Source organism: Paraburkholderia acidicola (assembly GCF_002362315.1).
GTDB lineage: Bacteria > Pseudomonadota > Gammaproteobacteria > Burkholderiales > Burkholderiaceae > Paraburkholderia > Paraburkholderia acidicola.
Map to the genome: position 1 here is coordinate 2,244,241 of NZ_MTZV01000006.1, position 56,431 is coordinate 2,300,671.

52 protein-coding genes, 1 tRNA gene and 3 pseudogenes (2 of these 56 running past the window's edge) are annotated in these 56,431 nt (G+C 61.9%); 33 read left to right on the forward strand and 23 right to left on the reverse strand.

Going from position 1 to position 56,431, the window contains the following annotated elements; translation table 11 throughout:
• The 3 genes from BWP39_RS28610 to BWP39_RS28620 form a co-directional block, all read left to right on the forward strand.
• On the forward strand, positions 1–597 hold the final stretch of the coding sequence (locus BWP39_RS28610) for an NAD-dependent formate dehydrogenase (RefSeq protein WP_096725569.1). Its footprint begins 606 nt before the window's first position; only the last 597 of its 1,203 coding nucleotides appear in the window; its start codon lies off the left edge, out of view; its stop codon occupies positions 595–597.
• A 123-nt stretch (positions 598–720) separates the two neighbouring features.
• Positions 721–1,236 carry an HPP family protein gene (locus tag BWP39_RS28615; RefSeq protein WP_096725570.1) on the forward strand — a complete coding sequence of 172 codons (516 nt, stop codon included), beginning with the start codon at positions 721–723 and terminating at the stop codon, positions 1,234–1,236.
• 68 nt (positions 1,237–1,304) lie between these two features.
• Positions 1,305–1,781, forward strand: coding sequence for a hypothetical protein (locus tag BWP39_RS28620; RefSeq protein WP_133116963.1), 477 nt, complete (start codon positions 1,305–1,307; stop codon positions 1,779–1,781).
• 115 nt (positions 1,782–1,896) lie between these two features.
• Here the strand turns inward: BWP39_RS28620 and BWP39_RS28625 are convergent, their stop codons facing one another.
• Complete coding sequence (locus tag BWP39_RS28625; RefSeq protein WP_096725572.1) at positions 1,897–2,748, reverse strand: LysR family transcriptional regulator; 852 nt, start codon at positions 2,746–2,748, stop codon at positions 1,897–1,899.
• Between the two features lie 100 nt (positions 2,749–2,848).
• Between BWP39_RS28625 and BWP39_RS28630 the strand changes: the two genes are divergently transcribed.
• A complete protein-coding gene (locus tag BWP39_RS28630; RefSeq protein WP_096726232.1) occupies positions 2,849–3,232 on the forward strand; it encodes a tautomerase family protein in 384 nt (127 codons plus the stop codon).
• 170 nt (positions 3,233–3,402) lie between these two features.
• Positions 3,403–5,079, forward strand: a complete 1,677-nt coding sequence (locus BWP39_RS28635; protein ID WP_096725573.1) for a CHAD domain-containing protein — start codon at positions 3,403–3,405, stop codon at positions 5,077–5,079.
• A gap of 120 nt (positions 5,080–5,199) precedes the next feature.
• Here the strand turns inward: BWP39_RS28635 and BWP39_RS28640 are convergent, their stop codons facing one another.
• The 4 genes from BWP39_RS28640 to BWP39_RS28655 form a co-directional block, all read right to left on the reverse strand.
• On the reverse strand, positions 5,200–5,901 hold the full coding sequence (locus tag BWP39_RS28640; RefSeq protein WP_096725574.1) for an ATP-binding cassette domain-containing protein: 702 nt from the start codon (positions 5,899–5,901) through the stop codon (positions 5,200–5,202).
• Position 5,902: 1 nt separating this feature from the next.
• On the reverse strand, positions 5,903–6,577 hold the full coding sequence (modB, locus tag BWP39_RS28645) for a molybdate ABC transporter permease subunit (protein WP_096725575.1): 675 nt from the start codon (positions 6,575–6,577) through the stop codon (positions 5,903–5,905).
• A 22-nt stretch (positions 6,578–6,599) separates the two neighbouring features.
• Positions 6,600–7,376 carry a molybdate ABC transporter substrate-binding protein gene (gene modA, locus BWP39_RS28650; protein WP_096725576.1) on the reverse strand — a complete coding sequence of 259 codons (777 nt, stop codon included), beginning with the start codon at positions 7,374–7,376 and terminating at the stop codon, positions 6,600–6,602.
• A gap of 121 nt (positions 7,377–7,497) precedes the next feature.
• Positions 7,498–8,196, reverse strand: a complete 699-nt coding sequence (locus BWP39_RS28655) for a phosphatase PAP2 family protein (RefSeq protein WP_096725577.1) — start codon at positions 8,194–8,196, stop codon at positions 7,498–7,500.
• A gap of 297 nt (positions 8,197–8,493) precedes the next feature.
• Between BWP39_RS28655 and BWP39_RS28660 the strand changes: the two genes are divergently transcribed.
• Positions 8,494–9,666 carry an extracellular catalytic domain type 1 short-chain-length polyhydroxyalkanoate depolymerase gene (locus BWP39_RS28660; protein WP_096725578.1) on the forward strand — a complete coding sequence of 391 codons (1,173 nt, stop codon included), beginning with the start codon at positions 8,494–8,496 and terminating at the stop codon, positions 9,664–9,666.
• Between the two features lie 113 nt (positions 9,667–9,779).
• Positions 9,780–9,956: a DUF3563 family protein gene (locus BWP39_RS28665; protein WP_091012638.1), complete on the forward strand. Its 177-nt coding sequence runs from the start codon at positions 9,780–9,782 to the stop codon at positions 9,954–9,956.
• Between the two features lie 19 nt (positions 9,957–9,975).
• Here the strand turns inward: BWP39_RS28665 and BWP39_RS28670 are convergent, their stop codons facing one another.
• The 6 genes from BWP39_RS28670 to BWP39_RS28695 form a co-directional block, all read right to left on the reverse strand.
• Positions 9,976–11,460: a cryptochrome/photolyase family protein gene (locus BWP39_RS28670; protein ID WP_096725579.1), complete on the reverse strand. Its 1,485-nt coding sequence runs from the start codon at positions 11,458–11,460 to the stop codon at positions 9,976–9,978.
• A gap of 94 nt (positions 11,461–11,554) precedes the next feature.
• Positions 11,555–11,974, reverse strand: coding sequence for an organic hydroperoxide resistance protein (locus BWP39_RS28675; RefSeq protein WP_096726233.1), 420 nt, complete (start codon positions 11,972–11,974; stop codon positions 11,555–11,557).
• Between the two features lie 188 nt (positions 11,975–12,162).
• Entirely contained in the window at positions 12,163–12,615 is a 453-nt protein-coding gene (locus tag BWP39_RS28680) for a MarR family winged helix-turn-helix transcriptional regulator (protein ID WP_096725580.1), read from the reverse strand.
• Between the two features lie 103 nt (positions 12,616–12,718).
• Positions 12,719–13,525: a BPSS1780 family membrane protein gene (locus BWP39_RS28685; RefSeq protein ID WP_096725581.1), complete on the reverse strand. Its 807-nt coding sequence runs from the start codon at positions 13,523–13,525 to the stop codon at positions 12,719–12,721.
• A complete protein-coding gene (locus BWP39_RS28690) occupies positions 13,516–14,511 on the reverse strand; it encodes a homoserine kinase (RefSeq protein ID WP_096725582.1) in 996 nt (331 codons plus the stop codon). The genes BWP39_RS28685 and BWP39_RS28690 overlap by 10 nt, the downstream gene beginning before the upstream one ends.
• A 192-nt stretch (positions 14,512–14,703) precedes the next feature.
• On the reverse strand, positions 14,704–15,141 hold the full coding sequence (locus tag BWP39_RS28695) for a hypothetical protein (RefSeq protein WP_096725583.1): 438 nt from the start codon (positions 15,139–15,141) through the stop codon (positions 14,704–14,706).
• Between the two features lie 186 nt (positions 15,142–15,327).
• Here BWP39_RS28695 and BWP39_RS28700 point away from each other — a divergent pair, with 186 nt between their 5' ends.
• The gene (locus BWP39_RS28700; protein ID WP_096725584.1) at positions 15,328–16,854 is read left to right on the forward strand and encodes an AMP nucleosidase; all 1,527 of its coding nucleotides are present in this window, start codon (positions 15,328–15,330) and stop codon (positions 16,852–16,854) included.
• Positions 16,855–16,895: 41 nt separating this feature from the next.
• On the opposite strand, the gene BWP39_RS28705 is transcribed toward BWP39_RS28700, so the two are convergent.
• The 4 genes from BWP39_RS28705 to BWP39_RS28720 all read right to left on the reverse strand — a co-directional run bounded on the left by BWP39_RS28705 (position 16,896) and on the right by BWP39_RS28720 (position 18,778).
• Positions 16,896–17,318 carry a type II toxin-antitoxin system HicB family antitoxin gene (locus BWP39_RS28705; RefSeq protein ID WP_096725585.1) on the reverse strand — a complete coding sequence of 141 codons (423 nt, stop codon included), beginning with the start codon at positions 17,316–17,318 and terminating at the stop codon, positions 16,896–16,898.
• Positions 17,319–17,369: 51 nt separating this feature from the next.
• A complete protein-coding gene (locus BWP39_RS28710) occupies positions 17,370–17,546 on the reverse strand; it encodes a type II toxin-antitoxin system HicA family toxin (RefSeq protein WP_096725586.1) in 177 nt (58 codons plus the stop codon).
• A gap of 108 nt (positions 17,547–17,654) precedes the next feature.
• Positions 17,655–18,185 carry a chromate transporter gene (locus BWP39_RS28715; protein ID WP_096725587.1) on the reverse strand — a complete coding sequence of 177 codons (531 nt, stop codon included), beginning with the start codon at positions 18,183–18,185 and terminating at the stop codon, positions 17,655–17,657.
• Complete coding sequence (locus tag BWP39_RS28720; RefSeq protein ID WP_096725588.1) at positions 18,182–18,778, reverse strand: chromate transporter; 597 nt, start codon at positions 18,776–18,778, stop codon at positions 18,182–18,184. The genes BWP39_RS28715 and BWP39_RS28720 overlap by 4 nt, the downstream gene beginning before the upstream one ends.
• 98 nt (positions 18,779–18,876) lie before the next feature.
• Between BWP39_RS28720 and BWP39_RS28725 the strand changes: the two genes are divergently transcribed.
• Positions 18,877–19,758 carry a transcriptional regulator GcvA gene (locus BWP39_RS28725; RefSeq protein WP_096725589.1) on the forward strand — a complete coding sequence of 294 codons (882 nt, stop codon included), beginning with the start codon at positions 18,877–18,879 and terminating at the stop codon, positions 19,756–19,758.
• 28 nt (positions 19,759–19,786) lie between these two features.
• Here BWP39_RS28725 and BWP39_RS28730 read toward each other — a convergent pair whose 3' ends face one another.
• The gene (locus tag BWP39_RS28730; protein ID WP_096725590.1) at positions 19,787–20,539 is read right to left on the reverse strand and encodes an LOG family protein; all 753 of its coding nucleotides are present in this window, start codon (positions 20,537–20,539) and stop codon (positions 19,787–19,789) included.
• 1 nt (position 20,540) lies between these two features.
• On the opposite strand from BWP39_RS28730, the gene polA reads away from it, so the two are divergent.
• The 3 genes from polA (at position 20,541) to BWP39_RS28745 (ending at position 25,767) form a co-directional block, all read left to right on the forward strand.
• A complete protein-coding gene (gene polA, locus BWP39_RS28735; protein ID WP_096725591.1) occupies positions 20,541–23,294 on the forward strand; it encodes a DNA polymerase I in 2,754 nt (917 codons plus the stop codon).
• Between the two features lie 150 nt (positions 23,295–23,444).
• A complete protein-coding gene (locus BWP39_RS28740; protein WP_096725592.1) occupies positions 23,445–24,794 on the forward strand; it encodes an NAD(P)/FAD-dependent oxidoreductase in 1,350 nt (449 codons plus the stop codon).
• Between the two features lie 100 nt (positions 24,795–24,894).
• Entirely contained in the window at positions 24,895–25,767 is an 873-nt protein-coding gene (locus tag BWP39_RS28745; protein ID WP_096725593.1) for a dienelactone hydrolase family protein, read from the forward strand.
• Positions 25,768–25,859: 92 nt separating this feature from the next.
• On the opposite strand, the gene BWP39_RS28750 is transcribed toward BWP39_RS28745, so the two are convergent.
• Both BWP39_RS28750 and BWP39_RS28755 read right to left on the reverse strand, forming a co-directional pair.
• Positions 25,860–26,729, reverse strand: coding sequence for a sulfurtransferase (locus BWP39_RS28750; protein WP_096725594.1), 870 nt, complete (start codon positions 26,727–26,729; stop codon positions 25,860–25,862).
• A gap of 117 nt (positions 26,730–26,846) precedes the next feature.
• Positions 26,847–27,956 carry an aromatic ring-hydroxylating oxygenase subunit alpha gene (locus BWP39_RS28755; RefSeq protein ID WP_096725595.1) on the reverse strand — a complete coding sequence of 370 codons (1,110 nt, stop codon included), beginning with the start codon at positions 27,954–27,956 and terminating at the stop codon, positions 26,847–26,849.
• Positions 27,957–28,246: 290 nt separating this feature from the next.
• Here BWP39_RS28755 and BWP39_RS28760 point away from each other — a divergent pair, with 290 nt between their 5' ends.
• The 4 genes from BWP39_RS28760 (at position 28,247) to folE2 (ending at position 32,414) form a co-directional block, all read left to right on the forward strand.
• Positions 28,247–28,555: an exodeoxyribonuclease VII small subunit gene (locus BWP39_RS28760; RefSeq protein WP_091012678.1), complete on the forward strand. Its 309-nt coding sequence runs from the start codon at positions 28,247–28,249 to the stop codon at positions 28,553–28,555.
• Positions 28,552–29,433 carry a polyprenyl synthetase family protein gene (locus BWP39_RS28765; protein WP_096725596.1) on the forward strand — a complete coding sequence of 294 codons (882 nt, stop codon included), beginning with the start codon at positions 28,552–28,554 and terminating at the stop codon, positions 29,431–29,433. The genes BWP39_RS28760 and BWP39_RS28765 overlap by 4 nt, the downstream gene beginning before the upstream one ends.
• A gap of 96 nt (positions 29,434–29,529) precedes the next feature.
• Entirely contained in the window at positions 29,530–31,440 is a 1,911-nt protein-coding gene (gene dxs / locus BWP39_RS28770) for a 1-deoxy-D-xylulose-5-phosphate synthase (RefSeq protein WP_096726234.1), read from the forward strand.
• 167 nt (positions 31,441–31,607) lie between these two features.
• Complete coding sequence (folE2, locus tag BWP39_RS28775; protein WP_096726235.1) at positions 31,608–32,414, forward strand: GTP cyclohydrolase FolE2; 807 nt, start codon at positions 31,608–31,610, stop codon at positions 32,412–32,414.
• 67 nt (positions 32,415–32,481) lie between these two features.
• Here folE2 and tsaD read toward each other — a convergent pair whose 3' ends face one another.
• A complete protein-coding gene (gene tsaD / locus BWP39_RS28780; protein WP_096725597.1) occupies positions 32,482–33,507 on the reverse strand; it encodes a tRNA (adenosine(37)-N6)-threonylcarbamoyltransferase complex transferase subunit TsaD in 1,026 nt (341 codons plus the stop codon).
• Between the two features lie 103 nt (positions 33,508–33,610).
• On the opposite strand from tsaD, the gene BWP39_RS28785 reads away from it, so the two are divergent.
• The 6 genes from BWP39_RS28785 (at position 33,611) to BWP39_RS28810 (ending at position 40,456) form a co-directional block, all read left to right on the forward strand.
• Positions 33,611–34,828, forward strand: a complete 1,218-nt coding sequence (locus BWP39_RS28785) for a BaiN/RdsA family NAD(P)/FAD-dependent oxidoreductase (protein ID WP_096725598.1) — start codon at positions 33,611–33,613, stop codon at positions 34,826–34,828.
• A gap of 68 nt (positions 34,829–34,896) precedes the next feature.
• Positions 34,897–35,109: a 30S ribosomal protein S21 gene (gene rpsU / locus BWP39_RS28790; RefSeq protein WP_091012690.1), complete on the forward strand. Its 213-nt coding sequence runs from the start codon at positions 34,897–34,899 to the stop codon at positions 35,107–35,109.
• 251 nt (positions 35,110–35,360) lie between these two features.
• Complete coding sequence (locus BWP39_RS28795) at positions 35,361–35,807, forward strand: GatB/YqeY domain-containing protein (protein WP_096725599.1); 447 nt, start codon at positions 35,361–35,363, stop codon at positions 35,805–35,807.
• Between the two features lie 71 nt (positions 35,808–35,878).
• Entirely contained in the window at positions 35,879–37,738 is a 1,860-nt protein-coding gene (gene dnaG / locus BWP39_RS28800; protein ID WP_096725600.1) for a DNA primase, read from the forward strand.
• Between the two features lie 78 nt (positions 37,739–37,816).
• Positions 37,817–40,225, forward strand: coding sequence for an RNA polymerase sigma factor RpoD (rpoD, locus tag BWP39_RS28805; RefSeq protein ID WP_091012696.1), 2,409 nt, complete (start codon positions 37,817–37,819; stop codon positions 40,223–40,225).
• A gap of 143 nt (positions 40,226–40,368) precedes the next feature.
• A tRNA-Ile gene (locus BWP39_RS28810) sits at positions 40,369–40,456 on the forward strand.
• A gap of 345 nt (positions 40,457–40,801) precedes the next feature.
• On the opposite strand, the gene BWP39_RS28815 is transcribed toward BWP39_RS28810, so the two are convergent.
• On the reverse strand, positions 40,802–42,376 hold the full coding sequence (locus BWP39_RS28815) for an FAD-dependent oxidoreductase (RefSeq protein WP_096725601.1): 1,575 nt from the start codon (positions 42,374–42,376) through the stop codon (positions 40,802–40,804).
• Positions 42,377–42,452: 76 nt separating this feature from the next.
• A complete protein-coding gene (locus BWP39_RS28820) occupies positions 42,453–43,829 on the reverse strand; it encodes a lipase family protein (protein WP_207557161.1) in 1,377 nt (458 codons plus the stop codon).
• A 457-nt stretch (positions 43,830–44,286) separates the two neighbouring features.
• Here BWP39_RS28820 and BWP39_RS28825 point away from each other — a divergent pair, with 457 nt between their 5' ends.
• Complete coding sequence (locus BWP39_RS28825; RefSeq protein ID WP_207557162.1) at positions 44,287–45,378, forward strand: porin; 1,092 nt, start codon at positions 44,287–44,289, stop codon at positions 45,376–45,378.
• Between the two features lie 8 nt (positions 45,379–45,386).
• Here BWP39_RS28825 and BWP39_RS28830 read toward each other — a convergent pair whose 3' ends face one another.
• On the reverse strand, positions 45,387–46,310 hold the full coding sequence (locus tag BWP39_RS28830; RefSeq protein ID WP_096725602.1) for a LysR substrate-binding domain-containing protein: 924 nt from the start codon (positions 46,308–46,310) through the stop codon (positions 45,387–45,389).
• A gap of 114 nt (positions 46,311–46,424) precedes the next feature.
• On the opposite strand from BWP39_RS28830, the gene BWP39_RS28835 reads away from it, so the two are divergent.
• The 9 genes and pseudogenes from BWP39_RS28835 to BWP39_RS28875 all read left to right on the forward strand — a co-directional run.
• Positions 46,425–47,369, forward strand: coding sequence for an NADP-dependent oxidoreductase (locus tag BWP39_RS28835; RefSeq protein ID WP_096725603.1), 945 nt, complete (start codon positions 46,425–46,427; stop codon positions 47,367–47,369).
• 137 nt (positions 47,370–47,506) lie between these two features.
• Positions 47,507–48,250, forward strand: a complete 744-nt coding sequence (locus BWP39_RS28840) for an SDR family oxidoreductase (RefSeq protein ID WP_096725604.1) — start codon at positions 47,507–47,509, stop codon at positions 48,248–48,250.
• Between the two features lie 79 nt (positions 48,251–48,329).
• A pseudogene (locus BWP39_RS28845) lies at positions 48,330–49,340 on the forward strand (deacylase).
• A 203-nt stretch (positions 49,341–49,543) separates the two neighbouring features.
• Positions 49,544–50,203: an isochorismatase family protein gene (locus BWP39_RS28850; protein ID WP_096725605.1), complete on the forward strand. Its 660-nt coding sequence runs from the start codon at positions 49,544–49,546 to the stop codon at positions 50,201–50,203.
• An 89-nt stretch (positions 50,204–50,292) separates the two neighbouring features.
• A complete protein-coding gene (locus BWP39_RS28855) occupies positions 50,293–51,936 on the forward strand; it encodes an MFS transporter (protein WP_207557164.1) in 1,644 nt (547 codons plus the stop codon).
• Positions 51,933–53,081: an HlyD family secretion protein gene (locus tag BWP39_RS28860; protein ID WP_096725607.1), complete on the forward strand. Its 1,149-nt coding sequence runs from the start codon at positions 51,933–51,935 to the stop codon at positions 53,079–53,081. The genes BWP39_RS28855 and BWP39_RS28860 overlap by 4 nt, the downstream gene beginning before the upstream one ends.
• On the forward strand, positions 53,078–54,532 hold the full coding sequence (locus BWP39_RS28865) for an efflux transporter outer membrane subunit (protein ID WP_096725608.1): 1,455 nt from the start codon (positions 53,078–53,080) through the stop codon (positions 54,530–54,532). Before BWP39_RS28860 ends, BWP39_RS28865 begins: the two co-directional genes overlap by 4 nt.
• Before the next feature lie 582 nt (positions 54,533–55,114).
• Positions 55,115–55,345, forward strand: a pseudogene (locus BWP39_RS32425) (acetyl-CoA carboxylase biotin carboxyl carrier protein subunit); the annotation flags it as partial.
• A 54-nt stretch (positions 55,346–55,399) separates the two neighbouring features.
• Positions 55,400–55,570 (forward strand): annotated as a pseudogene (locus tag BWP39_RS28875) (3-keto-5-aminohexanoate cleavage protein); the annotation flags it as partial.
• On the opposite strand, the gene BWP39_RS28880 reads toward BWP39_RS28875, so the two are convergent.
• A complete protein-coding gene (locus BWP39_RS28880) occupies positions 55,531–55,932 on the reverse strand; it encodes a response regulator transcription factor (RefSeq protein WP_096725609.1) in 402 nt (133 codons plus the stop codon). The pseudogene BWP39_RS28875 and the gene BWP39_RS28880 sit on opposite strands and share 40 nt — an antisense overlap.
• Positions 55,933–56,062: 130 nt before the next feature.
• Between BWP39_RS28880 and BWP39_RS28885 the strand changes: the two genes are divergently transcribed.
• On the forward strand, positions 56,063–56,431 hold the start of the coding sequence (locus BWP39_RS28885; RefSeq protein WP_096725610.1) for a sensor histidine kinase. It continues 753 nt past the right edge of the window; 369 of the gene's 1,122 nt are visible here — the first part of the coding sequence; it begins with the start codon at positions 56,063–56,065; its stop codon lies off the right edge, out of view.

Consider the following 56,431-nt stretch of genomic DNA (forward strand, 5'->3'; position numbering starts at 1 on the left):
ATCGGTGCGGCGGTATTGCGTCGACTCAAACCGTTCGACGTGCAGCTGCATTACACCGATCGTCACCGTTTGCCGGAGCAGGTCGAACGCGAGCTGGGTGCGACGTGGCATCCGGATGTCGAATCGATGGCGAAGGTGTGCGATGTGGTGACGATCAACTGTCCGCTACATCCGGAAACGGAGCATCTGTTCAATGAGCAGATGATCTCGAAGATGAAGCGCGGCGCTTACATCATCAATACGGCGCGCGGTAAGATCGTCGACCGTGATGCGATCGTGCGTGCGCTCGAAAGCGGGCAGCTCGCGGGGTATGCGGGCGATGTGTGGTTCCCGCAGCCTGCGCCGCGCGATCATCCGTGGCGCACGATGCCGCATCAGGGCATGACGCCGCACACGTCGGGCACGACGCTGTCCGCGCAGACGCGCTATGCGGCCGGCACGCGCGAGATTCTGGAGTGCTGGTTCGGCGGTAAGCCGATTCGCGACGAGTATCTGATCGTCGATGGCGGGCGTCTGGCTGGTGTCGGTGCGCACTCGTATTCGGCGGGTAACGCAACGTCGGGTTCTGAAGAAGCGGCGCGCTTCAAGACTGCCTGAGCCCGCCTGAGCGATTGGCAATTTAGTCGCATTCCTGTCGCGATCTCTTCGCGCTAACGCGTGATACAGGCACGCCGCGAATCTGCGGCGTGCCCTTTCCTTTCCATTCTCTCCATTCAAAACATGACGAATCCTTCCGACGCGACGGGACGCATCGCGCGTTCCGTTTCCCGCCTGCCGGTTTTTCGGGCAGCCTGCGGATTTCTCGGCGGCGTACTCGCAATCACTGTGATCGGCCTGTTTGGCGGGGTCGTCGGCATGCCGCTGCTGATCGCGCCTTTCGGCGCATCGAGCGTCCTGCTGTTCGCCGCACCTGACAGCGCGTTCGCCCAGCCGCGCAACCTGGTATGGGGGCATCTGATCGCATCGACGGTCGGTTTGGTGGTGTTCTGGCTCGCCGGTGCCGGTCTCTGGCAGATGGCGCTTGCAGTGGGCGCAGCGATTGCGCTGATGCAGCTCACGCGCACGGTTCATCCGCCCGCGGGCGCCGATCCGCTCGTCATCATGCTAGGTGGCGGCGCGTCGGGCACGTTCCTGCTGTTTCCGGTGCTGGCAGGCGTGCTCCTGCTGCTGTTGATCGCGCTCGTGTTCAACTGGGCAGTGCACGGCGAACCCTGGCCGCGGCGGGACATTTCTTGACGTTTGGTTTTGTGGCGCTGGGTATAATCGCGGCCCGCAAAACAAATCGAACGCAGGAGTGGCAGGAGATGCAGGTACGCGCAGTAATAGTAGCCGTCATGGTGGGATGTTTTTCCTGTGTGGCGATGGCGGCGCAGCAGTACGCCGAGGTGTGGAATCCGCCGGAGGCGATGAAGAGCGCCAAAACGGCGCAGACAGCGAAAGCCGCGAAAACGGCACAGCGGACTAGCGGTGGGGCGCACAAGATCGCCAAACCCGCGATAGCTTCGACGAAGCATCGCGGGGTGGCTCATGCGACGGCTCACGCGGTGCCAGGTAAGAAGCCCGCTGTGCGAGCCGCCAAGGCACACGTGCCGGCCGCATCGGTGCAGGCGAGCCGCAAGGCAAAGCAATCCGTTGCTTCAGCGGGTGCATCGGGACACGCCACGGGGCGGCCGAAAAAAGTCGCTACCGCGCCAGTGAAGCGCAACACTTCGCAGATCGCGAGCCGACGACCGGCAGCCAATGCCGCAGGACGTGCGGGCTCCCAGCCGCCGATTCTCTAGCGCCTAGCCCGTTTGCGCGAAGCAAACGATTGAGTTGACCGCGCTGACTGTCGCGGTCCGACAGGGGCACGTTCCGCGAACGCGTCGGGGATCAGCCAGCATGGCACCACGGCGTTCATTGCACGGCAAGACTGTTCGCCACCAGCCGCAGCGTTTCCATCGAACGCGGGTCGCGGATCCGCGTGTAGAGCGTCACGCGCGACTCCGGCAACGCCGGCAAACCGAGACGCGCACCGACATCGATCAGACCGCGCGGCGCCACGCGTCGTGCGAGCGGCGAGATTGCGAGACCGGCCGCGACCGCGGCGCCAACCGCGACCATGCCGCCCCCGATGAACACTTCGCGCCATTCGATCCCGGCGTCGTCCAGTGCTTTCAACGCCACGGCGCGTACGTTGCAGGGCGGCGCCAGTAGCGCGAGCGGAAGCGGCTCGCCGGGGCGCGGCAGCCAGTCCGGAGCGGCGAGCCAGCCGAGCGCTTCGCCGAACAGCAGTTGGGCGTCGTCACGCAGGGCATCGTCGGGCTCGTGGCGCACGATCGCCGCATCGAGCTGCCGCTCGTCGAACTGCGTCCGCAGAGCAGCCGAAGGGCCCATATGAAGCTCGATCAACAGCCCGGGATCGTGCGCGTTGAGCTTCGCAAGCAGCGCGGGCAGACCAGCTCCGGTGACGTGCTCACTGAGCCCCAGCGACAAGCGGCGTCGTTCGACTGCGAGTGCCCCGAGCGCCCGGTCGTGGGCATTCAACAGATCGCGTGCGGCGACGAGGAACGTGTCGCCGTCGCCGGTCAGCCGGACGAGGCGCGGCGTGCGCTCGATCAGGTGCTTGCCGAGATGCGCTTCCAGCCGCTTGAGTTTCAGACTGACCGCCGATTGCGTGGTGTCGAGCGCATCCGCCGCGCGCGTGAAGCTGTGCAAATCGGCGACCAGGACGAACGCGCGCACCGCATCGAGATCGAGCATGATCATTTCCAATGAAAATGATTGAAATAGGCAGTCATGTCTTTTAATTATGGATGACGCGGCTTATTCTGGGTACCAGAAATTGTTCTAACCCAAGGTGATCATCATGCCGTTCACCCGTATCGCATTGCGCGCCGGCCAGTCCGCTGCCTACAAGGCGGCTTTGTCGCAAGGCATTCAGCGCGCGCTGGTTGCTACTTTCAACGTGCCCGAGGACGACATCTTCATGGTCGTCAGCGAACACGACGAAAGCAGCTTCTTTTTCAGGCCGCAGTACCTCGGTATCGAGCACAGCGACGATCTCGTGCTGATCCAGCTGACGGTGAGCAATACCCGCACCGTCGAACAGAAAAAGGCGCTGTACCGCCGCATCGCCGACGAACTGGCGGAGAGTCCCGGCGTGCGAAAAGAGGACGTGTTCATCAATCTCGTCGAGGTGCAGACGGAGAACTGGTCGTTCGGTAACGGCATCGCCCAGTACGCGACATGAGCGGTGCTTGCGCGACGATGTACGCGTGAGCGCGAACGGTTCTTCTACCTTACGCAGGGTTGCAGGAACGAAAGAGCCGCGTAGGGCGGTTCGTGTACGATAAACAGGCTGTCTGCGGATAGCGGGCGCGCGGTTTGCGTGCTCGCTTGACGGTCGTACACGGAGCGTTCATGACCCGCGTTTTCGAACTCGTGCTCGAGATTCCCGGCGCTGCGGCGCGCGAATGGTGCGCCAGGCGCGCGTCGGCGGATGGCGCGGAGGGGGATATAGCCGCCGCGCAAATCGACGCACTTCTCGTCGACGCGCTGGCCGCGCTGCCTGGCATCGCGGGCAGGCGGCGCAGCGTTGCACACATCGCGGTGCGCGACTTCGATGCGAAGCGGGCGCTCGGCGATGCGGGATGGCGGCTCGCCGTCGAGGCGTCTGGCGCCGGGCGGCGCGTGATCGCGGTTCATGCCGAAGCGCATTCGCCTGGCATCACGATTCGCAACGCCGCGTTCCAGGCGCCACTCGATGCCCAGGAATTGCACGAAGTATCGTTCGATGGCGCGCCCGAGTCGTTCAGACGGGCGTTGCCGGACGCGAGCCGGATCGAGCCGACCGTTTCTTTCGAATGCAGCCGGACGCGGTGGCGGCCATTGTCGACGGCGGCCGGTTTGCTGGTCGATGTCGTGTTCGAGCGTATCGACGTGCTGGACTCGTCGGGCTTCGACGGCGCGCCGCCGGTTCGCGAAATCCATCTGACGGTCCCTGTCGCCGATACACCCAACATACCGAACGTACCCGGCGTATCCGATGTACATGACGTACGTGACGTAGCAGAAGCCCTCCACGCCGCACGCCGCGCACTCTTCGCCATCGCTCGCGAGATCGTCGCCGCACTGCCCGCATTTGCCGTGCTCGACAGCGCGGTCGACCGCGCGTATCGCGACAATTTCCACACGCAACTCGAACCCGTCTACGCGCAACCGATCGCGCTCGACGGTGCCGCGACTCAACGCGATGCGCTGGTCGCGATCGGTAGCAATCTCGCGCGACACTGGTTCGGCAACGAAGCCAGCGTGCGCGATGCGGCGAACGTCGAATCGGTCCATCAGATGCGCGTCGCACAGCGCCGTCTGAAGACCGCGATGCGTCTTTTCAGGCACTGGCAGGACGATGCATGGACGACACAGATCGCGCCGGGGCTCAAGTGGCTCGGCGATCTGCTCGGCGATGCGCGTGACTGGGACGTGTTCATCGATTCGACGTTGCCCGCGCTGGTCGCCGCCGACACCGACGCCGCACGCTGGACCGCTACGTTCGATGCGGCCAATGTGCAGCGGCTCGCGATGCGCGCGCGCATCCAGGAGGGAATGCATTCGTCGCGCTACGCGCAACTCACACTCGCGTGGCTCGAATGGCAGGGGGAACTGCTACACGACGATCGTCGCGCAGCCGCAGGCGACGTGGCGGCCGGTTCGCTGAACACGCACGCGGGCAAGCGCGTGCGCAAGGCATTCAAGCAACTGATGGCCACCCCGAAGCTCACCACGCTCGACGACGCGTCGCGCCATCAGGAGCGTATTCGCGCCAAGCGCCTGCGCTATACGCTGGAATTCATCGAATCGCTGACGACGAAACAGACTCGCGGCGAGGTTGTGAAAACGCTGTCGCGGATGCAGGGCGTGCTGGGCGACGGCAACGACGCGGTCGTTGCGCTAGGCTACCTGGAACAGCTCGAAGTCGACGCCTATCAACTGGGTTTTGCGCGCGGCTGGTGTGAAGCGGTGAAGCGCTATACGGCGAAGGAAGGCGAGCGTTTGTTGCGCACGCTGGGCAAGCCGAAGCTTCGCGACGGGGGATGATCCAGCTTGTCGGTGTGTAATCAGTTGCGCGGTATGTGCCGCGTTCAGGACTGCGAGCGTGATTCTCGATGCGATCGACCCGGTGTGACTGACCACGTATGGCCTCGCACGAGGCTTACGTCACGCGCTACTACGCGCATACCCCGCGAACGGCCGGTTCGGCCGCACCTGCCCGTCGCCCACCTGCACGACCTGATCGCCAAACGCGGCGACATCGTCGGGATCGTGTGTGATCAGCAGCATCGGGATATCGAGGCGCGCCTGCAGATCCGACAGTTCACGTCGCATACGTTCGCGTAACGCGTAATCGAGCGCGGAGAAGGGCTCATCGAGCAGCAACAGTTGCGGTTGTGCGACGAGCGCACGCGCCAGTGCGACACGTTGTTTCTGCCCACCCGACAACTGCGCCGGATGATTGCGCGCCACGCTCTGCAGATCGAGCGCATTCACCCAGTAGTCGACATCCGGATGATCGAATCGCGCGCGCGGATTCAGCCAGCCCGGTTGCAGACCAAAGCCGATGTTCTGGCGCACGTTCAGATGCGGAAACAGCGCGTAGTCCTGAAACAGATACGCGACCTTGCGCTGCTGCGGCTTCAGATCGATGCCGCGTGCACTATCGAACAGCGCAGCGTCGTTCAGCACGATCGATCCTTCATCGGGCCGCAGCAAACCGGCGATCGCCTGCAGCGTCAGGCTCTTGCCCGCGCCCGATGGACCGAACAGCACGACCCGCTGTTCGGTTGCGGCGAACGCGATGTCGAGCGTGAAGCGATGCCCGGCGCTTGCAAGGGTTTTGCGGATGTCGACGGTGAGTGGCATATCAGCGGGACGTGAGCAGCGAATGTTGCGGCACGAGCCGTCCCGCGAGCACGAGAATCACCACGCAGGTGACCGACGTGACGAGCACGAGGAAATTGGCCGTAGCATCGTCGCCGGCCTGGACCGCTGCATAGACCGCTACCGACAACGTCTGCGTACGTCCCGGCAGATTGCCCGCGATCATCAGCGTCGCGCCAAATTCGCCGAGCGCGCGTGCAAATGCGAGCAGTGTGCCGGCGAGAATGCCGCGCGCGGCGAGCGGCAGCGTCACGCGAAAGAAGATGCCGGCTTCCGTGATGCCGAGCGTGCGAGCCGCGCGCTCGAGCTGCGGATCGACCGCTTCGAAGGCGGCGCGCGCCGATTTCAGCACCAGCGGAAACGCGACCACCATCGATGCGATTACCGCGCCCTGCCACGTGAACACCAGCTGGATACCGAGCCGGTCGAGCCACGCGCCGAATACACCGCGCCGGCCGAGCAGCACGAGCAGGTAATAGCCGAGCACGGTGGGCGGCATCACGAGCGGCAGCGTCAACAGCGAATCGACGAGATCGCGCGCGCCCGAGCGCCAGCGCGCGAGCCCGAAGCCCGCGGCGACGCCGAACACGAGATTGAGCGCGGTCGCCCAGCCGGCGACCTTCAGCGATAACAGCAGCGGAACCCAGGCCTGTTGCATGGCGGAGCGGGGCGGGCGGCGTCTAGTGAGCTGGCTTGAAGCCGTATTTGCCGAGCACCGCCTGGCCCTCCGGCGACAGCACGAACGCAATGAACGCCTGCGCATCCGCTGCGTGCTTGCTGCCTTCCACTTGTGCGATCGGGTAAGTGATCGGCGTCTGCGTCGGCACCGTCAATGCGACTTTCACGCGATCGGGCATGACCGCCGCGTCGGTGCCGAACACGAAGCCTGCATCGACTTCGCCGCGCGACACGTAGTCGAGGCTCTGCCGCACATTGGCCGCAAGCACACCCTTCGCACTGACCGCATCCCACGCGCCCGCCGCTTTCAGCGCGCCTTCCGTATACCGGCCGACCGGTACCGACGCCGGATCGCCATAGGCAACGCGTTTCACGCTTGCCGTAGTCAGTTCGTTAAGCGAAGCGGGCGCGAAGCGGCTATCCGACGGCACGATCAGGACCAGCGAATTGGCCGCGAAGTCCTTGCGCGTAGCGGGCACGATGACTTTTTCGGCGGCGGCCTTGTCCATCGCTTTTTGATCAGCGGAGGCGAAGACATCGGCGGGTGCGCCTTTGGCGATCTGCTGCATCAGTACGTCCGATGCGCCGAAATTCAGCAGTACTTTCGTGCCGGGATGCTGTTGCTCGAACGCATCGCTGACAGCTTTGAACGCGTTGGTGAGACTGGCTGCCGCGGACACGACGAGATCGTCGGCACGTGCGTTGGCGCTGATAAAGAGCGATGCGGCGCCGACGGCGAGGAGCGCATGCTGCAGAAGACGACGACGGGACAGGGACATGATGCGGAGGCCGGGCGGACCGGTCGGTGGGTGGAAAGCGCCATCGTAATATACGGAGCGCTATAACGGCCGCATCGATCCGTCGATGATCAGCATAGCCGCGACCGCATAACGCCGACGGTCAGGCCTTTGTGGAAGCGGGAGGCAGGGCGTTGCCGGTCTGCGAGATCGGCGCGCCCGCTGGCAGGCTGTCATGGCCGGCCTTCCAGCGGGCGCGGACGAACGGCCGGTCGTGGCCGGACACCTTCAGCGCGAGATGCGTGACCCAGCGGTGGGTCGGCACGCGGACGTCGTGCAGAGCAAACGTCAGGATGGCAAGACTGAGCGCCACCGCTGCCGCCGACAGTCGTCCCGGCGCCGCATGCCACGACCAGCGGATGAACACCAGGGCGGTCAGCGCCCCGACGAGGCAACCGGTAATCGCTTCAGAAGGCGAGTGCGCATCGAGCACCACGCGCGACAGCGCGACCGCGACGCCCGCGGCGAGGCCGAGCACCACACCGATCACCCGTATGGTGGGCCGCGTGGGCAGCAGCATCAGGAAGAGTGCGACTGGATAGACGGCCGTCGATAGCATCGCGTGGCCGCTCAGGCCGGTGAAGTCCCAGACGCGCACGCCGACCCCCCAGCCGAGGAACGCCAGTTTCGTGACCGTTACCAGGACCACGGCGACGCCGAGCAGCAGCAGCCATCCGGCGGCCATCCGCCACGTATAGCCGACGGCGAGCCAGAGCGCGATGGCGATCGCGAGCGGCAGGGTCAGGCCGGCGCCGCCGAGACTCGTAATCGAATACCACAAATGGGTGGGCAAATCAGGCATGGGAGCGATGCGACACAGGCCGCGTAGAATCGGGTCGAAGGATCCGGATACAGGATTAACGCGCGAGCCGCATAGACGGGCAGACAACACGTCGAACATCATTTCTGCCCGCCAGTATAAACGGGGCTGCTGGTTCGGCGGGGCGGCCAACTGTGCGCCGCCACGCGAAACAGAGCATAAACCGCCATTTTCAGGATGCCAGCATCGCGACGAGATTGATGTTATTGTGCATTGCACAATTGCGTCGATTACCCGGCGCGAACCTATGGGTACCGGCCCTTTCTTGTGAGGTCCCCGATGGCAAAGAATCTGACGAAACTCTGGCTGGGCGGGCTGAAGCGGCTACTGGCGGTGCAGACCGAGTATGTCGAGTCCGCGACGAAGAAGCGCAAGCCGCTGCGGCAGGCCCGTCCGAAACCGGTCGCGAGACCGGCGGTCAAGGCGCGGGCGGCGGAAACGCGCGAGAAGCCGGCGGCGAGCGCGCGCGAGTCGCGGGTTCGTCCGCGGGCGGCTGCGTGGGCGGGCGGCGCATGGACACGCTCGTTCCATTCGGCGCCGGCCGCTGCCGGCCGCCTCGTCAACCACCTTCACTACGGCCTGTACATTCCGGCCGGCAAGGCGCTCGCGCCGATGCCGCTCGTCGTGATGCTGCACGGCTGCCAGCAATCAGTCGATGAATTCGCCGAAGGTACGCGGATGAACCTGCTGGCCGACCGGTTCGGCTTCGCCGTCGTCTATCCCGAACAGTCGAAGCACGTCCATGCGCACCGCTGCTGGCACTGGTACGACACCAGCGATCACGCGGGCGGCGCGGAAATCCGCGCGGTTGCGTCGCTGGTGGACGAACTCGTCGCCGAGCATGGGTTCGACGGTGAACGGGTGTATGTGGCAGGTATCTCGGCGGGAGCGGGGCTCGCCTCGCTGCTCGCAATCCATTACCCGTGGCGTTTCGCGGCCGTGGCGCTGCATTCCGGGCCGGCGCTCGGCGAGGCGCATTCCGGCATCGCCGGTATGGACGTCATGCGGCGCGGCACGCGCCAGGACCCGGTCGAACTGATCGACCAGGCCGTCGATGTCGCGACCTATCCTGGCATGCCGGCGATCATCATCCATGGCGACGCCGACCAGGTGGTCGCGCCGGTCAATTCGGATCAACTGGCGCTGCAGTTCGCGCGGCTGAACGGCTTTGTGGGCGCGGACGGCGGGTGGAAAACCGGCGAAATCCGCGAGGACCGCAAAGCCAGCGTCGTGACACGCGACTACCTGCGCAGCGGCCGGCGCGTGATCCGCCTGTGCCACGTGGCCGGGCTGTCGCACGCGTGGAGCGGTGGCGACGACGCGGTGCCGTTCCATTCGTCCAAAGGGCCCGACGCGAGCGCGTTGCTGTGGGAGTTCTTCAAGCACCAGCGGCGCTTGGGCGCCTCGGCCGAGCTGGACGCAGCGGCGGCCAGCGTGCCGGCAGGACGCTGAACATCCGGGTAGAGGCCCCGCTCGACGTGAGGGCTAGCCAAGAACTAGGGTTTTCCCCTATAATCAGGGTTATTAACTAGGTATTAACCCTAGTCACTCCCTGAGGTTTGATCATGTATCTGCTGAGCCGCCTGTTTTTGTTCCTGACGAAGTCGTCCGATGTGGCCGCCAAAGAGCGCCAGGACGCCTACCTGTCCGAAGCCACCGATCTCTACGATCTGGAATTCCGCATGCGCAAGCTTGACCGTGAAGCGTCGAGCCGTCATCCGTCGTGGATGAACCAGTTCTAATTCACCGGTTGCAACACGATTACTTGCCGAAACGCGCGAGCGTGCGTTGTCGCGCATCGGCATGATCGACGATGGGTCGCGGATAGTGCTCCCCGAGCACCACGCCCCACTGCGCTAGTTGATCCGTATCTGCCGTCCACGGTGCGTGTAGCCATTTCGGCGGCACGTTCGCGAGTTGCGGCAGGTAGCGCTTGATAAAGCGACCCTGCGGATCGAATTTCTCCGATTGTGTGACCGGATTGAAAATCCGGAACCATGGCTGCGCATCGCATCCTGTCGATGCTGCCCATTGCCATCCGCCGTTGTTCGCGGCGAAGTCGAAATCGTTCAGTTGTTCGGCGAAATAGCGCTCCCCGCGCCGCCAGTCGATACCCAGATCCTTCACCAGAAAACTCGCGGTCACCATCCGCAGACGGTTATGCATATAGCCCGTCTGATTGAGTTGCAGCATCGCGGCGTCGATCAACGGATAGCCCGTGCGGCCCTCGCACCATGCTGCGAAAGCCGCTTCCGCTGACGGACCGTGTTCCCATCTGAGCGCAGCATATTCCTCCTTGAATGACGCGCCAGCCGCGAGCCGCGGATGGTGCGCGAGCACCATGAAGTAAAACTCCCGCCAGACAAGCTCCGACAGCCACGTTGCGGCACCCGCACCGTCAGGTTGTAGCGAGCGCTCGTAAGCAAGTCGCGCCAGAGTGCGGATCGACACCGTGCCGAAGCGCAGATGCACGGATAGATAGCTCGGGCCTTTCGCAGCCGGAAAATCGCGCCACTCGGCGTAGCTGTCGATACGCGTCGCGAAATCGTCGAGGAGCTGTTGTCCGCCACTCATGCCGGCGGGCAGCTTCAGCTCGGTGAAGTTGCTGGCTGTGAAACCCAGTTGCGCAAGCGTCGGCAGACCGTGATCGAGATGGGCAGGCGGCGCGCCGAGACGATCGATGTAGGCGTCGACTGGATAGGGTTTCAGGTCGAATGCGGTGAGGTTCTTGAGCCACGCATTCTTGTACGGCGTGAAGACCGAGAAGGGCTTCTGCTGGCCCGTCAGAATCTCGTCACGCTCGAAAATGACCTGATCCTTGAACGTGACCAGTTCACGCTGTGCGTCGGCGAGCGACTCGCGTACGGCCTCATCGCGTTCGATCGCGGCAGGCTCGTAGTCGTGATTGGTGAAGACTGCATCGACGGCGAGTTGCCCAGCGAGTGCCGGCAAGACTGCACGCGGATCACCGTGTAGAACGATCAGACCACCACCGTATCCGCGCAGCGCGCTGTCCAGTTCCGCTAGCGATGCCAGGATGAATTCGACACGACGGTCCTCGGGCGTGTTGCGCGACGCATCGATGAGCGGCTGCAGGATCGTCGTATCGAACACGAACACGCACCAGACCCGACGACAATGCTTGAGCGCGTAGTAAAGCGCCGCGTGATCGCTGCTGCGCAGATCGCGGCGAAACCAGACGAGGCCAGTATCGAAGTCAGTCTGCGAGTGTCGGGTGCGTGTCATGTGAGTCGTTGGACGTAAAAGACACGCCTATCCGGTCGTGGCAGGCAGCAGTCAGTGCCGCCGAAGATAACACTGCCCGCCGCCGGCCGCCGCTTCAGACGATCCGCACGCGCACATCGACGTTGTTGCGCGTTGCGTTCGAGTACGGGCACACCGTGTGCGCTGTATCGACCAGTTCGCGTGCGGCGGCTTCGTCGAGACCCGGCAGCGATACCCGCAGTTCGATGTCGAGTGCAAAGCCGCCCTTATCGTTCGGACCGACGCCGACATCGGCGGTGACGGTCGTGTCGGCCGGCAGCGCCTGCTTGTGCTGGCCCGCGACGAATTTCATCGCGCTCAGAAAGCATGCCGAATAGCCTGCGGCGAACAGTTGCTCGGGGTTCGTGCCCGCTGCGCCGTTCCCGCCCAGCTCGCGCGGGGCGGCCAGTTGTACGTCGAGTGCCTTGTCGGAAGAAACGGCCCGGCCGTCGCGGCCGCCGGTGCTGGTGGCGGTTGCCTTGTAGAGTACGCTCATGGTTGCTGCTCCTGTTTCGTGGCGTGGATGAGTGCTGCGATAACCGGCGGTTGCCACTGTCGCGTCGGGCATCGAAAATGGATACGACGAATGAATAGTACACTAATTGTTAGTGTGCAAACTAAATTATGCAGGGCACCCAACATATGGAATTCACCGATGGTGGCTCAGGACAAACCCACGCCGCGTTATCTGTCGAGATACTCGTGCAACGTGCTGCGCAGCGCGGTCAGGTCGTCGCGCAGGCGCATCAGGAAGTCGGGCGTGCGCTGGGTTGCGCAGAATAATTCCGCGGGCACCTCGCGCGCCGAACGTTTGAGTGTCGTGCCGGAGCGGGTGAGCCGGATATACACGAGGCGCTCGTCCTCGGTGCCGCGCACCCGTTCGATATAACCCTGGGCCTCGAGGCGCTTCAGGAGTGGCGTCACCGTGGCCGAATCGAGATTCAGGCGGGCAGCGATGTCCTTCACCGTCAGGTCGTCGCTTTCCCACAGCACCAGCATCGCCAGATATTGCGGATAGGTGAGACCGAGTTTGTCGAGTAGCGGCTTATACACCTTCGTCATCGCAAGCGACGTCGAATAGAGCGCGAAGCAGAGCTGGTCGTCGAGCGTGAGCGGGGGAGCGGGGCGCTGGGTCATGATGGATCTCGTCGGTGGAAAGCGTGCAAATGAATTGCACGCTAACCATTGTGCCGCAACTTCGCGCGAGCGACGAGCGTGCCGGGAGCCGGCACGTGGCGTATCAGGCGGACGGCGCCGAGGGGAGGTCGGGCGCGTCCGGCGCCGGGACGCCGAAGCAGCCGCGATACGTCGCGTAAAACGAGCAATAGATCATCGTCGTCAAGATCATCGACGCCGGCATCAGGATGGCGAGCGCGAAATCGCCCGCGCCGAGTGCCTGCATCAATTTGGCCAGGCCCAGCATCACGGTGAAACCGACGGCGAACCACAGTGCGCTGTAAACGATAAACGCCCCGCGATTGCGCCAGCAGCTGACGAAGCTGAAGAAGAATGCCTTCACGGTCGGCACGTCGTGCCACGCGCAAAGAACCGGCGAGAACCAGAACAGCATCGAGACCGGGATATAGAACGCGAAGCCTGTCAGGAGCGCGAGCAGGATGTTGCTGTTAGCGATGGCTTCCGGCGTCATCTCTTCGCCGCTCACCATCAGACGGACCAGCGTACCGCCGTCGGCGAGCGCCGAACTTGCCAGCACCGCCGCCATCGCGACGATATACACCACGCCGAGCACGAGCAGGCGTTTCGCGACCACGTTGCCATACGAGCGAAAGCCGTCGATGAGAATGGTCGGAAACACCGGCTTGCCCGCGATCGTATCGCGGCACGCCGCCATGAAACCGACTGCGACCCCCGGCACGAAGACTAACGGCAGCACGCCGCCGACAAACGGCACACGCGAAATCAGCGTCATCACCAGCAGGTAGGCGAAGAACAGCGTGAGAAACGCGAGCGGATTCTTGCGAAACAGCCAGATGCCCTGGCGGAACCACACATAGCCGGTTTTTGCAGGGACTTCGATCAGTTGCATGAGGTATGAATGCCAGGAAGTGTGGCGCCGGACAGGCGCGCGCGCAGAATGCGTTCGAAATGGCCTGGGTCGTGCGGTTTCAGCAGCTCGGCCGCACGCGGCAGATGGAAATCATACAGGCGCGAAACCCAGAAACGGTACGCGCCGGCCCGTAGCATATCGCCCCAGTGACGGATTTCGGCCGCGGTGAACGGGCGCACGGTCTGATAGGCGCGCAGCAGCGCATCGGTGCGGGCTGCGTCGAACTGGCCCGTCGCAAGATCGACGCACCAGTCATTGACCGTGACCGCGACGTCGAAGAGCCACTTGTCGGTGCCGGCAAAATAAAAATCGAAGAAACCACCGAGCCTGACTTCATGGCCAGTGCCAGGCGCCGCATGCGCGAACAGGACGTTGTCGCGGAACAGATCGCAATGGCACGGCCCTGCGGGCAGCGCGGCGTAATCGTCGGAGGCGAAGAATGCCTGTTGATGCGCGAGTTCGGTGGTTAGCAGATCGCGTTGTGCGCCGGCAAGAAACGGCAGCACGGCAGGCACAGTTTCCTGCCACCACGGCAGGCTGCGCAGATTCGGCTGATGCTGCGCAAAATCACGCCCGGCCAGATGCATGCGCGCAAGCATCTGGCCGACCTCGACGCAATGCTCGACGCTCGGCGCCATCTCGGGCCCGCCCTCGAGCTTGCTGACGATCGCGGCCGGCTTGCCGTGCAGTATGCCGAACAGCTTGCCGTCGTCGAGCGGAACCGGATCGGGCACCGGCACGCGATGTGCGGCGAGATGTCGCATTAGATCGAGATAGAACGGCAACTGCTGGGCCGTCAGCTTTTCGAAGATCGTGAGGACGTATTCGCCACGTGTCGTCGTCAGAAAGAAGTTGCTGTTCTCGATGCCCGACGGAATGCCGCGAAACCCGACGACTTCGCCGAGATCGTAGTGACGCATCCATTGTGCGAGTTGAGGTTCGGTGACAGCAGTGAAGACAGCCATGCGGGAAGCGTCGGATCGGGTTGGTCGGACTGGCTCGATGTGGCCAGTGCGGCACGCGGGTGAGGCCGCCCGGGCTGGAACGGCCACGGGCGAAATCGTGCGGTTTGGATAGGTCCTGGTATTGCGGTATCGCGGTGATGCGGTGGCGGGACATTATCGTCCCACGCGGACATCGTGTTACATCATGCAGGATCAATAGTGCAGGTTGATCGATGGCAGGCGTGTGCTTGCGCGGCCGTTGTCGCGCACTTTCGGCGATGTGTCGGTCGGTGCGCTCATCTGATAGCGCGTGCCGAAGTTCGAGCGCACGTCGATTTCGACCGGTTTGCCTTTGTCGCGGTATTCGGTGATCTCGGTGCCGCTACCACTGCGCTCGTAGTAGCTCGGCGTGCGCGGCACGTCGATGTCGACCTTGGAGCTGACTTCGGCTGCGGGGCGGTTGATTGCTTTCAGGTCCGGCAGGCCGGCGCGTTCGTTGGCGGATTGCGCTTCGTCGGCAGCGGCGGCTTGAGCGTTCGCGGCGGCCGGGGCGTTCGCGGCAGCCTGAGCGTCGTCGGTGGGCTGGGCGGCCAGTGCGACGCCGCCGAAGGCGAGCGTCGCGGCAACGGCGACGGTAAGGAACGACTTCATGGCAATTCTCCGATTGGGTGCCCAGATTCTAGCAAATCCGTGCTCCCGGCACGGATTACACGGGGTTATTTTGCGCCGTTTTCGTGCTGCCTGCGCGGAACCAGCCCGTCACCCGTCCGGTCTGCCGCAGGCATCCGCGATGCGTGTTCCATGGTAATGTCGTCGCATCAACCGAGGCCAACGAAGATGAACGATCCACTCAAACGACGTGCGGTGCAGACACCCGCCGACACCTTCCCGACCGAGGCTTTCGACGACGCCGCCGACGCCGTCACACGGCTCTCCGCAATCTACGAAGCGAATACCTCGTATCTGCGCGACGCGTTTGCCCGCTACCGGCGCAACGAGGCATTCGAGCGGCGCGTGCGCGCGTGTTACCCGTTCGTGCGGGTGCGTACCGAGGTCAACACACACATCGATTCGCGCCGCTCATATGGTTTTGTCGCCGGTCCCGGCGTGTTCGAGACCACCGTGACGCGGCCCGATCTGTTCGGCAACTACTATCGCGAACAGTTGCGGCTGCTGGCGAAGAATCACCATGTATCGATCGAAGTCGGTGTATCGGACCAGCCCATTCCGATTCACTTCGCGTTTGCCGAGGGTATCCATCTGGAAGGCGATCTCGACCGCGAGCGGCTCTTCGCGATGCGCGATATCTTCGATACACCCGACCTCGCGCTGCTTGACGATCGCATCGTCAACGGTACCTACGAACCGCCGCCAGGCGAGCCGCATCCGCTTGCGCTGTTTACGGCCGCGCGCGTGGATTTCTCGCTGCATCGATTGAAGCACTACACGGCGACGTCGCCTACGCATTGCCAGAACTACGTGCTGTACACGAACTACCAGTTCTATATCGACGAGTTCGTCGCGCTCGGCCGCAAGATGATGGCCCATACCGACGATGCGGAACTGCGTGCTTATCGCAGCGAATACACGTCGTTCGTCGAACCCGGCGACGTGATCACGTACAACGCGAATCTCGGCGAGCAGGACGACGAGGGCACACCGCCGCCGCGTCTGCCGCAGATGCCTGCCTATCACCTGAAGCGCGCGGACGGCAGCGGCATCACGATGGTCAATATCGGCGTGGGGCCATCCAACGCGAAGACGATTACCGATCACATCGCCGTGCTGCGTCCGCATGCGTGGATCATGCTCGGTCACTGCGCGGGCTTGCGCAATACGCAGCGTCTTGGCGATTACGTGCTCGCGCACGGCTATGTGCGCGAGGACCATGTACTTGATGATGACCTGCCGTTATGGGTGCCGATTCCGGCCCTCGCCGAAGTACAGGTTGCGCTGGAGGGGGCGGTCGCGCAGGTGACGCAACTCGAAGGCGTCGAACTGAAGCGCGTGATGCGCACCGGGACGGTGGCGAGCGTCGATAACCGCAACTGGGAATTGCGCGATCATCGCGAGCCGGTGCAGCGGCTGTCGCAAAGCCGGGCGGTTGCGCTCGACATGGAAAGTGCGACGATTGCGGCGAATGGTTTTCGCTTCCGTGTGCCGTATGGCACGTTGCTGTGCGTGTCGGACAAACCGCTGCACGGCGAACTGAAGTTGCCTGGTATGGCCGATCAGTTCTATCGCGCGCAAGTCGATCAGCATCTGCAGATCGGGGTGAAGGCGATGGAGATTTTGCGCACGAACGGGTTGCATCGGCTGCATAGCCGGAAGTTGCGTAGTTTTGCGGAAGTGGCGTTTCAGTAGAGAGTTTTGTTTGGCGGGGCTTTCACGGTCCCGCCAGTCAGTTATGCCGGCGTCACTGTGATTTCGAGGTGCATGCCGAGCGCCGAGAGCGCTGCCGCGATCGTGTCGATCTTGGTTGCGTGACCAAGGTCGATAACGCGGTTGATTTCCTGACGTCGGGTATTCATCCGGCGGGCTAGTTCGGCGGGCGATACATGCTGCGATAGCATCACATTCAGGAGCAGCACTTTCGCGGCAACGCTTGGCGGCAGTTCGATCAGCACGTCGCCACGCTTCGGCTCGGACGGTGTCGGCACTGGGCGCTTGTCGTCGAAATAGAAATCCATTGCAGTCACGAGCGCGTCGCCGGCCATATCGATCGCTTCCTCGCGCGTGGCGCCGCAGGTGATCGCTTCGGGGATATCGCGAAACTGCACGGCAAAGCCGGTACCGTCAGGGATTAGACGGGCAGGGTACTTGAACATGTTCGATTCCTGTTTTCGTTCCGGAGTGTAAGTTCGATGCACGGCCTGAGATCATTTGATGCCCAGTTGCTTGAGGATCAGTTTTCGTGTCACGTCCCCTAGCTCAGTGCCGGGGTGTCGCGGCATCACCGACTGACGTCCGTTCAGAAAAACCTTGGTATGCCGTGATCCTTCGGTGAACGTTGCGCCCTGTCGGGCTAACCATCGTTTGAACTCGCTTTGTTTCACCGTCTTCCTGCTTCTTCGAACCGGCGTTCAGTGTAACCATAAATGTTTACATTCGCAATGTGTAAGCAAAAATGCTTCGCTGAAAATCGTACTTCAGTAACCCGCCCCTCAAAACTGCCCAAACCCCGTCAACCCAATCAAACTCCCGGCAGCCAGCAACCACAGCGGATGAATCCGCGTTTTCAGTGCCAGCGCCGCACACACGGCGGTGATCGCCCACGCGATCGCCGTCGTATCGGAAGCCTGCGCGATCAGCGCCGCGCTCGCCCCGACGAGACCCGCCGTGACCGGCACCAGCGCCTTCTGCACGATGCTTCTCCACGGCCGGTCCTTGAAGCGTTCCCACGCGTGCAGCGCGAGGATCGTCACGATCGACGACGGTCCGAACTTCGCCACCGACGTCACCAGCATGCCGGCCCATCCGGCCACGTGCCAGCCGACCAGCGTCACGATCATCAGGTTCGGTCCGGGGGCGGCCTGCGCAAGCGCGAAGAGCGCGCTGAATTCACTGGTGGGCATCCAGTGATGCACGTCCACTACTTGCCGCTGCATTTCCGGAAGGATCGTGTTGCCGCCGCCGAACGCGAGCAGTGACAACTGGCTGAAAATAATCGCGAGAGAAACGAGGGTGTCGTTCATGGTGCGGTCTTCCCTGCTTCGGCGATTTTTCGTGCGCGTGCCGCGACGAGCATGCTGAGCGGCGTGAGCACGAGCATGGTCGGCAGCAGCGGCACACGCACGATTGCCATGGCAACGAAGCCAAGCGCCGCGATGACCGCCGCTACCGGATCGTGCCGCAGCGGCAGCAGGATCTTGACCGCCATCGCGACCAGCAGGCCAGCCGCGGCCGCAGCGAGCCCGGCGAACAGATGCTTCACATGCGGGTCGTTTTGCGTGTGCTCATACAGCACGCCGAGACCGATCACGACCAGCGACGGCCCCGCGATCAACCCGAGCAGCCCCGCGAGCGCGCCGGGCAGTCCACGAAAACGCATGCCGATCGCAACCGACAGGTTGATGACGTTGCCGCCCGGCAGAAACTGGCATAACCCGAGCAGATCGGTGAATTCGGCAGAGGTCAGCCAGTGGCGCCGCTCGACCACCGCCCGCCGCGCAAGTGGTAACGCACCGCCGAACGAAATGAGGCCGAGGCCGAGAAAGCCACTGAATATTTCACGCAGCGTAGGTGGATATGTAAGCGATGTGTCAGGGGAAGTGGGCTGCTGATTCATTGTGATATTCGTCCAGTACAGACCGTCGAGAGTAGCGCCGAAGCGTCGCCGGGCAAAACGATTTTTCGGGCATCCGCTTGTGACCTACAATCACAAGCATGACTCGCAATCTGCCTCCCTTCTCTGCCCTCCGTGCCTTCGAGGCTGCGGCCCGGTGTGACAGTTTCACCGCCGCCGCAGATGAGTTGCATGTGACTCACGGTGCAATCAGCCGGCAGGTCGCCGCGTTCGAGGCATGGGTCGGCGTGCAGGTGTTTCATCGTCGCGGCAAGCGGGTCCGGCTCACCGACGACGGGCGCCGCTATCTCGCGAGCGTGCAGGCCGCGTTCGACAGCATCGCGGTCGCGACGGATCAACTGCGCGATACCGGCGTCGTGCATGTGCTGCGCGTGAACGCCTTGCCGACTTTCGCAATGAAGTGGTTGCTGCCGCGGTTGAGCCAGTTTCAGCGGATGGCGCCCAACGTCGAGCTACGGTTGTCGACGTCGGATGTGCCGGTGGAGATGATCGATGGTTTCGACGTGGCGGTCAGGCGCGGTCCCGCGCACTGGCCGAACTGCGCGAGCGGTCATTTTCTCGAGGAACATGAGATTCCGGTGTGCAGCCCCGCGCTATTGCAGCGCGCACCGATCGCCGTGGCTGACGACCTGGCGCGCCACGTGCTGCTGTACTCCGATACCCGTCCGGACGCGTGGCGCAACTGGCTGGCAGCAGCAGGGGTGAAGGCGAAGTGCCGCAAGAAGCAGTCGTTCGACCACTTCTATCTGGCGTTGCAGGCTGCAGTGGATGGGCTTGGCGTGGCACTAGGTCCGCTGCCGATGCTCGCTGACGAACTCGCGTCCGGGCGTCTCGTCATGCCGTTGCCCGGACCGCGGCTCGATGCGCGTGGCTACTGGTGGGTGGCGCGGCACGAAGTGGCCGATGCGCCGCTCGTCGTGCAGTTCTGTCGCTGGCTGGAGGCGCAGGCCGATTCCGCGTGAGCGGCGACCGACCTGCCAGCCTGACGCATTACAGATAAAACATCCGGTCTTCGTCCGACTTGCCCGGATGCGTGTCACCTTCCTCGTGGTCTTCGCGGTCTTCATAGAACGCGAGCACCGCTTCGAGCACCTGGTCCGGATCGTCGATGACCTGCATCAGGTCCATGTCGTTGGCATTGATCAGACCCATCGGCACCAGCTGATCCTTGAACCAGCCGAGCAGGCCATGCCAGAACTCACCACCGACCAGAATGATCGGCACGTGACGCGATTTCTTCGTCTGGATCAGCGTGAGCACTTCCGCGAGTTCGTCGAGCGTGCCGAAGCCGCCCGGCATCACGATCACGGCATCCGAGTTCTTTACGAACGTCACCTTGCGCGTGAAGAAATGGCGAAAGCGCAGCGAGATGTCCTGCCACTGGTTGCCCGATTGCTCGTGGGGCAGCTCGATGTTCAGACCGACCGAAGGGGCCTTGCCTGCATGCGCGCCCTTGTTCGCCGCTTCCATGATGCCGGGACCGCCGCCGGAGATTACCGCGAAGCCCGCGTCGGACAGTTTACGGGCGATCTGCGTGGCGAGTTTGTAGTACGGCGAGTCCGGTTTCAGTCGCGCCGAACCGTAGATGCTGACAGCCGGGCGGATCTCCGAGAGGTACTCGGTCGCCTCGATAAACTCTGCCATAATCGTGAACATCTGCCACGATGCGCGGGCCTTTTTGGCTGTCGCGCGCTCTTGATCTGCGAGCGATCGCAGACTCGGAATCACTTTTCTCTTAGTCATAATGCCTGAAGAACAGTACCTGGAAGCGAAGCTGGAAGGTAAGACCCTGCTATTGGTAGACGGTTCGAGCTATCTCTACCGGGCCTACCACGCATTGCCCGATCTGCGTGGACCGGACGGCGAACCGACCGGCGCGCTGTACGGCATCATCAACATGCTGCGGCGCATGCGCAAGGAAGTCACCGCAGAGTATAGCGCGTGCGTGTTCGATGCGAAGGGCAAGACGTTTCGCGACGACTGGTACCCGGATTACAAGGCGAACCGCGCGTCGATGCCCGAAGATCTGGTGCGCCAGATCGAGCCAATCCATGTCGCCGTGCGCGCACTGGGCTGGCCGCTGCTGATGATCGATCACGTCGAAGCCGATGATGTGATCGGCACGCTGAGTACACAGGCCGAAAAGCTCGGCATGAAGGTGATCGTCTCCACCGGCGACAAGGACCTCGCGCAACTCGTTACCGATAGCGTCACGTTGATCAACACGATGACGAACGAAACGCTCGATCGCGCGGGCGTGCTCGCGAAGTTCGGCGTGCCGCCGGAACGGATCGTCGATTACCTGTCGTTGATTGGCGATACCGTCGATAACGTGCCGGGCGTCGACAAGTGCGGACCGAAAACCGCGCTGAAGTGGCTCGCGCAGTATGACTCGCTCGATGGCGTTATCGCGCATGCGGATGAAATCAAGGGAGCGGTTGGCGACAACCTGCGCCGTGCGCTCGACTTCCTGCCGATGGCGAGAAAGCTCGTCACGGTCGAAACCGCCTGCGATCTGACGCAGCACATTGCATCGATTGAAGCGTCGCTCGCCTCGCGGCCCGAGGCACGTACCGAATTGCGCGACGTGTTCGCACGGCACGGCTTCAAGACCTGGTTGCGCGAAGTCGAGACGGCCGAGGTCGTCGAAGGGCCGCAAGTCGACGTAGCACCGGCGCAAACCGTCGACGTCGAACGTCACTACGACACCGTGCAGACGTGGGAGCAATTCGACGCGTGGCTCGCGAAGATCGACGCTGCGCAGCTCACCGCGTTCGATACCGAAACCACCTCGCTCGATCCAATGACCGCGCAACTCGTCGGTCTGTCGTTGTCCGTGGAACCCGGTTATGCAGCCTATATTCCAGTTGCACATCGTGGGCCCGATGCACCGGTGCAACTGCCGCGCGACGAAGTGCTTGCGAAGCTGAAGCCCTGGCTAGAGAGTCCGGCGAAGAAAAAGGTCGGCCAGCACTTGAAGTACGACGAGCAGGTGCTTGCCAACTACGGTATCGAGATGGATGGCATCGAGCACGACACGTTGCTTGAATCGTACGTGGTCGAATCGCATCGCACGCACGACATGGACAGCCTGGCGCTGCGTCATCTCGGCATCAAGACGATCAAGTACGAGGAAGTTGCGGGCAAGGGCGCGCAGCAGATCGGCTTCGATGAGGTCGCGCTCGACCAGGCCGCCGAATACGCTGCGGAAGACGCCGACATCACGCTGCGTCTGCATCTCGCGCTGTACCCGCAGGTCACTGCCGAGAAAGGTCTCGAATACGTGTACCGGGAGATCGAGGTCCCGACGTCACGTGTGCTGCGCAAGATGGAACGCGCCGGCGTGCTGATCGATGCGGAGAAACTGCGTCGGCAAAGCAACGAGATCGCGACACGGCTCGTACAGCTCGAAGGCGAAGCGTACGAACTGGCGGGCGGTGAGTTCAATCTCGGTTCGCCGAAGCAGATCGGTCAGATCTTCTTCGAGAAGCTGCAATTGCCGGTCGTGAAGAAGACGCCGAGCGGCGCGCCCTCTACCGACGAAGAAGTGCTGCAGAAACTCGCCGAAGACTATCCGCTACCGAAGCTGCTGCTCGAACATCGCGGGCTCTCGAAGCTGAAATCGACTTACACCGACAAGCTGCCGCGCATGGTCAATGCGCAGACGGGGCGCGTGCACACGAACTATGCGCAGGCTGTGGCGGTAACCGGGCGGCTCGCATCGAACGATCCAAATCTGCAGAACATTCCGGTGCGTACGGCAGAAGGCCGGCGCATTCGCGAAGCCTTTATCGCGGCGCCGGGACATAAGCTTGTTTCAGCCGACTACTCGCAGATCGAGCTGCGCATCATGGCGCACATCTCCGGTGACGAGTCGCTCCTGCGTGCGTTTGCCCAGGGCGAGGACATCCACCGCGCGACCGCGGCCGAAGTGTTCGGCGTGACGCCGCTCGAAGTGAACTCGGACCAGCGACGCATCGCGAAGGTGATCAACTTCGGTTTGATCTACGGGATGAGTTCGTTTGGTCTTGCATCGAATCTCGGCATCACGCGCGACGCGGCGAAGCTCTATATCGACCGGTATTTCGCGCGCTATCCGGGCGTGGCGAAATACATGGACGACACGCGCGCGAGTGCGAAAGAGAAGGGCTACGTCGAGACCGTGTTCGGCCGGCGGCTGTGGTTGCCCGAAATCAACGGTGGCAACGGCCCGCGTCGCCAGGCCGCGGAACGCGCGGCGATCAACGCGCCGATGCAAGGCACAGCCGCCGATCTGATCAAGCTGTCGATGATCGCGGTGCAGCGGTGGCTCGACGCATCGCCGGTTGGCACGCGGATGATCATGCAGGTCCACGATGAACTGATACTCGAAGTGCCGGACAGCGAACTCGCCGAGGTTCGCAAGAGGCTGCCCGAACTGATGTGCGGCGTTGCTGCGCTGAAGGTGCCGCTCGTTGCAGAAGTCGGCGCCGGCGCTAACTGGGAAGAGGCACATTGACGCTTGTGCACGCATATAGTCATGCGTATGCCACACATGCCGACCTGCGGCTTGCAAGAAGCCGCAGGCGTCACCGACAATCGATAACGACGGCATAGGCCACGCATCACGCCGTCTCGACCCACAACCGATCGACATACGGAGAATCGCATGCATCGTTTTATCGTCGTTGGCGGGGGCGCGGGGGGACTGGAACTGGCGACGCGTTTAGGCGACCGCTACGCTCCAAAGAAAAACAAGGGCGACGCGCGTGCGCAGGTCACGCTGGTCGACCGCTATCCGACGCATATCTGGAAGCCGTTGCTGCATGAGGTTGCGGCCGGCAGCATGGATCCATTCACGCAGGAACTCGAATATGCAGCCCAGGCGCGCTGGCATGGCTTCGAGTTTCAGCAGGGCGAACTGACTACGCTCGATCGCGCGGCACGGCGCATCACGCTCTCGTCGGTTGCGGATGAAGACGGCGCGGAATTGCTGCCGCAGCGCGAACTCGAATACGACACGCTCGTTATCGCGATCGGCAGCACGACGCATTTCTTCGGCGTGCAGGGTGCGTCCGAGTATTCGATCGCACTCGATACCGTCCACCAGGCCGAGCGCTTTCGCAAACGTCTGATCGCTGCGTGCATACGCGCCGAATACCAGACGCACGAACCGGTCGAGTCAGGGCTGGACGCATCGGCTTCGAGCGAGCCGCGCATTCAGGTGGCGATCGTCGGCGGCGGTGCGACGGGTGTCGAGCTGTCCGCTGAATTGCGCAACACCGCGCAGGTGCTGTCGGCGTATGGTCTGCATAAGCTCGATCCGCGTCACGATATCGGCATCGTGCTGATCGAAGCCGGCGCGCGGATTTTGCCGGCACTCCCTGAACGCGTGTCGACCGCTACGACGGAACTGCTAGTCAAACTCGGCGTGAAGCTGATGACCGGCGAGACCGTGTCCGAAGTCGCGCAGGGCCTCGTGCGCACAGCGAGCGGCAAGACCGTGCGCGCCGATCTGACGGTCTGGGCCGCGGGCATCAAGGCGCCGGCCGTGCTGAGCCAGCTCGATGGCCTGGCGGTGAACCGGCAGGGCCAGCTCATCGTGCGCAATACGCTGCAGACCGAAACCGACGACAACATCTTCGCGCTCGGCGATTGCGCCGCATGCGCATGGGCGGGCACCGACGGTAACGTGCCGCCGCGCGCGCAGGCCGCGCACCAGCAGGCGAGTTTTCTGCTGAAGGCGCTGGCGGCTCGCGTCGATGGTGGCGCGTTGCCGCAGTTTGCTTACCGCGATTTCGGTTCGCTCGTGTCGCTTGGGCACTTCAGTGCGGTCGGCAATCTGATGGGTGGGGTGATTGGCGGCAGCATGCTGATCGAGGGGCTGTTCGCGCGTTTCATGTACATGTCGCTGTACCGGCTGCATATCGCCGCACTGCACGGTTACGCGCGGATGGTGCTCGATACGGTCGCGCACTGGCTGCGGCGCACGACGCTGCCGCGCGTCAAGCTGCACTGAGTGTGGCGTGGCGGCTTTCTAGCCGTTGCGGCCTGCACGACGTGCGTTTGCCGCCGGGGGTATGCTGTTGCGTCGTTGCCTTCCACCCAAGGAGCGCTACATGCTGAAACCCGAAGTCGATAGCCTCGTCCCACACGTTCCCTTTGATCGCCGTACCTTCATCAAGGCCGCACTCGGCAGTGGTTTTGCCGCGGCCGTGCTGCCGGTGTCGGCGCAAACCATTCATACCGATAGCGACGGACTCGAAGCCGGCGAGGTCGCCGTGACCTCGGGCGGCGTCATCGTGCCGGCCTATCGCGCGCAGCCGAAGGGCAAGACGCATCTGCCCGTGATCATCGTGGTCCATGAGATTTTCGGTGTGCACGAACATATCGCCGACGTGTGTCGCCGGTTCGCGAAAGCGGGTTATCTGGCGATCGCACCGAACCTGTACACGCGGCAAGGCGATCCGTCGATCTATCCGACCATCCAGCAGCTCAATGAACAGCTCGTCAGCAAGGTGCCCGATGCGCAGGTGCTGGCCGATCTCGACGCCACCGTTGCATGGGCCGGTGAGCACGGCGGTGATCTGCGGCGCGTGGGTGTCAACGGTTTCTGCTGGGGCGGACGAATTACGTGGCTATATGCAGAGCACAATCCGGACGTGCGCGCGGGTGTCGCATGGTACGGGCGCGTAACCGGCGATCACACTGCGATGACACCGGCCAATCCCATCGATCGTGTCGCCGATCTGCACGCGCCGGTGCTGGGCCTTTACGGCCGGCAGGATACGAGCATTCCGCAGGACACACTCGAGCAGATGAAGCAGGCGATTGCCGAAGGACCGCGTGAAGGACGCGGCTCGCAGTTTGTTGTCTACGACGATGCGGGCCATGCGTTTTTCGCCGACTATCGGCCGAGCTACAAGAAGGCAGATGCTGAAGACGGCTGGCGGCGCGCGCTAGCGTGGTTTAAACAGCACGGCGTGGTTTGAGCGGGCAAGGCTGAACTGTGAGCGCGGCTGACGCGATGGTCGCGTCAGCCGCTGTTGCTCGCTACGTCGAAGACTCTTTGTGAGCCTCGTAGTCAGGCCGCAGCGCCCGTCGCAACCGGCCGCGATGTATCGGCGACCCATTCGCTCCACGACCCGGGATAAAGCGCCGCTCCGTGCAGCCCGGCGATCTCCATCGCAAGCGCGTTATGGCAGGCTGTCACGCCCGAGCCGCATTGCAGGACGACTTTCTCTGGCGCAGTGGCGGGCAGCAACGCGCCGAATTCTTCGCGCAGTGTATGTGCTGACTTGAAGCGACCGTCGGCGGTGAGGTTGTCCTTGAAGAAGCGGTTCAGCGCGCCAGGAATATGCCCGCCCACCGGATCAATCGTTTCGTTTTCCCCGCGATAGCGATCGGCGGCCCGAGCGTCGACGAGGATGCGCTCGCGTGTGCCGAGATTGCGTTCGACCGCCTGCGCATCGATCGTCACTGCCAGCGGCGCGCCGGCCTTGAAGTCGCCGCGGACCAGAGTCGGCGCGTCCTGCATCAGCGGCTCGCTGGAGGCCTGCCAGGCTTGCAGTCCGCCGTCGAGCAGCGCGACCGCGTCATGCCCGAGCCAGCGCAGCAACCACCACAGGCGCGCCGCGTACATCCCGCCTTGCGCGTCGTAAGCGACAACCTGCTGGCCCTGCTTCAGTCCCTGTGCAACCAGCGTTTCGACGAGCTTCGCGCGCTCGGGCAACGGATGGCGCCCGTTAGCACCGGTTTTCGGACCCGAAAGATCGCGATCGAGATGCAGGTAATGTGCACCGGGCAGATGGCCGGCGGCGTAGGCGGCTTCGCCCGCATCCGGCGCGGCGAGATCGAAGCGGCAATCGGCGACGAATACGCTGCCCGGCGCGGCGGCGAGCCGCTCCGCGAGGTTCGTTGCGGAGATCAGAGTGGTGTAGTGGGTGTGCGGCATGACGGCTCCTGGAGACGGCGGTTTCGGTCGTAGCCGAACCCTGTTCTTAGTCTAAACAAAAAAGACGGGCCGAAGCCCGTCTTTCCGTCGTTCTATGCGCTCTGCGTGCCGCGTGGTTCAGATAACCGGACCGAGTTCGCGCCGCAAAAACTCGTGGAAGTGCTGCATACCGTCTTCCATCGGGCTCTGATACGGCCCAACCTGCGATTCGCCACGCTCCATCAACGCACGCCGGCCGGCGTCCATCCGCTCGGCGATCTCGTCGTCTTCGCGGGCCGTTTCCATATAGGCGGCACGTTCGGCTTCGACGAATTCGCGTTCGAACAGCGCGATTTCTTCGGGGTAATAGAACTCGACCACATTGGTGGTGTGTTGCGGCCCGCGCGGAATCAGCCATGACACGACCAGCACATGCGGATACCACTCGATCATGATGCCCGGGTAGTACACCATCCAGATCGCGCCGAACTCAGGTGGCTCGCCACCGCGAAAACGCAGCACTTCGTCGTGCCACTTGCGGTACGTCGGGCTGCCCGGACGCGCGAGTTCGTTATGCACACCCACGGTCTGCACGCTGTACCAGTCACCGAATTCCCAGGTCAGGTCGTCACACGACACAAAGCTGCCGAGGCCCGGATGGAACGGGACGACGTGGTAATCCTCCAGATAGACCTCGATGAAGGTCTTCCAGTTGTAGTTGCATTCGTGGACTTCGACGTGATCGAACATGAAGTTCGAAAAGTCGAAATGCTGCTTCGTACCAAGACGCGACAGATCTTTGGCGACATCGCGGCCCTGCGCCTCGAATAGCAGGCCCTGCCAGTTCTGCAGCGGCGTGGCGCCGAGATTCAGGCACGGGTTGTCGTCGAAATGCGGTGCGCCGAGGAGCTGGCCGTTCAGATCGTACGTCCAGCGATGCAGGGGACAGACGATATTCTCCGTCTGGCCGCGGCCGTTGAGCATGATGGCCTGGCGATGGCGGCACACGTTCGACAGCAGTTCGACCTGCGACTGCTGGTTGCGTACGAGCACCCGGCCCTCTTTTTCGCTGGGCAAGGCAAAATAATTCCCCGCGTCCGGCACCATGAGTTCGTGCCCGACGTAGCGAGGACCTTTTTTGAAAAGGGTGTCGATTTCGCGCTTGAGAAGCGCTTCGTCAAAGTAAGCCGTGACTGGCAACTGACTATGAACAGATCTCAGCTGCAATGCATTGCTCAGATTGGACATTCCCACTCCCGTGAAGACGTGAAAGCAGTGAACAACCCAACCATCGAAGATTCGATTGATTTAGGGAGCCCGCGATTATACCTGTTTCCCCCTCCTGGGGATACTTAAGTCCCTGATTTGGGTCAAAATTATCGAGGAAGTTCGCGGTCTTCGGGCCCTTATGGAGAATTTTCTTCCGACTTTATCGGGTCGCTCCGCAACCCCCGTGGCACGGGCGTGAGCCCCCGAGCGGCTCGGAATTGTCGCTTTTGCCGTAGAATGTCCGACTTGTTTTAAATTTGCGACGATTCATGGCGAAGACCGCAACGAAAGACCCCGCTGCTCCGCCCGTCCAGGGCGTCGACGGCACACCGCTGCCCGAGCATTACGAGGCAGCGCTCGCGGAACTGGAAGGACTGGTCGCGCGCATGGAAGGCGGCAGTCTGAGCCTCGAAGAGTCGCTGAGCGCGTACCGGCGCGGCGCGACGCTTGTCGCGTTTTGCCAGCAACAACTGGAGAAGGTGGAACAGCAAGTGCGCGTACTCGATGGCGAGACGCTGAAGCCGCTGTCCACGAACCCCGCAGGAACAACCGCCGCCGAGAGCGGAGACGATTTATGACCTTTGAAGAATGGATGCGTGCCGTACTCGACCGTGTCGAGACGGCGCTCGATCACTATTTGCCGGCACAGAGTATCGAGCCGGCGCAGCTGCACGAAGCGATGCGCTACGCCGTGATGGGCGGCGGCAAGCGCGTGCGTCCGTTGCTGTGCCACGCAGCGGGCGAGCTGACCGGTGCCCAGGCCGCATCGGTGGAAGCGGCCTCGGCGGCACTGGAAATGATCCATGTGTATTCGCTCGTGCACGATGACATGCCGTGCATGGACGACGACGCACTGCGCCGCGGCAAACCCACGGTACACGTCAAATATGACGAAGCGACGGCACTGCTGGTTGGCGATGCACTGCAGTCGCAGGCTTTCGTTGCGCTGACGGCTGATGTCCTGGCGCCTGCGCAGCAGGCGGCGCTCGTACGCGAACTGGCGCTCGCGAGCGGCTCGGTCGGCATGGCGGGCGGTCAGGCCATCGATCTGGCGAGCGTCGGCCATACGCTGACGCGGCCGCAACTGGAAACGATGCACCGCAAGAAAACCGGCGCGCTGTTGCGCGCGGCGGTCCGCATGGGCGCCCTCGCAGGTACGGCGCCCGACGCAGCTGCAATGAACGCGCTCGATGCATATGCGGCCGCAGTCGGCCTCGCGTTTCAGGTAGTCGACGACATCCTCGATGTCACAACCGATTCCGCGACGCTTGGCAAGACCGCAGGAAAGGATGCGAAGGACGGCAAGCCGACCTACGTATCGATCATTGGGCTCGACGCGTCGCGTGCGCTGGCCGCGCAGTTGCGTGCGGATGCACATGCAGCGCTCGCGCCGTTCGGCGCCCGCGCACAGCGTCTGGCCGAGCTTGCCGATCTGGTTGTGAACCGGGTGAGCTGAAGCAGTATCAACGCGAAAGCCCGCCGCCGCGCACATCACGCTACGGTGTGCGTGAATGAAGTGCGGGCACGCAAGTTTTCCTACAATGGAACGACGATGTACGACTTGCTGAAAACCATAGACGACCCGGCAGCCTTGCGCCGCCTCGATCGCCGCCAGTTGCAACCGCTTGCAGACGAGTTGCGCGCCTTCGTGCTCGACAGCGTATCGCAGACGGGCGGCCATCTGTCGTCCAACCTCGGCACTGTCGAGCTGACGATCGCGTTGCACTACGTGTTCGACACGCCGCGCGACCGGATCGTCTGGGACGTCGGCCATCAAACCTATCCGCACAAAATCCTGACGGGCCGTCGTGAGCAGATGCACTCGTTGCGTCAGCAAGGCGGCATTTCGGGCTTTCCGCGTCGCACCGAGTCGGAATACGACACGTTCGGCACGGCCCATTCGAGCACATCGATCTCGGCCGCACTCGGCATGGCGATCGCATCGAAGCTGCAGAACGACGAGCGTTACGCGATCGCTGTGATCGGCGATGGCGCGATGACCGCGGGCATGGCCTTCGAAGCCATGAACAACGCCGGCGTCGCCGACGATGTACCGATGCTCGTGATCCTGAACGACAACGACATGTCGATCTCGCCGCCGGTCGGCGCGCTGAATCGCCATCTCGCGCGTCTGATGTCCGGCCGCTTCTATGCGGCTGCGCGCGCCGGCGTCGAACGCGTGCTGCGCGTCGCTCCGCCGATGCTCGACCTCGCGCGCAAACTCGAAGAACACGCGAAGGGCATGGTGATGCCGGCGACGTTGTTCGAAGAGTTTGGCTTTAACTATATCGGCCCGATCGACGGTCACGATCTCGATTCGCTGATCCCGACGCTGCAAAACATCAAGGAGCTGCGCGGTCCGCAGTTCCTGCACGTCGTGACGAAGAAAGGCCAGGGCTACAAGCTCGCCGAAGCTGACCCGGTGCTGTATCACGGTCCCGGCAAGTTCAATCCGGCCGAAGGCATCAAGCCTTCGACAGCGCCTAGCAAGAAGACCTATACAACTGTGTTCGGCGAATGGCTGTGCGATGCCGCCGAACTCGACGCACGCGTGGTCGGCATTACGCCTGCCATGCGCGAAGGTTCGGGCATGGTCGAATTCGAGAAGCGTTTTCCGGATCGCTATTTCGACGTCGGCATCGCCGAGCAGCACGCGGTGACATTTGCAGGCGGTCTGGCCGCCGACGGCATGAAGCCTGTCGTTGCAATCTATTCGACGTTCCTGCAGCGCGCCTACGACCAGTTGATCCACGATGTCGCTTTGCAGAACCTGCCGGTGGTCTTCGCGATCGATCGCGCGGGTCTCGTCGGCGCGGACGGCGCCACGCATGCGGGTGCGTACGATCTCGCGTTCCTGCGCTGCATCCCGAACATGACGGTGATGGCTGCATCGGATGAAAACGAATGCCGGCAGATGCTGTACACGGCATTGCAACAACCGAACCCAAGTGCCGTGCGCTATCCGCGCGGCGCCGGTACCGGCGTGGCGACCGTCAAGCAGATGGCGGCGATTCCGCTCGGTAAGGGTGAAGTGCGTCGCGAGACCTCGCAGGCGGCTGGCAAGCGCATCGCGATTCTCGCGTTTGGCACGATGGTAGCGCCGGCGCTCGCAGCAGCTGAGCAGCTCGATGCGACGGTGGCGAACATGCGCTTCGTGAAACCGCTCGATGCCGATCTGGTTCGTCGTCTGGCCGAAACGCATGATGCGATCGTCACCGTCGAAGAAGGCTGCGTGATGGGCGGCGCCGGTTCGGCCTGCGTGGAAGCCCTGCTGGCGAGTGGGGTTATCCACCCCGTACTACAATTGGGCCTCCCCGATCGCTTCATCGATCATGGTGATCCTGCAAAGTTGCTCGCTGAATGCGGTCTCGACGGCGCAGGTATCGCGAAATCGATCCGTGAGCGTTTTCAGGATCACGCGGCCGGGGCCGTTGCAGGCCAGTCGGTGAAACGCGTCGCGTGACGCGCTCGCTATCCCGGTCATAGCAAACTCCAACTTGAATCGATGGGCTGTGCGGCCCATCATGCACCGCCGGCCTGTGCCGGCGTTTGCCGTTGTGTGAGCAATGGAATAGAGCGGCGTTCACGCCGTTATATGTTCATAACCGCGCGACTCGTGAGGACATGAAGATGAACCAGATGAATCCCGCCTTTGTGATGCCCGACGTGCAGAGCACGCTCGATACGCGCCAGATTCCGATTCAACGGGTTGGCGTGAAGGCGGTGCGACATCCGGTGATCGTGCGCACGCAAACGGGCGAAGCGCAGCCTACCGTCGGTACGTGGAACCTCGATGTCCATCTGCCCGCCGACCAGAAGGGCACGCATATGTCGCGCTTCGTCGCGCTGCTCGAAGAGAACCGCGTGCCGCTCGATACGACGGCGTTTCGCACGATGCTCGCCTCGATGCTCGAAAAGCTCGAGGCTGAGGCGGGGCGTATCGAAGTCTCGTTCCCGTATTTCGTCAGCAAGGTGGCGCCGGTGTCGGGCGTGCAGAGTCTGCTCGATTACGAAGTGACGCTGACCGGCGAAACGCGCCATGGCGTGACGCGCGTGTTTCTCAAGGTGCTCGTGCCGGTGACGAGCCTGTGCCCGTGCTCGAAGAAGATTTCGCAGTACGGTGCGCACAACCAGCGCTCGCACGTGACGATCGATGCGGAACTCGCCGGCGACGTAGCAGTGGAAGAGCTGATCCGTATCGCCGAAGAGGAAGCGTCGTGCGAACTATGGGGCCTGCTCAAGCGTCCGGACGAGAAGTTCGTGACCGAGCGTGCGTATGAGAATCCGAAGTTCGTTGAAGACCTGGTGCGTGACGTTGCACAACGGTTGAACGCGGATGAGCGCATCGTCGCGTACGTGCTTGAAGCCGAGAACTTCGAGTCGATCCACAATCACAGCGCGTATGCACTGATCGAACACGACAAGCGCGTGCGTTAATCGTAGGGTTCGTTTTAGTGGAAGAGCGGCCGTTATAGCGGCCGCTTTTTCGTTTACGGCGCGGCGTTTATCGCGCGAGCGATGCCAGATCCCAGCGCGGCTTCACGGTGAACGCGTAGTCCTTGCCCGCCTGCGAAGGCCAGCGCTGCAGCCGCAGCGCGCCTGCAAGCGCGATCATCGCGCCGTTGTCGGTGCACAGCGACAGGTCCGGGTAATGGACATCGAAGCCGCGCTTTTTCGCCGCCGCTGACAACGCATCGCGCAGTTGCCGGTTCGCTCCTACACCACCTGCCACGACGAGCCGTTTGAGCTGCGTGCGCTTGAGCGCTGCAAGCGATTTTGCTACGAGGACATCGACGGCGGCATCGACGAAACCGCGCGCGAGATCGGCCTTGTCCTGCTCGCAGACGTTGGTGCCGAGCTTCTTCACGTGTGTGAGTACCGCGGTCTTGAGACCGCTGAAGCTGAAGTCGAGATCGCCGGAATGCAGCATCGGTCGTGGCAGCGCGACGGCGCCCGGCGTGCCGAACTCCGCCATTCTCGAGACTTCAGGGCCGCCTGGGTAACCGAGGCCGAGTAGCTTGGCGGTCTTGTCGAAGGCTTCGCCGGCGGCGTCGTCGAGCGTTTCGCCGAGTGTTTCGTAAACGCCGACGTCGGTGACGCGCATCAGTTGCGTGTGTCCGCCGGAGACCAGCAGCGCGACGAACGGAAACGGCGGCGGCTCGTCCACCAGCAGCGGCGACAGCAGATGCCCTTCGAGATGATGGATGCCGACCGTGGGCTTGTCCCATGCCATCGCGAGTGCGTTGGCGATGCTTGCGCCCACCAGCAGCGCGCCTGCAAGACCCGGTCCTTGCGTATAGGCAATCGCGTCGATGTCGCCGCGTGCACGGCCCGATTGCGCGAGCACTTCTTCGAGCAGCGGCAACGCGCGCCGGATGTGATCGCGCGACGCAAGCTCGGGCACCACACCGCCGTACTCCCGGTGCATGGCTATCTGCGAATGCAGCGCGTGCGCAAGCAGACCGCGCTCGGTGTCGTAGAGCGCAAGGCCGGTTTCGTCGCAGGAGCTTTCGATGCCGAGAACGAGCATGGTCGGTGGGTGGTGCAGGGCGCCGGAGCGGGCGTCCGCATGGTCAGAAAGAAGCCTGAAAGTATAGCAGTGGGGGAAAAGGGCCGCAGGTACAATGCGCGCCATGGAATCTTTCGATATCGCGGTCATCGGCGCAGGCGCGGCGGGCATGATGTGTGCGGCGGTTGCCGGTCAGCTCGGACGGCGCGTCGTGTTGATCGACCATGCGCCTCGCCTCGCGGAGAAAATCCGCATTTCAGGCGGCGGTCGCTGCAACTTCACGAATCTGCACGCGGGGCCGGCCAATTATCTGTCGGCGAATCCGCATTTTTGCCGCTCGGCGCTGGCCCGCTATACGCCGCGCGATTTCATGGCGCTGCTCAAGCGTCATCGCGTGACATGGCATGAAAAGCACAAAGGGCAGTTGTTCTGCGACCAGTCGAGCGATGCCGTCATCGATGTACTGAAAAACGAGTGCGACGCAGGCGGGATTGCCTGGCGCCGGCCACTTGCGGTCGAGCAGGTCACGCGCAACGCGGACAACGGCTTCATGCTCGATACTGGTGCAGGGCAGATCGGCGCCCGCGCCCTGGTAATCGCTACCGGCGGTCTGTCGATCCCCAAGATCGGCGCCACCGACTTTGCCTATCGTCTGGCAAAACAGTTTGGCCACAAGCTGATCGACACGCGCCCTGCACTCGTCCCTCTGACTTTCGCCGCAGCCGACTGGGAGCCGTTCGCTGCGTTGTCGGGTGTGTCGCTCGAGGTCCGGGTCAGCACCGGCGGGAAGAAGACGGGCGGTGAGTTCGTCGAGGACCTGCTGCTTACCCACCGCGGGCTATCGGGCCCCGGCGTGCTGCAGATTTCGAGCTTCTGGCAACCCGGCGAGCCGATTCACGTGGACCTGCTGCCCGAGCACGACGCCGAGGCCGCCTTGCTGGAGGCGAAGGCCGGTTCGAAGCGCCAGATCGTCAACCTGCTGGCGGACTGGGTGCCGGCACGGCTTGCCCATGTCTGGCTGGAAACCCACCGTGTCGCCGCCGACGCCCGAGTGGCCGATCTGCCGGATCGCACCTTGCGCGGTATCGGTGAGGCGCTGTCGCGCTGGACGCTCACGCCGAACGGTACCGAGGGCTACCGCAAGGCCGAAGTCACACGAGGCGGCGTCGATACGCGGGAGCTGTCGTCATCGACGATGATGAGCGCCCGGGTGCCCGGGTTGTACTTTATCGGCGAAGCCGTCGACGTCACGGGCTGGCTCGGCGGCTACAACTTCCAGTGGGCGTGGGCTTCCGGCGTGGCGGCGGGCCAGGCTGCCGCGGAGCACGTTCGCGGGGCTTGACGAGACCGTGTCTTTGTGCAGAACGTCTGCTATAATCGTCAATCTTTGCCAAGCTCCGTTATTGAAAAATGACGACTGTCCGCTTAAAAGAGAACGAACCCTTCGAAGTCGCGATGCGCCGTTTCAAGCGCACGATCGAGAAGAACGGTTTGTTGACCGAACTTCGGGCGCGCGAGTTTTACGAGAAGCCAACGGCCGAACGTAAGCGCAAGAAGGCGGCAGCGGTGAAGCGTCATTTCAAGCGGTTGCGCAGCCAGATGCTGCCAAAGAAGTTTTACTGATTCTGGCGTTGCCGCAGCCCAGGGGCTTCCGGCAGCAGATCCACCAACCGGCAACCGGCGGCACCCCACGGCGCCGCAAGCGGAACAGCCAGGCCTGCGAGGCCGTCATGGTAAGGCCGCATCCACTACGCGCAATCGCGCCGACCCGCTTGAGGACACTCCCAAGCGGGTTTTTGTGTTGATGCACAAAGCTTTCCGTGTCTGTCGGTGCTTTTCCGTGTTTTTGCAACTTCCAACGCATCAGGTGAGCAATGAGTCTCAAGGAACAGATCACTGAGGACATGAAAGCGGCCATGCGGGCGCGCGAGACCGACCGTCTCGGCACGATCCGCCTGCTGCTGGCCGCGATCAAGCAGCGTGAAGTCGACGAGCGCATCACGCTCGACGACGCGGCCGTGACCGCCGTGATCGACAAGATGATCAAGCAGCGGAAAGATTCGATCAGCCAGTTCGAAGCGGCCAGCCGCGACGATCTCGTCGCCAAGGAAAACGCCGAACTGGTCGTGCTGTCGGCGTATATGCCCGCGCAACTCTCCGCCGACGAAGTCGCCGCCGAGGTGCAGGCTGCTGTCGCGCAGACCGGTGCCGCCGGCCCGCAGGACATGGGCAAGGTAATGGGTGTGCTGAAGCCGAAGCTGGCGGGCCGTACTGACATGACGGCAGTCTCCGCGCAGGTTAAAGCCGCGCTCAGCAAGTAACTTCCGGTTTCAGGCCATGCGACTCAGGCGAGCCGCGTGGCCTGTCTGTTTTCAGGGCATCGTCGTATAACGTGATTCCGCACTCGTTTCTGCAGGACCTGCTCAACCGCGTCGATATCGTCGACGTGGTGGGCAAGTACGTCCAGCTGAAAAAGGGCGGCGCGAATTTCATGGGGCTGTGCCCGTTTCATAACGAGAAGAGCCCTTCGTTCACCGTTAGTCCGACTAAGCAGTTCTACCATTGCTTCGGGTGCGGCGCGCATGGCACGGCCATCGGTTTTCTGATGGAGCACGCGGGGCTGACGTTCCCTGAGGCGGTCAACGATCTGGCGCAGTCGGTGGGTTTGACGGTGCCGCGTGAGGAATCGCTGGCGCGCGGTAGCGGTGGCTATGCACCGGCGGCGTCGAAAGCGGTGACGACGGCGTTGTCGGACGTGATGCAGGTGGCCTGCGACTTCTACCGCAAGCAGTTGCGCGGGGCGCCGAACGCAATCGAGTACCTCAAGAAGCGCGGCCTGACCGGCGAGATCGCGGCCCGTTTCGGACTCGGTTACGCGCCCGACGGCTGGCAGAGCCTCGAAGCGACATTCCCCAACTATCGGGACGATGCGCTGGTCGAAGCGGGGCTCGTTATCGTCAGTGAAAAGGCCGACACGCAAGGCGAGGCGCGCCGCTACGACCGGTTTCGCGAGCGGATCATGTTTCCGATCCGCAATGTGAAGGGCCAGGTGATTGGCTTCGGCGGCCGGGTGCTGGACGGCGGTGAGCCCAAGTATTTGAATTCGCCGGAAACGCCGCTATTTAACAAGGGTAGCGAGCTGTACGGCCTGTTCGAGGCGCGGCTCGCGATTCGCGAACAGCATTACGTGCTGGTGGTCGAAGGCTACATGGATGTGGTGGCGCTTGCGCAGCTCGGCTTTCAGAACGCCGTGGCGACGCTTGGCACGGCCTGCACGCCAATTCATGTGCAGAAACTGATGCGCCAGACCGAGACGGTGATTTTCAGCTTCGACGGCGATTCGGCGGGGCGGCGCGCTGCAAGGCGTGCGCTCGATGCGTGTTTGCCGCATGCGGCGGACAACCGTACGATCCGCTTTCTGTTCCTGCCATCCGAGCACGACCCGGACAGCTTTGTGCGCGAGTTTGGCACAGAGGGGTTCGCCGAACAGGTCGAACGGGCGATGCCGCTGTCGCAGTTCATGTTGAACGAAGTGCTGGCGGGCAAGGAGCTGGACCAGCCGGAAGGCCGCGCACGTGCGCTCTTCGACGCGAAACCGCTGCTGCAGGCGCTGCCGGCCAACGCGCTGCGGGCGCAGATCATGCATATGTTCGCGGACCGGCTCGATGTGCCGTTCGACGAAGTGGCGGCGTTGTGCGAGGTCGATGCGCGGATTGCCGCCGCAGCGCGCAGCGCGCCGGCCCGCAAGGACCGCCGCAGCGTGACCGGGATCGAGCAGCGGGCGTTGCGCAATCTGGTTATGCATCCGCGCATTGTTGCGACACTCGATGACGATACTGAGCACGCGCTGGTGACCATTACCCGGCACGGCGAGCTCTTCGAAGAGGTGGCCACGCATGCTCGCGCGCTGGGCGAAGCGGCTGAATTCCAGTTGCTTTCGGACCTGTTGCGGAATGGGGAAAACGCCCCCACCTTCGAGGAAATCTTTCGCGAAATTCTGGACTATGATGAAAACGTCCGGGATCTGTTGCTAAAGGATCCGGAGGACACCAACATTGCTGAAGAGCGCCGCGAGCACGAGCGGCTGGCGGGCGAGGAACTGAAGGCGGCGATCCTGAAGATGCGTTACGACGCGTACTGCGACCGGCTCGAACAGCTGTCGCGGCAGTCGAAACATACCCCCGAAGAATTCGTGGAACTGACGGAATTGAATCAGAAACGGGCTGACATGAAACGTCAGCTCGGGCTGTAAGCAGAGAGGGGCTGAAACCGAGGTGCTATAATAAAAGGTTTTCAGCGGTTTGTTTTCCAAGGCAAAAGGCGAATTGCAATGGCAAAGACTACAGGCGGAAAGACAGCGACAGGTACAGGCAAAGGCTCTGAGGAGCCGACCAGAAAGGTCACATCGGCCAGACCCGCTACTCCCGCGAAAAAAGCGTCGGCCACAAGCGTTACGCCTGCTGCGGGGAAGAAACCCTCGACCACTTCTGCCGCGCGAGCGGCACCGGAAAGCGTTGTGAAACCGGTGGCCAAAGCGTCGGCGAAAGCCGCGCAACCGGCTACGAAGCGGCCGAGTTCCAGAAGCGCAAGGGAAGCGGCTGCCGCGCAGGACGATGCGGCAGCGCGCGAGACTCCAGTATCCACGGTTCAACCGGCTGTTGTCCAGCAGCCGCGAGTCGAGACTATAGCCAGTACGGCGAACTCCATGACGAAAAAGCTGAACGAAGTATCCGTCGATGACGCACCCCAAACCGAGGAACCCGCCGCGGTTCCAGGCAAGGTCGAAAAGGCAAAGGCACGCGACCGCCGCGCGAAGGAAAAAGCGCTGCTGAAGGATGCGTTCGCGTCCACCCAACCCGGCACCGCCGAAGAACTCGAAGAGCGTCGCGCGAAACTGCGCGCGCTGATCAAGCTCGGCAAGGAACGCGGCTTCCTGACGTACGCCGAAATCAACGATCACCTCCCGGATAATTTTGCCGAGACCGAGGCGATCGAAGGCATCATCAGTACGTTTAACGACATGGGCGTGGCCGTTTATGAACAGGCGCCCGATGCCGAAACGCTGCTGCTGAACGACAACGCGCCGGCCGCATCGTCCGACGACGAAGTCGAGGAAGAAGCAGAAGTCGCGCTCTCCACCGTCGACTCTGAATTCGGCCGCACGACCGACCCGGTCCGCATGTACATGCGCGAAATGGGCACGGTCGAGCTGCTGACGCGCGAAGGCGAAATCGAGATCGCGAAGCGTATCGAAGATGGCCTGAAGCACATGGTCATGGCGATCTCCGCATGCCCGACGACAATCGCGGAAATCCTCGCGAATGCCGAGCGCGTCGCGAACGAAGAAATCCGCATCGACGAACTCGTCGACGGCCTCATCGATGACAACGCTGCAGACGCGGATGGTTTCTCCGCGCAGGAAGCGGAAGAAATCGAGAACGAGGTTGAAGAAGAGGAAGCCAGCGAAGAGGAAGAGGAAGACGACGACGGCACCGCGCAGGCTACGGCCAACGCGGCCCAGCTCGAAGCGTTGAAGCGTGCCTCGCTCGAAAAATTCGCGTCGATCAGCGAATGGTTCGACAAGATGCGTCGCGCGTTCGAGAAGGAAGGCTACAAGTCGAAGGCGTATCTGAAGGCGCAGGAAACGATCCAGAACGAACTGATGACCATCCGCTTCACCGCGCGTACCGTCGAGCGTCTGTGCGACACGTTGCGTGCACAGGTGGACGAAGTGCGTCAGGTCGAACGTCAGATCCTGCATACGGTCGTCGACAAGTGCGGCATGCCGCGTGCCGAGTTCATCGCGCGTTTCCCCGGTAGCGAAACGGATCTCGAATGGTCCGAAAAGATCGTTGCCGAAGGACATGCGTACAGCGCGATCCTCACGCGGAACATTCCCGCGATCCGTGAACAGCAGCAACGTTTGCTGGATCTGCAGGCGCGTGTGGTGCTGCCGCTGAAGGACCTGAAGGAAACCAACCGTCAGATGGCGGCCGGCGAACTGAAGGCCCGTCAGGCGAAGCGCGAAATGACCGAGGCTAACCTGCGTCTCGTGATCTCGATTGCGAAGAAGTACACGAATCGCGGCTTGCAGTTCCTCGACCTGATCCAGGAAGGCAATATCGGCCTGATGAAGGCGGTAGACAAGTTCGAATATCGCCGCGGCTACAAGTTCTCGACGTACGCGACGTGGTGGATCCGTCAGGCCATTACGCGTTCGATTGCGGACCAGGCGCGCACGATCCGGATTCCGGTTCACATGATCGAAACGATCAACAAGATGAACCGTATTTCGCGGCAGATCCTGCAGGAAACCGGTCTTGAGCCGGATCCGGCAACGCTGGCTGAAAAGATGGAGATGCCGGAAGACAAGATCCGCAAGATCATGAAGATCGCGAAGGAACCGATCTCGATGGAAACGCCGATCGGTGACGACGACGATTCGCATCTGGGCGATTTCATCGAGGATACGAACACGGTCGCACCGGCCGATGCCGCGTTGCATGCCAGCATGCGCGACGTCGTGAAGGATGTGCTCGATTCGTTGACGCCGCGTGAAGCGAAGGTGCTGCGGATGCGCTTCGGTATCGAAATGAGCACTGACCATACGCTTGAAGAAGTCGGCAAGCAGTTCGACGTGACGCGTGAGCGGATTCGCCAGATCGAGGCGAAGGCGCTGCGCAAACTGCGTCACCCGAGCCGTTCGGACAAGCTGAAGTCGTTCCTCGAAGGCAACTGATCGTACGCGGCGGTTATCGCTGCGACACAGGGACCTCCCGGTCGTTTTGCGCAAGCAGAGCGATCCACGGAGGTCCCTTTTTCATGTAAGATGTCGCGCAGTCTATGAACACAGACCCGGACTCAACCGGGTCTTTTCGTTTCGGGCCGGACGCCGTGCTGGTTGCAGGCAGCGGACTCATAATCCGCCTCAGAAATGACACCGTGGGTTCGAATCCCACCCGGCCCACCAGTGGGATTCACATTGGCTTCCAGAGTAGTCCAGTAGTGACTTGCAAACCCGCGTATAGCGGGTTTTTTGCTTTCTGGTTTGGTGCGCAGTCGAGGAATCCCGTGTCCGGCCTGGCTCTGGTGACTTTGTCGGTGGGTAAGTGAATGACGTTCACGCCAACTTCGGCGGCACAATGTGAATCCGGAGTCGGAAATTCCGATCATGAGTCGCGCGCTGACTACCTTTCGCTGAACGTCAGTCAGTTGCGGTGGTGTCAGGGTGCTGAATTTGAGCTCCGTGTAAGCGGGGTTTGAGAGACGTGTGTATCGGGGGCGGGAGATCACATAAATTCCATACCCAGCCGCGCTATTCAAAGCTGGGCTGCAGAGCAGCGAATCGCTCGGCCATGGCGGTTATGGTCAAGCTTGGGTTGACGCCGAGGTTGGCTGGGACACTTGAGCCATCCACCACAAAAAGGCCGGGCGCGCCGTGAACCTCATGCCGCGCGTCGATAACCGAGTCGGCTGCGGATTGACCCATCGGACACCCGCTCAGGATGTGCGCGGTCGTGGACTTCCCGCCAAGCGACTCGGAAAGAACATTCAGCGGTACGCCGCCGGCCTCTTCGGCAAATATCCGCGTGGCGCGATTGGCGATGGGCAGGTAGCTGGGACTCGCTTGGCCAGGCGGAATATGGCTGCTCAACACAGGCGAGAACGGCCACCACCAGCGGCGACCATAGCGCAGGCTCAGTGCATTCTCGGCGTCCTGCATGACGGTGAGCACCGACACGTGTTTTTCCCAATCACGCATGAACATGTTGCGTCGTATCAAGCCGGGATTGCACAGGATCGACTTCAATGTCCTGAGAGCGCGGCGCCCGGGATGATTCCCGTCCACCATGGGTCCCAGGTAGCTTCGGAAGAACCGGTAGCCATGGTCAAAGCGGTTCTGGATGATGTGTGTCTGCGCATCGGGATGAAAATCGGTCGATATGGCCGTGCCGTCGCTGATGTCATCGTCGGACTTGTGCAGGATCGCCGTGATGGCTTCCGAGTTGGTACGCACCGTCTGTCCAAGAGTCTGCGAAATCGCGGGCAGCGTGCGATACGTATCCCGGTTGCGGAACAGCAATTGAAGCGTTCCGATGACGCCGGCAGCGACAATCACTTTAGCCGCGGTGACTTCCTCGATCGTGCGACCTGACACGGGTGAGACCAGTGAGACCCGGTAGCCGCCCTCGGACAACGCTTCAATGCGCTCGGCCTTACGTTCGGGAAGGATGTTCGCGCCGCGCTTCTCTGCGAGATACAGGTAGTTCTGGTAAAGACTGTTCTTCGATCCGTGTTCGCAGCCAGTCAGGCAGCCGCCGCAGAATACACACCCTTTGCGTTCGGGGCCGGCCCCATCGAAGTACGGATCAGGTGCTGTTTCGCCAGCCGTTCCGAAGTAGATCGCATTTGGAACCGGGCCGAAGCTGGACTCCGAGACCATGCGTCGTGCCGTGCGCCGGAGCAATTCATCCTGCCGCGTCTGGCGGGGATTTGTCGCGACGCCCAGCATGCGTCTTGCGGTGCTGAAGTGTGGCGCGAGCTCCCGGCGCATATCAATCCCGAGCCGCTTGAAGACGGGATCGTTGTAGAAGGCATCTTTCGGTTCCAGCATCACCGAGCCCCACACGATGCTGCCTCCGCCGACACCGACTCCTCCCACGATCAGGACGTGGCGAAAGACGTGCTGCACGAAATAACCACGCAGCCCGAGCCTGGGAGCCCAGAGCAATTTCGATAAGCCACTCTTTCCCGCCTTGATTTCCTCGGGACCGATGCGGCGTCCCTGTTCGACCAGCGCCACACGCCAGCCTTTTTCCGCCAGCCGGAGGGCGGCGACAGAGCCGCCAAAGCCGCTCCCTATCACAAGATAATCGTACTGGTGGGTCATGGTGTCTTATCTAAAACGCCTGCCGTCACGCGCTCACGATGATGGATATCGTTGCGCGTGACGGTCGAAGCAGCTCTTAAGGAGCAGGAATCGAGGCTAGAGAATTGCCGACCGGGATCTGCCCGCAGTTTTGCGGTGCCGTGAGGTCCGCGAACCGTGCGTTGACCCACAGCAGCGTTTCGGGAATCCACACGAGCAGGGCATCGGGAGTATGGCTAAGGAGCGGAGTCTCACCGTACTGAACCTTGACCCCACGCGAGCAATAATCGCGGGCCAGGGTCCGGACGTCACCAGCGATCATGACGCCATCGCCGGCACCGATACCGGGCTGGTTTCCTGGCGTACCCACGAGGTCGCCGCCGGTACCTTGCTGAATCAGCATCGGTGCTGACGGCGTACCGCCTGTTCCCATGGTCAGGTCATTCATCATTTTCGCGTACGCCGGGATCTGCTCCGGCGTTGGGTACTCCGGCTTCGCTATCGAGGCCCACGTCAGTCCGGGATACTGCGCCAGAACGTTGAGGAGCGAGTCCTTCTGCATCTGCCCGAAAAGAGCCTTGCCGTGGTCGTTAAGGTAGGGAGTGAGATCGACGTTGAACGCGCGTGAGATACCGATGAGTGCGGGCGGTATGATCCCCGCCCACACCAGGCTGCCATTGATGTAGCGCAGGTTGCGCGCCGGATCGACCAGCACACCGCCCATCGATGAGCCAATGATGCGCCGGTCCACGTCGGGCGCGTAGGAGGGGGCCAGTTCGGCCGCCCACTCGGTCGCGATCGCGCCACCGGAGTAGCCAACGAGGACGACTTTGGTGTTACCGGCCAGGCCAACCGCTGGCGAGTTAAACGTTGCTCGCAGGGAATCGAGCGTGTTCATACCGTACTCGCGCCCATCGACGAGGTCGGCCTGCTGGCCTTCGGTATCGGAGATCACGATGCTGTAGCCCTGCAGCAGGAACGGTGCGATCAGTACCGTCTCGATGTTCGGGATCAATCCACCAAGGGTCAGTCCACCCGAGATCGCATAAGAGGGTTCGTCATTTGGGCTTAGTGAGTCATAGAACGACTGATATGAAATCAGTTTCTGTGGGCCGATGCTGAGGGCCGGCTGGATCACGGACGTCACGTTCACGGTCGGCTGCCCGAGTTGCCCGGTTGAACGGTACAGCAGCTGGGTGGTTTTGATCGGCAGTGGAAACCCAAGGACGTGATACGGAACGGTCCGCGTCTTCAGTACCGTCCCGGGATTGATGTCTGCCAGAGGCGTACTGCCGGTGTACTGATAAAACGGATCCTGGCCGGGTGGTACCCGTGCTTCCGCTGAACTCGTCGCTCCTATTATCGTCAGCGACGCAGCAACCAGTGCTACCCGCTGCCTCGCAACAGCACGCCAACGACGCCCTACGTTTTTTGTCTCCGACATCTCACGCTCCCAATGAGTCAGGCCCGTCATTTATGTAACATAATTGTTATTTTCAATATCATAACAACGATGTTATTTTTAAAGAATGATGGTTTACTCTGTGCCACCTGGCGAGAACAGTCACTCCACCACCCATGGCCTAAGCCTGACGCTATACATCACTTGGAAATGCAGGTTTTCCCTACACCGGGGTTGGCAGATTCTGTCAATAGAATGGCAGGGATGGATATAGGGGGATCACGTTATCGGCTCTAGGATCGGCCTGCAAACAGCGGACGAAGAGAATCAGGCCGAGAAAATTGGCCTACAAGAATTCAATATATTTTGCATTGCTTATCGATAATTTTCACTATGGATTCATCCTCGTGAATACTCATTCGATAGCGTGCTAGACCAAGAACTAGCAAGGCGGCAGAAGACTCAAGCAACGTGTTGAGCTACCAGCTTAAAGAAAATATTCGGACCGAAATCAAGGGAGAGAGACGAGATGAAAATGAAACGAGGATGGAACTCGATCGGCAAGGCTGCTGCACTGAGCGTGTGCTTGAGTAGTCCTGGTGGTGTTGCGCATGCGCAGAGTAGCGTCACGCTCTACGGAGTCGTCGACGCCGGGTTGCTGTACACGAGCAAGACCTTGAATCCTGCGACGGGCGGGAATGCGGGCCACCAGTTCTCGTTTCTCGATAGCGGCTCGGCTGCGTCGCGATTCGGTATCAAGGGTGCCGAAGACCTTGGGGGAGGCGTCAAGGCGATTTTCACCCTGGAGAGCGGGATCAGTACAGGCACCGGAGCGTATAGCAACTCCAACGGGAATTTCTTTGGCCGTCAGGCGTGGGTCGGTCTGACGGGGGGATTCGGTACGGTGCAGGCAGGCTTGCAATATTCACCGTTCGTCCTTTCGCTGATCAACATGGATGCGCGCGACGTGTCGTACTTCGGCAGTGGCGCCGTGATCTACGTCGGTAGTGTCTACACAACGGGTCTCTTCAACCCGAATGCAATTTCTTATACGAGCCCGGTCATTGCGGGCTTTCAAGGTAGCGCCATGATGGCCCTTGGCGGTCAGGCGGGCGACTTTCAGGCGGGGCGGCAGTACAGCGGCCGGCTCAAGTACCAGTTCGACGGTTTGACGATCGATGCCGCGCTCTATAGCGGCAATGCGGGTGGGAGTGCCGCCACAGTTCCCGTGCCGAGCACCGTTGCGTTTACGGGCCGCACGATAGGCGCATCGTATCGATTCGGCGCGCTGACGCTCAAGGCGGCGTACATCAACCTCAAGATTGCGGGTTCGTTCGACAGCCGAGTCTATGAGGGTGGTTTCAGCTATCTTGTCACGCCCGCGCTGAATGTTGACGCCGGCGTCTGGTACACCCGCGACGGCAACAACACGACCAATCATTCGATCCTGGCGGGACTTGGCACGCAATATTTCCTGTCCAAGAGGACCGCGCTTTACGCGCAGGCCGCTTTCGTCAATAACCACGGCAAGATGAACACGGGACTGTCCATCAACGACGCACTACACGAAGCGCCTGGGTCGACTACCGGTGTCAATATCGGCATTCGCCATACGTTCTGACAGGATCGTTATTTCCGGATCTCGACGAGCGGAAGACTCTCCGACAGAAAATCGATCAGCGCCCGCACCGACGGCAGCATGCCGCGCCGCGTCAGAAAGGCGAGATGGACTACCAGTTCCGGTGCGCTCCACTCTGGCAGTACGACTTGCAACTGGTCCCTGGCCAACGCGGCCAGGCATCCTACGTCCGGCAACATCGCGATTCCGAGCCCCTGCATGGTCGCTTGCACGACCGTTTCAAAATCGGTACTCGCGAGTACGGGACGATGCTTGACGATCGCCTGCTCGCCGGACGTTGCATGCAGCGTCCAGTCCTGGGCGTCCGTGACGGCGTAATGAAGCGTTCTGAGCCCCGCTAGTGCTGCCGGGTGTTCGGGAGGCTCGATGCTCGCCAGATATCGAGGGCTGGCGACCAGGATGCGCCTGCTGACGCCGAGCGGCTTGGTCACGACGTCGGGATCCATGTGCTCCGGAAGTCTGATACGCAAGGCAATATCGACGGGTTCCGTCCTGAGATCGACTGGCCGGTCGAGCGATAGCGCGTGTACCGACACATGCGGATAGCGCGCAATGAATTGCGGCAAATACGGCGCGAGATACACGTGTGTTGCCAGAATGGGGCAACTGATACGCACGAGGCCGCGCGGAGTACTGCTCACCATGTCGACGACGTCCTGCGCCGCCTGTGCCTCGGCCAGTAGCCCCTGGCAATGAGAGAAGAACTGCGCGCCGATTTCGGTCAGCGATACATGCCGGGTCGTGCGTTGCAGGAGCCGCACCCCGAGTCTTTGCTCAAGTGCGGCGAGTCGGGCGCTAAGTCGCGATTTAGGCACACCGGAAACACGCTCGGCGGCGGAAAACCCGCCGTTCTCGACCACCATGGCGAAATAACGAAGATCGTTCAGGTCGCTCAAAACTGCGCTGGTCGACATTTGATTGTCCGATTCTAGATAACATTACGTCCGATTTTAGCAGCTAGATATCCGATTGATATTCGAATAATCTGCATTCCAGTTCAAAGAGGCCAGACCACGAGGACGACGGTAATGCATGCAATTGCGCTCGACGCGCTGCGAACCCGGCCACAACACATGGAACTGCCGGTACCCGTTGCTCGAGCACGTCAGGTGCTCGTGAGACTGGAGGCCAGCGGCGTCAACCCGATCGACTGGAGGATCGGGGACGGCGAATTCGAGGGGCGGTTGCCGCACGTATTCCCGCTCGTGCTGGGTGTCGATGGGGCCGGTGTCGTAGAGGCGGTCGGGCGGGGAGTGCAGCGTTTCAAGATCGGCGACCGCGTGGTGGGCCGGTTTCTTTTCGGGTACGTAGGGGGTGGCAGCTATGCGGAGTACGCAGCGGTCCACGAGGACGCGGTGCTCACCACTTACCCCGCGTCGCTCGGCCCGGGTTGCGCAGCGGCGCTGCCGACAGCCGGCATCACAGCGCTTCAGCTCAGCCGGCGCCTCGACCTTGCGCCCGGGAGCAAGGTCCTGATTGTCGGCGCCACGGGTGGAGTCGGCATGTTCCTGATCCAGCTGGCGGTCATGAAAGGACTGCGGGTCATAGCAACGGCCGCGCCGGATGCGCATGCACATCTGCGCGCGCTCGGTGTCGCGGCGCTCATCGATTACCGCGCGCAACCGGTCGTCGAGTGGCTCGACGGTCATTTCGTCAACGGCGTCGACGGACTGGTCGATCTCGTCAGTGAGGCACCGGTCTTCGCGCAGCACGTGGAGCATGTGCGGGCCGGTGGCATCGCGCTGAGTACGGTCGGAGCGGCGCGCGAAAACGAGCTTGCCTCGTGCTGGATCAGAGGCGGTAACTTCGAGGTCAACCCGACGACAAAGGATCTCGCCATCGTGCTGACCGCGGTTGCGTCGGGACAGATGAAGGTTGAAGTTGAAAGAGAGGTTCCGCTGGCTCAGGCGCTGATCGCACTGGAAGCCAGCAGGACGGGCGGTGCTCGCGGGAAGACAGTGATTGTCATGTGAAAGGGCAGAAGCCGGTTCATCGCCATAACACAGCGCTGCACAAATTCCACGCAATCGCATTTGCCGATCCTCATATAGAGGACTGCAAATGATGAATTAGAAGCCAAATTTTTCACACAATTCGATAGGAAAGCACGATGTCAGACCTACTTGGTAAGGTTGCACTGGTCACTGGCGGTTCGCGCGGAATCGGTGCGGCGATCGCGAAACGGCTGGCTGCGGATGGCGCTGATGTCGCGATCAGCTATGCCTCGTCGCCTGCCAAAGCGGCGACTGTTGTGGCGGAGATCGAGTCGCTCGGTCGACGGGCGTTCAGTGTGCGGGCGGATCAGGGCCATCGCGGGCAGGTTGCTGGACTGATCAGGCAGGTTCACGAGTACTTCGGGAAACTGGACATTCTGGTGAACAGCGCGGCGGTCTTCATTACGGGCCCCGTAGACGATGCAAATGCAGATCTGGCGTCGTTCGATCGTCAGCAGGCAATCAACATCGACGGGGTAGTCACTGCCGTACGAACGGCTGTTCCGCTGTTGTCCGACGGCGGTCGAATCATCTCGATCGGCTCCACAGTGGCGGAGTCCACGCCGTTTCCGGGGTTCGGGGACTACGCGGCGACCAAGGCCGCGGTGGCTGCGTATACGCGTGCATGGGCACGCGATCTCGGCGCACGCCGCATCACGGTGAACGTGGTGCAGCCGGGTCCCATCAATACCGATGCCAATCCCGAGACATCCGATTTTGCACCGGTGGTCGCGAAGATGACGGCGCTCGGTAGATATGGTCAGCCGGAGGAGATTGCCGCAGCGGTAGCGTTCCTGGCAGGCCCGGATGCGAATTATGTCAGCGGCGCCACCCTGAATGTCGACGGTGGCCTTGCCTGATTCCCGGCGGATAATCAAACGGCGGATCCGATGATCTGAAGCATTCCTTTCGCTTTCCTCTCAGGCAACAGGTAATGACATGACCACTCCCATTCCGGCAACCAACCCCACCCACAGCGAGATCGATCTCGACGCAACCGGCAAGCACCTGGGCTATCTACGTCTGCCGCATGCCGTGCATCGCTCGACCTACGGCGGCTTTCCGATTCTGGTCGCGTCGATCCGCAACGGCGAGGGGCCGGTTGTGCTCGTGATGGCAGGCAATTACGGTGACGAGTACGAAAGCCAGATCATCGTGTCACAACTGATTCGCGAGATCGACATGCAACACGTGCGCGGCCAGCTGATCCTGCTGCCGATAGCGGACTTTCCGGCTGCTACCGCGGACACGCATACGGCACCGCTCGACGAAGGCAACCTGAAGCAGCGCTCTCCGGACAATGCCACCGGTACGCCAGCGCAGCTGATCGCCCGTTGCATCGAACACACGTTGCTCAAGCGTGCGGACTATCTCGTCGATCTGCATTCGGGTGGCAGTTCGCTGTTGTACGACGCCGCGAACATGTTTGCGGTCGAACCGCGCGAGCGTGAAGAGACTATGCGCGTGAAGACGTCGCTCGCCGCATCCGGTTTGCCGAAGGCGTTCCTGCGTGCGTCAGATGCAGTGATCAGTCTGGCAGCCGCAGGCAGGCAAGGGGCGATTTCGATTCTCGCCGAACTGGGCGGCGCGGGAATGTCGAGTGCCGAGCTGATTCGCGACGGGCACGATGACCTTCTGCACTTTCTTGGTTTCATTGGCGTGCTGCACGGCCCGCTTGTACCTGCACAACCGCCCACACAGACACGCTTCCTGTGTGTCGAAGGTTCCACCCGGTGTGTGCGTACGACGATGGCTTGTCCGAGCCGCTCGTCAAGGGGCAAAGGGTGGCACGTATTCACTCTTCCAGCACGTCATTGTGCGAGCCCTTTACCGTGCAGTCCGGCGGCGACGGCGAAGTGGCCTGCGAGCGCACGCAGGTTGTGGCGTAGTGCAGCGCGGCGCGGTGGCTGCCTGTTCCATCTCGTCGATCACGATTCGGAGTACGACTGATGTCATTGCCGGGGATCTTGCGTCGCGATTTTCCGGTTCCTTGCCTCGCATGCCAGATGGGGCAGGCCGACTGTGTTCCACAGCCTGATGGTAGCCACCACGAGATCACATGTGCTTATTGGTGTACACGACGTCCCAACAGGCGCGCCTGAAGTTGTTGTGCAAGAAGGTCCGAGAATTACCCGATTTTTCTGGAGAGTCTAATGAGTAATAACGTAGAGCGTTTCGGCGCATTAACACCCGAAAATTGCGCAGTCTTGCTGGTCGATCATAACCTTGGATTTATTCAGGTATGCCACGGCGATCGAACGGATATCAAGAATGGAGTCGTTGCGCTTGCCAGGACCGCCAGAGTTTATAACCTGCCTATCGTCATATCGAAGACCCCCGACGACAGTATCAGCGGCCCGCTGATACCGCAGTTGCTGGAAGTGGTCAAGGATTGCCAGATGGTGAATCGAAAACTGGCCGATATGGACTCACTTAACGACAGTGAAGTGTCTGCTGCTCTCAAGGCGACAGGCAGGAAAAAGATCGTTATCGCAGGGATCATGACAGATGTTTGCGTCCTCATGACTACCTTGCATGCGTTGAAAGACGGATACGAAGTGTACGTTGTGGAAAATGCATCAGGTGGATCAGATCCGGTTTCCGTGAGAAATGCGCTGACTCGCATGCAGCAGGCCGGAGCAACCGTGGTGTCGTGGCTGACACTCCTGTCTGAATTGCAATCGAACTGGAATTATGCTGATCCGGAGAAAGCACGCACGGCCGGAGGTCTCGTCAAGATCATTTCTGATCACGCTAATGGTTGGTCCAATCTGAACGATTTCTACTACGGCATCAAATCATCCAGTTTGTAGGCTATTTTCCCATCTCCCGGCCGATGTCGAGAGATGGGATATTTATGGCGTTGCGCAGATCGGGTAATCAGTAAATCAGGGAGAATTGCTTGTCTACCCGTCTTGAAGAAAGCGACTACGCATTAAAGCCGTACGAACGGCCGATGATACTGGGTAGCCCTGCCAGCCCCGATCATCCAGCGCCGAGGCGCTATGCTTATTTCGCGATCGGCTGCCTGATCTGCATTACTCAGGGTCTTGGCAACGGGCTGGTCTCGGTGAACCTCAATTACGCGCAGGGGACGCTCGGTCTATACAGCGATGAAGTGACCTGGCTCACTGCGGCCTACTTCATGGTCTATGCGAGCGCCAATCTGGTTCTCGTGAAATTTCGCCAGCAGTTCGGCTTGCGACGCTTCGTCACCTCCCTGCTTGTCACCTACACGGTGTTCGCCCTGCTGGATGCGTTCGCGCAGGGATTCTGGTCGGCGGTGGCGGTGCGGGCTATCAGCGCGATCTCTGCAGCCGGACTTTCGTCGATGGGCCTTTATTATCTGATGCAGTCGATGCCCGCAGCGAAAAGAATGCACGGCATGCTGATCGGCATCAGTGTTCCCCAGCTTGCGACGCCGCTCGCACGCGTCCTGTCGCCCGGGCTGCTGGAAACAGGCAACTGGCATCGGCTCAACTGGTTCGAACTCGGTATGGCGGTGGCGACGCTCGCGGCCGTGATGATGTTGCCGTTACCGCCGAGCGAGCGCCGCAAGGTATTCGAGCCCGCCGACTTCCTGACTCTCGCCGTGTTGGGGTCGGGGCTCGCACTATTCGTGGCGATCTTCTCCGAAGGCCGGATCGAGTGGTGGACCGAGCGCGTCTGGCTGGGCTGGGCGCTCGCTGGCAGCATCGCGCTGATCACCGCGGGCCTGATCATCGAGCACTATCGCGTCAATCCGCTGATCAATACGCGCTGGCTGGGCACGCGCGAAGTTGCCCGCATCATGCTGATCGCGGCGGCAATCCGCATCCTCCTCTCCGAGCAAACCTTTGGCTCGGTCGGTTTGCTCGCGCTGTTCGGCATGCTCAACGACCAGATGATCACGCTCAATACGATCATCCTCGTGGCCTCGATCGCCAGCATTGTCTTCAGTGCGCTGACCCTCGATCCAACGAATCCCGGCAAACCGATCACCGTGGCGGCCGCGTTGATCGCGATGGGTGCGTTCATGGATGCGGGCGCAACCAACCTGTCGCGGCCGGAAAATTTCTATCTTAGCCAGGGATTGATCGGCTTCGCCTCGCTCGTGTTCCTCGGGCGGGCGATGGTGATCATCTCTTCGCGGATGGTGCTGGCAGGTGGCCAGAATTATCTGGTGAGCTTCGTCGTCGTGTTCAACATCAGCCAGAGCGTCGGGGGGATTGTTGGCAGCACCCTGCTCGGTACTTTTCAGACGATTCGCGAACGGTTTCATTCGAACGAACTCGTTCAGTCTCTCGTCATGAGTAACCCGGTGGTTGCCGCGCAGATGCACGCAGGCGTGGCGCGTCTGTCGCAACGCGTGATACGCGAAGCGAATGTGCTGGCTTACAACGACGTATTCCTGCTGGTGGGTGTACTGGCTAGCGTGACCGTTGTCTGGGGTGTGGTCATCCAGTGGTTGATGTGGCGACGTCGCGAAGTCTCACCGCTCGTCCTTCTCCAGCAACAAATGATGAAGGCACAACAGGTCCAGGCGAACAGGAAGAGCCCGGAATGAACGAACCAAAAAAAGATGTGCCTGCAGACAATAGCCCAACACCGACCAATGCTTCTCCCGCAGCCGCTCCTGCCGTAGCGGTTGAGCCGGGCGGCTGGCATCCGCCGAAGAAAAGCCGGCTGACGGTCATCATCATCGTCGTGCTCGCGCTGTGTGCGATCGGTGTGGTCCTGCGCGCGTGGCGTCTGCCGCCCTTCGCCGGGCCCTTCGAAGATACCAACAATGCCTATGTGCGTGGATTCGTGACGACCATCAGTTCGCAGGTGAGCGGCTATGTCACGAGCGTGCCGGTCGACGATTTCCTGGAGGTGAAAGCCGGGCAGATTCTCGTCACCGTCGACGACCGCATCTATGCGGCGAGGGTTGCGCAAGCCCAGGCCAATCTTGAGGCACAGCAGGCGGCATTCGATAATTCCGCGCAATCGCAACGCTCGCGCGAACTGGCGACGCACAGCCAGGATGCGAACATTGCCGCCGCGCGTGCGCAGCAGGTCCGTGCCGAAGCCGACATGCGCCGCGCAGATGCGCTCGTCAAGGACGGCTCGCTTTCGAAGCGTGAGTACGACCAGACCCGCGCCGCATTGCTCGCGGCACAGGCCGCGCTGCAACAGGCCGTCGCAGGCCGCTCGATCGGTACCGAAGATGTGCGCACCGTGCTGGTCGCGCGCCCGGGATTGAAGGCAGCGATCGATTCCGCCAAAGCGGCCCTGCGCAGCGCACAGGTCGATCTCGAGAACACGGTGATTCGCGCGCCGGTCGATGGACAGCTTTCCGAAGTCGGGGTGCGCAACGGCGACTATGTCACGGCGGGCACGCAAATGATGTCGCTGGTCCCGCACTTCGTCTGGATCGTGGCCAACTACAAGGAGGCGCAGACGCATCGCATGCGCCCCGGCCAGCCCGTGACATTCCGCGTCGATGCGCTCGGCGACGCGAAGCTGCATGGTCATGTCGAAAGAATCTCGCCCGCAACGGGTTCGGAATTCGCGGCGATCAAACCCGACAACGCGACCGGCAACTTCGTCAAGGTGGCGCAGCGCATTGCGATCCGCATCAGCGTCGATCCGGGACAGGAACTGGCCAAGCGGTTGCGACCGGGCATGTCGGTTGAAACCGCGGTCGATACGCGCGATGGTGAAAAATGAAACGCCGCGTTCTTCGTTGCGTTTCTAGCTGCGTCCCTGGCCTCGGCGTTGCATTGCTGCTATCCGCCTGTGCGGGACCGCCGGTTAAAGTCGCCGCCGTGCCCGCCGTCGTCGAACCGGCAACATGGCAAGGCGATGCCCCGCAGACGATGTCGCTGGATAAGGACTGGTGGCGGCAATTCGGCGATCCGGTATTGACCGCGCTCGTCGAGAAAGCGCTGGCCAGCAATAGCGATATCGGCAAGGCAGTCGGCCGCGTGCGCGAGGCGCGCGCAGACACCAGGATCGCACGCGCCGCGTTGCTGCCGACGCTCAATGCCGCTTTCGACAATGCCGGGCGCTCCCGTATCGTCAGTTCCCGTGGTACACCGCTCGAACTGGGCAGGGGACAGGCAGACATCGACGTGGCATGGGAGGTGGATCTGTTCGGCCGGCTGGCGGACCAGCGCGCCGCCGCGCGTGACGCGTATCTCGCCACCGCGGCAGCACGCGATGCCACACGGCTGTCGGTCGCCAGTTCGACGGCGAGCGGCTACATCACGCTGCTTAGCCTCGATGCACAGTTGAAGATCGCCGAGGCCACGCTCACCGCGCGTGCGAATTCACTGCGCCTCGCCAAAACGGAATTTGCGAACGGCTATTCGTCTCGGCTCGAATTGCAGCAGGCGCAGTCGGAATACGATGCGACGGCGCAGCTCATCCCGCAGACGAAGCTCGCGATTACGCGCGCAGAAAATTCGCTGAGCGTGCTCACCGACGATCTCCCCGGCAATATCCCACGCGGCGGTGTGCTCGACAAACTGACCGAGCCGGTCATTCCGCAGACCTTGCCTTCCGGGTTGTTAAGGCGCCGCCCCGATGTCGCCGCAGCGGAATATCAGCTCGCGGCCGCTGATAAGTCGCTTGCTGTGGCGCGCAAGAACTTCCTGCCCCAGTTCAATCTGGCGGCTTCGTTCGGGCGCTCCTTCGGCACCGAGCAGATCTATCCGTTCAACATCTGGTCGATAGGCGGGAGCATTCTTGCGCCGCTGTTCGAAGGCGGCAAGCTGACCGCGCTCGCCGACAAGGCCGGTGCGCAGCGCGATCAAGCCGCCTTTGCGTATCGCGGCACGGCCTTGACTGCGATCAGCGAGGCGGAGAAAGCGCTCGCAGCAGTTCAGCGTCTGGATGAGCAACTGGTGCTCGCCATCGCGCAACGCGACTCTTTGTCCGAGCAGTTGCGGATTGCTACCAATCGCTACCGCGAAGGTTACGCGGGCTATCTGGATCAGCTCGATGCGCAGCGCAATCTGCTTTCTGCGGAACTCGGTGTGGTGCAGTTGCGAGCCGATACGCTTGTGGCGCGCGTGACGCTGTATGACGCGATAGGTGGGGGATGGAGTGTCGAGACGATGGTTCAGGTGAACGTCTACATGCGTGACTATCTCCGCACGCCACGCGACAGCAGCTGAGCTTTCGACACCGCGGACTTCGGTGGATCGGGGAGAGACCTGCATCAACGATCCGATCCGGCTGACGAAGAACAACCGTTTGTTTCTCGAGGCGCTCAACCGGTATCTGCTTAAGAGTGGCGCGGGCCTAAGCGGTACCTATATTGACCCCCGCCCGGAGATCAGCCTTTCTACACCTAGATACTGGCACTGGCCGGCTTTGGGCGGACCGTGTTGGAGATGCCTGACGCTGATCATGTTCACTTTCATGTCCCGGTAGATGCGTTCTGGCCGAATACCACGCAGATACCCCATACCCCAGAAAATCGGCACTCGGCATCGATGTGCTGATCAGCAACGCGAGCGTGATCAGCCTGAGCGCTACGCCAAACACGCCGAAGAAGCACTTTGATCTGATGTGCGGCGTTAACGTGCTCGGCACCTAGGCCTGCAAGCAAGCTGTGCCTCCTTAGCTCAAGCAGGCAGCGCAGCAAGGCAGCAATCTGCATGCGCTCACACTTTCTCCGTCGCTCAATATGAACGCGAAGCGGTTCACACCGCACGTGCCTACACGATGGCGAGACCCGAAGTGTCGACAGGCCCGAAAGCGACGGTGTGCTATGAGCACCGATGAACGGCCGGGTGATTGCGATCAACGTTGACGAAAATACGACGGTGGAGGCGGAGTAAACAGTGACGGTGCTCGAAGCGATGAAGATGGAACACGCCATCTCCGCACCGTTCGCTGGCACGGTCGCCTCGCTCGGCGCGATCGCCGGCGAGCACGTTGCGCCGGAACACGTTCTCGCGCAGCTGGAACCGCAGGCCAGCTGAGCCCAGTCGATATTCATGATGCAAGGAGACAACCCATGAGCACCCCCCGTCGTCATCACCTGTGCGCTGAACGGTATCTTCACCGATCCGAAGCAGTTCAACATTCCAGTCACACCTGAGCAGATGGCACGCGAAGCCAAAGGCGCGTACGACGCGGGTGCGTCATGTATGCATGTGCATTTCCGTCAGCAGGAAGCCGACAAGGGGCATCTGCCTTCGTGGGACGCCATCACAGCCAGAATGGCAGGAAGTTGAGCCGGCTTTACGAAATGATCATCGAAGCCAGCCTTGAGCGATTCGGCCCGGTCGATGGGTGTAGACAGCGCGGTTACCGCCAGCAGCAATGGCGAGCAGACGATGTTTATCCGCCGGATTTCCCTCGCTACAGCACGGCCGTCCATATGCGGCATCTCGATATCAAGCATCACGATGTGGGGGCGCCAGGCGTGGTACGCAGCGAGAGCGTCCAGACCGTTCGTAGCTGTCTGGATGGCATAGCCGTAAGCCTCAAAGAACACGACGTACACCACCAGCAAATTCGGGTCGTCGTCGGCTATGAGTAAGCGCCCAGCTTTCGCGGTGGACATTGGGTTCCTGTAGGGTGCTTCTCATGTCACGCAATTTTGGGACCCGGCAGGGCCAAAGTAGTTATTTTCGCGTAACGTGAGTTCAGTGAATGCGCCATACTGCTTTTTTCCGCTTTTTGTGAGGGCGAGCATGCGATTGGCTGACTTCATTTTGCGCGAAATGGAAACGATTCTGGTCCAATGGGAGACGTTCGCCGCTACCCTGTTGCAGGCAGCCGTGGACATGAAGTCACTCGCTCTGCGTGACCATGCGCGGCAGATTCTGCTGGCCGTGGCGAAGGACCTGTCGACGGCCCAGACAAGGGACGCGCAATCCGAAAAATCGATGGGAAGAGCCCCTTCTCTGATCGGAGCTCCGGAGACTGCTGCGCAGACGCACGCCCTGTTACGGGCGCGAGGCGGGTTTGACATCAACCAGTTAGCTGCCGAGTATCGTGCCTTACGGGCCAGCATCCTGCGTCTCTGGATTGACGAATGTTTGCCCGACGCCCCAAATCCG

What these genes read in the sequence shown, in the direction of transcription:
- BWP39_RS28615 (WP_096725570.1), top strand. Translation starts at nt 721, where the DNA reads ATGACGAATCCTTCCGACGCGACGGGACGCATCGCGCGTTCCGTTTCC.
- BWP39_RS28620 (WP_133116963.1), top strand. Translation starts at nt 1,305, where the DNA reads ATGCAGGTACGCGCAGTAATAGTAGCCGTCATGGTGGGATGTTTTTCC.
- BWP39_RS28625 (WP_096725572.1), bottom strand. Translation starts at nt 2,748, where the DNA reads ATGATCATGCTCGATCTCGATGCGGTGCGCGCGTTCGTCCTGGTCGCC.
- BWP39_RS28630 (WP_096726232.1), top strand. Translation starts at nt 2,849, where the DNA reads ATGCCGTTCACCCGTATCGCATTGCGCGCCGGCCAGTCCGCTGCCTAC.
- BWP39_RS28635 (WP_096725573.1), top strand. Translation starts at nt 3,403, where the DNA reads ATGACCCGCGTTTTCGAACTCGTGCTCGAGATTCCCGGCGCTGCGGCG.
- BWP39_RS28640 (WP_096725574.1), bottom strand. Translation starts at nt 5,901, where the DNA reads ATGCCACTCACCGTCGACATCCGCAAAACCCTTGCAAGCGCCGGGCAT.
- modB (WP_096725575.1), bottom strand. Translation starts at nt 6,577, where the DNA reads ATGCAACAGGCCTGGGTTCCGCTGCTGTTATCGCTGAAGGTCGCCGGC.
- modA (WP_096725576.1), bottom strand. Translation starts at nt 7,376, where the DNA reads ATGTCCCTGTCCCGTCGTCGTCTTCTGCAGCATGCGCTCCTCGCCGTC.
- BWP39_RS28655 (WP_096725577.1), bottom strand. Translation starts at nt 8,196, where the DNA reads ATGCCTGATTTGCCCACCCATTTGTGGTATTCGATTACGAGTCTCGGC.
- BWP39_RS28660 (WP_096725578.1), top strand. Translation starts at nt 8,494, where the DNA reads ATGGCAAAGAATCTGACGAAACTCTGGCTGGGCGGGCTGAAGCGGCTA.
- BWP39_RS28665 (WP_091012638.1), top strand. Translation starts at nt 9,780, where the DNA reads ATGTATCTGCTGAGCCGCCTGTTTTTGTTCCTGACGAAGTCGTCCGAT.
- BWP39_RS28670 (WP_096725579.1), bottom strand. Translation starts at nt 11,460, where the DNA reads ATGACACGCACCCGACACTCGCAGACTGACTTCGATACTGGCCTCGTC.
- BWP39_RS28675 (WP_096726233.1), bottom strand. Translation starts at nt 11,974, where the DNA reads ATGAGCGTACTCTACAAGGCAACCGCCACCAGCACCGGCGGCCGCGAC.
- BWP39_RS28680 (WP_096725580.1), bottom strand. Translation starts at nt 12,615, where the DNA reads ATGACCCAGCGCCCCGCTCCCCCGCTCACGCTCGACGACCAGCTCTGC.
- BWP39_RS28685 (WP_096725581.1), bottom strand. Translation starts at nt 13,525, where the DNA reads ATGCAACTGATCGAAGTCCCTGCAAAAACCGGCTATGTGTGGTTCCGC.
- BWP39_RS28690 (WP_096725582.1), bottom strand. Translation starts at nt 14,511, where the DNA reads ATGGCTGTCTTCACTGCTGTCACCGAACCTCAACTCGCACAATGGATG.
- BWP39_RS28695 (WP_096725583.1), bottom strand. Translation starts at nt 15,141, where the DNA reads ATGAAGTCGTTCCTTACCGTCGCCGTTGCCGCGACGCTCGCCTTCGGC.
- BWP39_RS28700 (WP_096725584.1), top strand. Translation starts at nt 15,328, where the DNA reads ATGAACGATCCACTCAAACGACGTGCGGTGCAGACACCCGCCGACACC.
- BWP39_RS28705 (WP_096725585.1), bottom strand. Translation starts at nt 17,318, where the DNA reads ATGTTCAAGTACCCTGCCCGTCTAATCCCTGACGGTACCGGCTTTGCC.
- BWP39_RS28715 (WP_096725587.1), bottom strand. Translation starts at nt 18,185, where the DNA reads ATGAACGACACCCTCGTTTCTCTCGCGATTATTTTCAGCCAGTTGTCA.
- BWP39_RS28720 (WP_096725588.1), bottom strand. Translation starts at nt 18,778, where the DNA reads ATGAATCAGCAGCCCACTTCCCCTGACACATCGCTTACATATCCACCT.
- BWP39_RS28725 (WP_096725589.1), top strand. Translation starts at nt 18,877, where the DNA reads ATGACTCGCAATCTGCCTCCCTTCTCTGCCCTCCGTGCCTTCGAGGCT.
- BWP39_RS28730 (WP_096725590.1), bottom strand. Translation starts at nt 20,539, where the DNA reads ATGACTAAGAGAAAAGTGATTCCGAGTCTGCGATCGCTCGCAGATCAA.
- polA (WP_096725591.1), top strand. Translation starts at nt 20,541, where the DNA reads ATGCCTGAAGAACAGTACCTGGAAGCGAAGCTGGAAGGTAAGACCCTG.
- BWP39_RS28740 (WP_096725592.1), top strand. Translation starts at nt 23,445, where the DNA reads ATGCATCGTTTTATCGTCGTTGGCGGGGGCGCGGGGGGACTGGAACTG.
- BWP39_RS28745 (WP_096725593.1), top strand. Translation starts at nt 24,895, where the DNA reads ATGCTGAAACCCGAAGTCGATAGCCTCGTCCCACACGTTCCCTTTGAT.
- BWP39_RS28750 (WP_096725594.1), bottom strand. Translation starts at nt 26,729, where the DNA reads ATGCCGCACACCCACTACACCACTCTGATCTCCGCAACGAACCTCGCG.
- BWP39_RS28755 (WP_096725595.1), bottom strand. Translation starts at nt 27,956, where the DNA reads ATGTCCAATCTGAGCAATGCATTGCAGCTGAGATCTGTTCATAGTCAG.
- BWP39_RS28760 (WP_091012678.1), top strand. Translation starts at nt 28,247, where the DNA reads ATGGCGAAGACCGCAACGAAAGACCCCGCTGCTCCGCCCGTCCAGGGC.
- BWP39_RS28765 (WP_096725596.1), top strand. Translation starts at nt 28,552, where the DNA reads ATGACCTTTGAAGAATGGATGCGTGCCGTACTCGACCGTGTCGAGACG.
- dxs (WP_096726234.1), top strand. Translation starts at nt 29,530, where the DNA reads ATGTACGACTTGCTGAAAACCATAGACGACCCGGCAGCCTTGCGCCGC.
- folE2 (WP_096726235.1), top strand. Translation starts at nt 31,608, where the DNA reads ATGAACCAGATGAATCCCGCCTTTGTGATGCCCGACGTGCAGAGCACG.
- tsaD (WP_096725597.1), bottom strand. Translation starts at nt 33,507, where the DNA reads ATGCTCGTTCTCGGCATCGAAAGCTCCTGCGACGAAACCGGCCTTGCG.
- BWP39_RS28785 (WP_096725598.1), top strand. Translation starts at nt 33,611, where the DNA reads ATGGAATCTTTCGATATCGCGGTCATCGGCGCAGGCGCGGCGGGCATG.
- rpsU (WP_091012690.1), top strand. Translation starts at nt 34,897, where the DNA reads ATGACGACTGTCCGCTTAAAAGAGAACGAACCCTTCGAAGTCGCGATG.
- BWP39_RS28795 (WP_096725599.1), top strand. Translation starts at nt 35,361, where the DNA reads ATGAGTCTCAAGGAACAGATCACTGAGGACATGAAAGCGGCCATGCGG.
- rpoD (WP_091012696.1), top strand. Translation starts at nt 37,817, where the DNA reads ATGGCAAAGACTACAGGCGGAAAGACAGCGACAGGTACAGGCAAAGGC.
- BWP39_RS28815 (WP_096725601.1), bottom strand. Translation starts at nt 42,376, where the DNA reads ATGACCCACCAGTACGATTATCTTGTGATAGGGAGCGGCTTTGGCGGC.
- BWP39_RS28820 (WP_207557161.1), bottom strand. Translation starts at nt 43,829, where the DNA reads ATGACGGGCCTGACTCATTGGGAGCGTGAGATGTCGGAGACAAAAAAC.
- BWP39_RS28825 (WP_207557162.1), top strand. Translation starts at nt 44,287, where the DNA reads ATGAAAATGAAACGAGGATGGAACTCGATCGGCAAGGCTGCTGCACTG.
- BWP39_RS28830 (WP_096725602.1), bottom strand. Translation starts at nt 46,310, where the DNA reads ATGTCGACCAGCGCAGTTTTGAGCGACCTGAACGATCTTCGTTATTTC.
- BWP39_RS28835 (WP_096725603.1), top strand. Translation starts at nt 46,425, where the DNA reads ATGCATGCAATTGCGCTCGACGCGCTGCGAACCCGGCCACAACACATG.
- BWP39_RS28840 (WP_096725604.1), top strand. Translation starts at nt 47,507, where the DNA reads ATGTCAGACCTACTTGGTAAGGTTGCACTGGTCACTGGCGGTTCGCGC.
- BWP39_RS28850 (WP_096725605.1), top strand. Translation starts at nt 49,544, where the DNA reads ATGAGTAATAACGTAGAGCGTTTCGGCGCATTAACACCCGAAAATTGC.
- BWP39_RS28860 (WP_096725607.1), top strand. Translation starts at nt 51,933, where the DNA reads ATGAACGAACCAAAAAAAGATGTGCCTGCAGACAATAGCCCAACACCG.
- BWP39_RS28865 (WP_096725608.1), top strand. Translation starts at nt 53,078, where the DNA reads ATGAAACGCCGCGTTCTTCGTTGCGTTTCTAGCTGCGTCCCTGGCCTC.
- BWP39_RS28880 (WP_096725609.1), bottom strand. Translation starts at nt 55,932, where the DNA reads ATGTCCACCGCGAAAGCTGGGCGCTTACTCATAGCCGACGACGACCCG.